At 68.5% G+C, this 54,188-nt stretch carries 57 protein-coding genes, 1 tRNA gene and 1 pseudogene (1 of these 59 running past the window's edge); 31 read left to right on the forward strand and 28 right to left on the reverse strand.

The annotated features are described in order from the left end of the window. The 4 genes in view from IFT82_RS09700 to IFT82_RS09715 are tightly spaced (at most 22 nt apart) and all read left to right on the forward strand, a layout consistent with a single transcriptional unit that may run on beyond the window. Positions 1-227, forward strand: partial view of a hypothetical protein gene (locus IFT82_RS09700; protein WP_192126156.1) — the end only. It extends 652 nt beyond the left edge of the window; 227 of the gene's 879 nt are visible here — the last part of the coding sequence; its start codon lies off the left edge, out of view; the stop codon is at positions 225-227. After that, positions 224-1,003 carry an NTP transferase domain-containing protein gene (locus IFT82_RS09705; protein ID WP_192126158.1) on the forward strand — a complete coding sequence of 260 codons (780 nt, stop codon included), beginning with the start codon at positions 224-226 and terminating at the stop codon, positions 1,001-1,003. Before IFT82_RS09700 ends, IFT82_RS09705 begins: the two co-directional genes overlap by 4 nt. A gap of 22 nt (positions 1,004-1,025) precedes the next feature. After that, positions 1,026-2,498 carry an ABC transporter substrate-binding protein gene (locus tag IFT82_RS09710; protein ID WP_244646646.1) on the forward strand — a complete coding sequence of 491 codons (1,473 nt, stop codon included), beginning with the start codon at positions 1,026-1,028 and terminating at the stop codon, positions 2,496-2,498. A 6-nt stretch (positions 2,499-2,504) separates the two neighbouring features. Then, complete coding sequence (locus IFT82_RS09715; protein ID WP_192126160.1) at positions 2,505-2,909, forward strand: DUF4112 domain-containing protein; 405 nt, start codon at positions 2,505-2,507, stop codon at positions 2,907-2,909. Between the two features lie 3 nt (positions 2,910-2,912). Here IFT82_RS09715 and IFT82_RS09720 read toward each other — a convergent pair whose 3' ends face one another. The 9 genes from IFT82_RS09720 to IFT82_RS09760 all read right to left on the reverse strand — a co-directional run bounded on the left by IFT82_RS09720 (position 2,913) and on the right by IFT82_RS09760 (position 9,532). Beyond that, a complete protein-coding gene (locus tag IFT82_RS09720) occupies positions 2,913-3,629 on the reverse strand; it encodes a ribonuclease T2 family protein (protein WP_192126162.1) in 717 nt (238 codons plus the stop codon). Next, positions 3,629-4,069 (reverse strand): hypothetical protein, encoded by a 441-nt coding sequence (locus IFT82_RS09725; protein WP_192126163.1) that lies wholly within the window; start codon positions 4,067-4,069, stop codon positions 3,629-3,631. Before IFT82_RS09725 ends, IFT82_RS09720 begins: the two co-directional genes overlap by 1 nt. A 7-nt stretch (positions 4,070-4,076) precedes the next feature. Continuing rightward, the gene (nadC, locus tag IFT82_RS09730) at positions 4,077-4,952 is read right to left on the reverse strand and encodes a carboxylating nicotinate-nucleotide diphosphorylase (protein WP_192126165.1); all 876 of its coding nucleotides are present in this window, start codon (positions 4,950-4,952) and stop codon (positions 4,077-4,079) included. 112 nt (positions 4,953-5,064) lie between these two features. Beyond that, a complete protein-coding gene (gene nadA, locus IFT82_RS09735; protein WP_192126167.1) occupies positions 5,065-6,063 on the reverse strand; it encodes a quinolinate synthase NadA in 999 nt (332 codons plus the stop codon). Between the two features lie 358 nt (positions 6,064-6,421). Continuing rightward, entirely contained in the window at positions 6,422-6,766 is a 345-nt protein-coding gene (locus tag IFT82_RS09740) for a tetratricopeptide repeat protein (RefSeq protein ID WP_192126169.1), read from the reverse strand. Positions 6,767-6,956: 190 nt separating this feature from the next. Then, positions 6,957-7,382 (reverse strand): ExbD/TolR family protein, encoded by a 426-nt coding sequence (locus IFT82_RS09745; protein WP_192126171.1) that lies wholly within the window; start codon positions 7,380-7,382, stop codon positions 6,957-6,959. 33 nt (positions 7,383-7,415) lie between these two features. Beyond that, positions 7,416-7,895, reverse strand: coding sequence for an ExbD/TolR family protein (locus tag IFT82_RS09750; RefSeq protein WP_192126173.1), 480 nt, complete (start codon positions 7,893-7,895; stop codon positions 7,416-7,418). 85 nt (positions 7,896-7,980) lie between these two features. Beyond that, positions 7,981-8,784: a MotA/TolQ/ExbB proton channel family protein gene (locus IFT82_RS09755; protein ID WP_192126175.1), complete on the reverse strand. Its 804-nt coding sequence runs from the start codon at positions 8,782-8,784 to the stop codon at positions 7,981-7,983. 70 nt (positions 8,785-8,854) lie between these two features. Further along, positions 8,855-9,532 carry an energy transducer TonB gene (locus tag IFT82_RS09760; RefSeq protein WP_192126177.1) on the reverse strand — a complete coding sequence of 226 codons (678 nt, stop codon included), beginning with the start codon at positions 9,530-9,532 and terminating at the stop codon, positions 8,855-8,857. Between the two features lie 221 nt (positions 9,533-9,753). Between IFT82_RS09760 and IFT82_RS09765 the strand changes: the two genes are divergently transcribed. After that, positions 9,754-10,653, forward strand: coding sequence for a hypothetical protein (locus tag IFT82_RS09765; RefSeq protein ID WP_244646647.1), 900 nt, complete (start codon positions 9,754-9,756; stop codon positions 10,651-10,653). On the opposite strand, the gene IFT82_RS09770 is transcribed toward IFT82_RS09765, so the two are convergent. Continuing rightward, positions 10,637-10,948: a Rossmann fold domain-containing protein gene (locus IFT82_RS09770; RefSeq protein ID WP_192126179.1), complete on the reverse strand. Its 312-nt coding sequence runs from the start codon at positions 10,946-10,948 to the stop codon at positions 10,637-10,639. The genes IFT82_RS09765 and IFT82_RS09770 overlap by 17 nt on opposite strands. Further along, positions 10,945-11,316, reverse strand: a complete 372-nt coding sequence (locus tag IFT82_RS09775) for a dihydroneopterin aldolase (RefSeq protein WP_192126181.1) — start codon at positions 11,314-11,316, stop codon at positions 10,945-10,947. The genes IFT82_RS09770 and IFT82_RS09775 overlap by 4 nt, the downstream gene beginning before the upstream one ends. 103 nt (positions 11,317-11,419) lie before the next feature. Between IFT82_RS09775 and IFT82_RS09780 the strand changes: the two genes are divergently transcribed. Genes IFT82_RS09780 through IFT82_RS09795 form a run of 4 tightly spaced genes read left to right on the forward strand, consistent with a single transcriptional unit; the run spans position 11,420 to position 14,355 of the window. Further along, a complete protein-coding gene (locus tag IFT82_RS09780; protein ID WP_192126183.1) occupies positions 11,420-11,932 on the forward strand; it encodes a GNAT family N-acetyltransferase in 513 nt (170 codons plus the stop codon). A 52-nt stretch (positions 11,933-11,984) separates the two neighbouring features. Beyond that, positions 11,985-12,548, forward strand: coding sequence for a DUF1285 domain-containing protein (locus tag IFT82_RS09785; RefSeq protein WP_192126185.1), 564 nt, complete (start codon positions 11,985-11,987; stop codon positions 12,546-12,548). Further along, positions 12,545-13,135 (forward strand): CoA pyrophosphatase, encoded by a 591-nt coding sequence (locus IFT82_RS09790; protein ID WP_192126187.1) that lies wholly within the window; start codon positions 12,545-12,547, stop codon positions 13,133-13,135. Before IFT82_RS09785 ends, IFT82_RS09790 begins: the two co-directional genes overlap by 4 nt. After that, a complete protein-coding gene (locus IFT82_RS09795) occupies positions 13,126-14,355 on the forward strand; it encodes a CCA tRNA nucleotidyltransferase (protein ID WP_192126189.1) in 1,230 nt (409 codons plus the stop codon). Before IFT82_RS09790 ends, IFT82_RS09795 begins: the two co-directional genes overlap by 10 nt. Here IFT82_RS09795 and IFT82_RS09800 read toward each other — a convergent pair. After that, positions 14,253-15,929: a putative bifunctional diguanylate cyclase/phosphodiesterase gene (locus IFT82_RS09800; protein ID WP_446740958.1), complete on the reverse strand. Its 1,677-nt coding sequence runs from the start codon at positions 15,927-15,929 to the stop codon at positions 14,253-14,255. The genes IFT82_RS09795 and IFT82_RS09800 overlap by 103 nt on opposite strands. A gap of 93 nt (positions 15,930-16,022) precedes the next feature. Continuing rightward, positions 16,023-18,269: a DNA topoisomerase IV subunit A gene (gene parC / locus IFT82_RS09805; RefSeq protein WP_192126193.1), complete on the reverse strand. Its 2,247-nt coding sequence runs from the start codon at positions 18,267-18,269 to the stop codon at positions 16,023-16,025. Between the two features lie 189 nt (positions 18,270-18,458). Between parC and IFT82_RS21185 the strand changes: the two genes are divergently transcribed. The 9 genes from IFT82_RS21185 (at position 18,459) to IFT82_RS09845 (ending at position 25,012) form a co-directional block, all read left to right on the forward strand. Beyond that, entirely contained in the window at positions 18,459-18,587 is a 129-nt protein-coding gene (locus tag IFT82_RS21185) for a hypothetical protein (RefSeq protein ID WP_274602231.1), read from the forward strand. Positions 18,588-18,619: 32 nt separating this feature from the next. Further along, complete coding sequence (locus tag IFT82_RS09810) at positions 18,620-19,507, forward strand: alpha/beta hydrolase family protein (RefSeq protein ID WP_244646648.1); 888 nt, start codon at positions 18,620-18,622, stop codon at positions 19,505-19,507. A 26-nt stretch (positions 19,508-19,533) separates the two neighbouring features. Beyond that, complete coding sequence (gene kynU, locus IFT82_RS09815; RefSeq protein ID WP_192126197.1) at positions 19,534-20,748, forward strand: kynureninase; 1,215 nt, start codon at positions 19,534-19,536, stop codon at positions 20,746-20,748. A gap of 53 nt (positions 20,749-20,801) precedes the next feature. Next, entirely contained in the window at positions 20,802-21,662 is an 861-nt protein-coding gene (locus IFT82_RS09820; RefSeq protein WP_192126199.1) for a hypothetical protein, read from the forward strand. Between the two features lie 82 nt (positions 21,663-21,744). After that, on the forward strand, positions 21,745-22,752 hold the full coding sequence (locus tag IFT82_RS09825; protein WP_192126201.1) for a DUF535 family protein: 1,008 nt from the start codon (positions 21,745-21,747) through the stop codon (positions 22,750-22,752). A gap of 119 nt (positions 22,753-22,871) precedes the next feature. Beyond that, complete coding sequence (gene purC, locus IFT82_RS09830) at positions 22,872-23,651, forward strand: phosphoribosylaminoimidazolesuccinocarboxamide synthase (protein WP_192126203.1); 780 nt, start codon at positions 22,872-22,874, stop codon at positions 23,649-23,651. A 10-nt stretch (positions 23,652-23,661) separates the two neighbouring features. Further along, positions 23,662-23,892: a phosphoribosylformylglycinamidine synthase subunit PurS gene (gene purS, locus IFT82_RS09835; protein WP_192126205.1), complete on the forward strand. Its 231-nt coding sequence runs from the start codon at positions 23,662-23,664 to the stop codon at positions 23,890-23,892. Then, positions 23,892-24,560 carry a phosphoribosylformylglycinamidine synthase subunit PurQ gene (gene purQ, locus IFT82_RS09840; RefSeq protein WP_192126207.1) on the forward strand — a complete coding sequence of 223 codons (669 nt, stop codon included), beginning with the start codon at positions 23,892-23,894 and terminating at the stop codon, positions 24,558-24,560. The genes purS and purQ overlap by 1 nt, the downstream gene beginning before the upstream one ends. Beyond that, positions 24,557-25,012, forward strand: a complete 456-nt coding sequence (locus tag IFT82_RS09845; protein WP_342355086.1) for a GFA family protein — start codon at positions 24,557-24,559, stop codon at positions 25,010-25,012. Before purQ ends, IFT82_RS09845 begins: the two co-directional genes overlap by 4 nt. Here the strand turns inward: IFT82_RS09845 and IFT82_RS09850 are convergent. After that, positions 24,987-25,781 (reverse strand): queuosine precursor transporter, encoded by a 795-nt coding sequence (locus IFT82_RS09850; protein ID WP_192126209.1) that lies wholly within the window; start codon positions 25,779-25,781, stop codon positions 24,987-24,989. The genes IFT82_RS09845 and IFT82_RS09850 overlap by 26 nt on opposite strands. Before the next feature lie 63 nt (positions 25,782-25,844). On the opposite strand from IFT82_RS09850, the gene IFT82_RS09855 reads away from it, so the two are divergent. After that, positions 25,845-25,921, forward strand: a tRNA-Arg gene (locus IFT82_RS09855). A gap of 163 nt (positions 25,922-26,084) precedes the next feature. Here the strand turns inward: IFT82_RS09855 and IFT82_RS09860 are convergent. The 3 genes from IFT82_RS09860 to IFT82_RS09870 all read right to left on the reverse strand — a co-directional run bounded on the left by IFT82_RS09860 (position 26,085) and on the right by IFT82_RS09870 (position 31,023). Further along, complete coding sequence (locus tag IFT82_RS09860) at positions 26,085-27,254, reverse strand: pyridoxal phosphate-dependent aminotransferase (RefSeq protein WP_192126211.1); 1,170 nt, start codon at positions 27,252-27,254, stop codon at positions 26,085-26,087. A 26-nt stretch (positions 27,255-27,280) separates the two neighbouring features. Further along, on the reverse strand, positions 27,281-29,539 hold the full coding sequence (locus IFT82_RS09865) for a TonB-dependent receptor (RefSeq protein WP_192126393.1): 2,259 nt from the start codon (positions 29,537-29,539) through the stop codon (positions 27,281-27,283). A 263-nt stretch (positions 29,540-29,802) separates the two neighbouring features. Beyond that, a complete protein-coding gene (locus IFT82_RS09870) occupies positions 29,803-31,023 on the reverse strand; it encodes a dipeptidase (RefSeq protein WP_244646649.1) in 1,221 nt (406 codons plus the stop codon). Positions 31,024-31,531: 508 nt separating this feature from the next. Between IFT82_RS09870 and IFT82_RS20870 the strand changes: the two are divergent. Then, positions 31,532-31,967: pseudogene (locus tag IFT82_RS20870) on the forward strand (transposase); the annotation flags it as partial. A 129-nt stretch (positions 31,968-32,096) separates the two neighbouring features. Here the strand turns inward: IFT82_RS20870 and IFT82_RS09880 are convergent. Next, on the reverse strand, positions 32,097-32,384 hold the full coding sequence (locus IFT82_RS09880) for a hypothetical protein (protein ID WP_207105773.1): 288 nt from the start codon (positions 32,382-32,384) through the stop codon (positions 32,097-32,099). A 334-nt stretch (positions 32,385-32,718) separates the two neighbouring features. Between IFT82_RS09880 and IFT82_RS09885 the strand changes: the two genes are divergently transcribed. Both IFT82_RS09885 and IFT82_RS09890 read left to right on the forward strand, forming a co-directional pair. Next, a complete protein-coding gene (locus tag IFT82_RS09885) occupies positions 32,719-33,081 on the forward strand; it encodes a hypothetical protein (RefSeq protein WP_192126217.1) in 363 nt (120 codons plus the stop codon). Between the two features lie 247 nt (positions 33,082-33,328). Further along, positions 33,329-33,496: a hypothetical protein gene (locus IFT82_RS09890; protein WP_192126219.1), complete on the forward strand. Its 168-nt coding sequence runs from the start codon at positions 33,329-33,331 to the stop codon at positions 33,494-33,496. 131 nt (positions 33,497-33,627) lie between these two features. Here the strand turns inward: IFT82_RS09890 and IFT82_RS09895 are convergent, their stop codons facing one another. Further along, complete coding sequence (locus IFT82_RS09895; protein ID WP_192126221.1) at positions 33,628-34,722, reverse strand: collagen-binding domain-containing protein; 1,095 nt, start codon at positions 34,720-34,722, stop codon at positions 33,628-33,630. A 71-nt stretch (positions 34,723-34,793) separates the two neighbouring features. On the opposite strand from IFT82_RS09895, the gene IFT82_RS21190 reads away from it, so the two are divergent. The 5 genes from IFT82_RS21190 (at position 34,794) to IFT82_RS09915 (ending at position 40,180) form a co-directional block, all read left to right on the forward strand. Next, complete coding sequence (locus IFT82_RS21190; protein ID WP_274602232.1) at positions 34,794-34,928, forward strand: hypothetical protein; 135 nt, start codon at positions 34,794-34,796, stop codon at positions 34,926-34,928. A gap of 17 nt (positions 34,929-34,945) precedes the next feature. Then, positions 34,946-35,203 (forward strand): hypothetical protein, encoded by a 258-nt coding sequence (locus IFT82_RS09900; protein WP_192126223.1) that lies wholly within the window; start codon positions 34,946-34,948, stop codon positions 35,201-35,203. Between the two features lie 184 nt (positions 35,204-35,387). Further along, a complete protein-coding gene (locus IFT82_RS09905) occupies positions 35,388-35,708 on the forward strand; it encodes a DMT family transporter (RefSeq protein ID WP_192126225.1) in 321 nt (106 codons plus the stop codon). A gap of 123 nt (positions 35,709-35,831) precedes the next feature. Next, the gene (uxuA, locus tag IFT82_RS09910; protein ID WP_244646650.1) at positions 35,832-37,001 is read left to right on the forward strand and encodes a mannonate dehydratase; all 1,170 of its coding nucleotides are present in this window, start codon (positions 35,832-35,834) and stop codon (positions 36,999-37,001) included. Then, entirely contained in the window at positions 36,998-40,180 is a 3,183-nt protein-coding gene (locus tag IFT82_RS09915; RefSeq protein ID WP_192126229.1) for a glycoside hydrolase family 2 TIM barrel-domain containing protein, read from the forward strand. The genes uxuA and IFT82_RS09915 overlap by 4 nt, the downstream gene beginning before the upstream one ends. Positions 40,181-40,398: 218 nt before the next feature. Here IFT82_RS09915 and IFT82_RS09920 read toward each other — a convergent pair whose 3' ends face one another. Together IFT82_RS09920 and IFT82_RS09925 are read right to left on the reverse strand one after the other, a co-directional pair. After that, the gene (locus tag IFT82_RS09920) at positions 40,399-42,579 is read right to left on the reverse strand and encodes a GH92 family glycosyl hydrolase (protein WP_192126231.1); all 2,181 of its coding nucleotides are present in this window, start codon (positions 42,577-42,579) and stop codon (positions 40,399-40,401) included. Positions 42,580-42,903: 324 nt separating this feature from the next. After that, a complete protein-coding gene (locus IFT82_RS09925) occupies positions 42,904-45,969 on the reverse strand; it encodes a TonB-dependent receptor (protein WP_244646651.1) in 3,066 nt (1,021 codons plus the stop codon). A gap of 179 nt (positions 45,970-46,148) precedes the next feature. Here IFT82_RS09925 and IFT82_RS09930 point away from each other — a divergent pair, with 179 nt between their 5' ends. Beyond that, the gene (locus tag IFT82_RS09930; RefSeq protein ID WP_192126233.1) at positions 46,149-46,901 is read left to right on the forward strand and encodes a FadR/GntR family transcriptional regulator; all 753 of its coding nucleotides are present in this window, start codon (positions 46,149-46,151) and stop codon (positions 46,899-46,901) included. A gap of 119 nt (positions 46,902-47,020) precedes the next feature. Here IFT82_RS09930 and IFT82_RS09935 read toward each other — a convergent pair whose 3' ends face one another. Next, positions 47,021-47,188, reverse strand: coding sequence for a hypothetical protein (locus IFT82_RS09935; RefSeq protein ID WP_192126235.1), 168 nt, complete (start codon positions 47,186-47,188; stop codon positions 47,021-47,023). A gap of 138 nt (positions 47,189-47,326) precedes the next feature. Here IFT82_RS09935 and IFT82_RS09940 point away from each other — a divergent pair, with 138 nt between their 5' ends. Then, the gene (locus IFT82_RS09940; protein ID WP_192126237.1) at positions 47,327-48,613 is read left to right on the forward strand and encodes a M28 family peptidase; all 1,287 of its coding nucleotides are present in this window, start codon (positions 47,327-47,329) and stop codon (positions 48,611-48,613) included. A gap of 397 nt (positions 48,614-49,010) precedes the next feature. Here IFT82_RS09940 and IFT82_RS09945 read toward each other — a convergent pair whose 3' ends face one another. The 3 genes from IFT82_RS09945 to IFT82_RS09955 are packed head-to-tail and all read right to left on the reverse strand — an operon-like array spanning position 49,011 to position 50,605. Next, positions 49,011-49,490, reverse strand: a complete 480-nt coding sequence (locus tag IFT82_RS09945) for a GAF domain-containing protein (protein WP_192126239.1) — start codon at positions 49,488-49,490, stop codon at positions 49,011-49,013. Positions 49,491-49,501: 11 nt separating this feature from the next. Next, a complete protein-coding gene (gene arfB / locus IFT82_RS09950; RefSeq protein WP_192126241.1) occupies positions 49,502-49,924 on the reverse strand; it encodes an alternative ribosome rescue aminoacyl-tRNA hydrolase ArfB in 423 nt (140 codons plus the stop codon). Between the two features lie 3 nt (positions 49,925-49,927). Continuing rightward, positions 49,928-50,605: an RluA family pseudouridine synthase gene (locus tag IFT82_RS09955; protein ID WP_192126243.1), complete on the reverse strand. Its 678-nt coding sequence runs from the start codon at positions 50,603-50,605 to the stop codon at positions 49,928-49,930. Positions 50,606-50,654: 49 nt separating this feature from the next. Between IFT82_RS09955 and IFT82_RS09960 the strand changes: the two genes are divergently transcribed. Beyond that, positions 50,655-51,392 (forward strand): M15 family metallopeptidase, encoded by a 738-nt coding sequence (locus tag IFT82_RS09960; protein ID WP_192126245.1) that lies wholly within the window; start codon positions 50,655-50,657, stop codon positions 51,390-51,392. A gap of 207 nt (positions 51,393-51,599) precedes the next feature. On the opposite strand, the gene wrbA is transcribed toward IFT82_RS09960, so the two are convergent. The 3 genes from wrbA to IFT82_RS09975 are packed head-to-tail and all read right to left on the reverse strand — an operon-like array spanning position 51,600 to position 53,156. Beyond that, entirely contained in the window at positions 51,600-52,202 is a 603-nt protein-coding gene (gene wrbA, locus IFT82_RS09965; RefSeq protein WP_192126247.1) for an NAD(P)H:quinone oxidoreductase, read from the reverse strand. A gap of 41 nt (positions 52,203-52,243) precedes the next feature. After that, complete coding sequence (locus IFT82_RS09970; RefSeq protein ID WP_192126248.1) at positions 52,244-52,957, reverse strand: pirin family protein; 714 nt, start codon at positions 52,955-52,957, stop codon at positions 52,244-52,246. Positions 52,958-52,961: 4 nt separating this feature from the next. Continuing rightward, positions 52,962-53,156, reverse strand: a complete 195-nt coding sequence (locus IFT82_RS09975) for a hypothetical protein (RefSeq protein ID WP_192126250.1) — start codon at positions 53,154-53,156, stop codon at positions 52,962-52,964. Here IFT82_RS09975 and IFT82_RS09980 point away from each other — a divergent pair. Beyond that, positions 53,155-54,102: a LysR family transcriptional regulator gene (locus IFT82_RS09980; RefSeq protein WP_192126252.1), complete on the forward strand. Its 948-nt coding sequence runs from the start codon at positions 53,155-53,157 to the stop codon at positions 54,100-54,102. The genes IFT82_RS09975 and IFT82_RS09980 overlap by 2 nt on opposite strands. Positions 54,103-54,188 lie beyond the last annotated feature (86 nt).

The following is a 54,188-nucleotide window of genomic DNA, read 5'->3' on the forward strand; positions in this document are numbered from 1 at the left end:
GTCCGGCGATCGGGGCGGCATGGCGCCGCCGCCGCCGGATGGGCAAGCCACTCAACCTGGTCCGCCTGATCCGCGCGGCCTGGACGTTCGAGGGGGCGGGCGAATATGGCGCATGGAAGGTGGAACGGCACACCGGCATCGCCGTGCCGATGACGCCGTGGCGGCGACGCCATCCGATCCTCGCCGCGCCCGGCGTGTTCTGGCGGATATGGCGGGCGCGACGATGACAGCGCCTTTCGCCGCGCTGATCCTTGCCGGATCGCGGGCCGGGGTCGTCGATCCCGTCGCCGCCTATGCCGGCGTGCCGCACAAGGCGATGATCCTGCTGCAGGGCACAACGCTGCTCGCGCGGGTCGCCGCCGCGTTGCGCGGGGCCGGGGCCGGGCGGATCGCGGTATCCGCCGATCACCCCGCCGTGCTGATCGAGGCGATGCGGCTGGGGCTGGAGGTCATCCCCCCCGCCGCCGGCCCCAGCGACAGCGTCGCGCGCGGGTTCGACGTGCTGGGCGCCCCGCTGCTCGTCACCACCGCCGACCATGCGCTACTGGAGCCGGCATGGGTGGCCCGCTTCATCGCCGATGCCCCCGCCGCCGATGTCGCCGCCCTGCTCGCCCGCCGGCCGGAAGTGGAGGCCGCGGCACCCGGCACGCGACGGACGTGGCTGCGCTTCGCCGACGGATCATGGTCGGGTTGCAACCTGTTCTGGCTGGCCACGCCACAGGCCGCCGCCGCGATCGGGCTGTGGCGCGAGGTGGAGGCGGATCGCAAGCGGCCGTGGCGGATCGTGCGTCGGCTCGGCCCCGGCCTGCTGTTCCGCTACCTGACCGGGCGGCTGACGCTGGCGACGGCCATCCGCCACCTCGGCCGGCGGGCCGGCATCGAGGCGGCCGTCGTGGCCACCCCGTTTGGCCTTGCCGCGGTCGATGTCGACAAGCCCGCCGATCTCGATCTCGTCCGCCAGCTCGTCGATCGACCCGGTCCATCCTCGCCCCATTCGTGCTAAGCGCCCGGCCATCCGCGATATCATGGGAGCGAACGGCGCGATGATGGCGAAGGCGATGGTCCTGATGCTCGGCGCGATCCTGCTCACGGCGTGCGACCGGCGCGCCAATTCGGGGCCGGTCGTGGTCAGCGCGATCGGCGATCCGCCCGCCTATCCGCCGCCGGGCACGGTGCCCGGCCTGCCCGCCCGCGTGCTGCTGGATGCCACCGCGCAGGGGCTGGTCCGCTTCGATGCCGGCGGGCAGATCGAACCCGGCCTTGCCGAACGCTGGACGGTGATGGACGACGGGGCCAGCTACATCTTTCGCCTGCGCGAAGCCTATTGGGCCAACGGCCGGCGGGTGACGGCGGAGGAGATCGTGCGCCTGCTGCGCCGTCGGCTGATCGCGACGGACAATCCCCTCGCCCCCTTCCTGACCGCCATCGACGAGATCGTGGTGATGACCCCGCAGGTGATCGAGATCCGCCTGAACCGGCCCCGCCCGGACCTGCTGAAGCTGTTCGCCCAGCCCGACATGACGCTGATCGCACGGTCGCCGCCATCGGGCAGCGGGCCGTTGCGGATCGTCCAGGCCGCGGCGGACGGGCGCGTCGCCGCCCGGCTGCGCCCCGCCTTCGATCCGGGTCAGGCCGATCCCGACGACCAGCGCGACCTGCGCCCCGAACAGGATGTCCGCCTGATCGGCGAGCGTGCCGCGCGCGCCATCGTCCGCTTCGCCCGGCGCGATTCGGATCTGGTCAGCGGCGGCACGCTGGCCGACTGGCCGCTGCTGGCCACGATCGATCTGCCGCGCACGTCGGTACGGCGTGACCCGGCGGCAGGGCTGTTCGGTCTGGCGATCGCGCGGCGCGACGGCTTTCTGGCCGATCCCGCCAACCGCACCGCGCTGTCCGCCGCGATCGATCGCGGCGCCATCGTCGCGGCGATCGCCCCCGGCTGGGAAGCGACCGACCGGTTGCTGCCCGAGGCGCTCGATTCGGCCGCGCCGCCGCAGGTGCCCGACTGGACCCTGCTGACCATCGGCCAGCGGCAGGCGGCGGCACGGGCGCGGGTCGCGGCCTTCTCGCCGGTGCCGGTACGGCTCGCCATCGCGCTGCCGCCGGGACCGGGAATGACGTTGCTATACGGGCAACTGGCGGCGGCGTGGCGGCGGATCGGCATCCTGCTCGACCGTGTCGGCCCGGACGAACCCGCCGACCTGCGCCTGATCGATACGATCGCCCCTTATGACAGTGCCCGCTGGTATCTCGCCACCGCGTGCATGGCCTGTGGCGAACAGGCGGCAGCGGCGCTGGAAGCGGCCCGGCTTGCCCCGACGATCACGGAGCGCGGCGTGCGCCTCGCCGCGGCGGATGCCGCGATGAATGCCGATGCCGGCTTCCTTCCGATCGCCCGTCCATTGCGCTGGTCGCTGGTCGCGAACCGGCTGAGCGCGTGGCAGGCCAATCCCCGTGCCTGGCATCCATTGAACCGGCTGCGTCCCGATCCCACCTGATTGTCCATGAAGACGACCGCGATGTTCGACCAGCTTCCCATCGACCGCGATGCCGCCGCGGTACGCCGCCGGGTCGAGGCGCTGGAGCATCTGCTGGAACGGACCTTCACCCTGCCCGGCATCAACCGTCAGTTCGGGCTGGATTTCCTGATCGGGCTGGTGCCCGTGGTCGGCGATGCCGCCGCGGCGCTGATGGGTACATGGCTGGTGTGGGAGGCGCGCAATCTCGGCATGTCGAAGTTCCAGATCGCGCGGATGATGGGCAATGTCGGATTCGACGCGCTGATCGGGCTGGTGCCGCTGGTGGGCGATGCCGCGGACTTCTTCTTCCGCTCCAACACCCGTAACCTGCGCATCATCCGCCGTCATCTCGACAAGCATCATCCCGGCACGGTGACGATCGCCGCCTGATCGTCACCGGCGCGCGCGCCAGATCCTGACCGACGCGCCGTCCGCCAGCCCGCCCTGATGCGCCGGGCAGCGGGCATGGCCGAACGCCTTGTCCAGGCACAGCCATACTTCGTCCAGCCAGCCCTGCCGGTCGGCCGTGATCCGCATCATCGCCGGTGTCACACCGGGATTGGCGGCGGCGATCGCCGTTGCCAGCCCCCCTGCCGTCAGCGGTCGCCGCGACAGCGCGTCCATGTCGGGATAGCGCAGCCGACGATAGAGCGTGGTCGACTGCCGGAAATAGCGTTGGGGCGTATAGCCGGCCATGCAGGTGCCATGCTTGGCCCATTCGTGTTGCAGCAACTGGGCGGATGGTGTCGCACACAGATTGGCGGCGACCACCGTGCGCGGCAGCAGCGGCGTCGCCTGGCAATATTGTGGCCATTCCTTGCCGATGCCATCGGGCCACAACCCGTGCAGCGTGAAGCCGAAGCGGTTGCCCGCCCCGCACTGGAACCGGGCGGCGGCACGGTCGCCATTCTCCCGGCAATATCGGGGTGCCCAGGTGATCGCCAGCGTATAGCCGCCGATCGGAACCACCCGTCGCGGCTGGCTGGCGGAGGGAAGGTCGGGCCGGGGCCGTGGCACCGTGGCGGGTGCGGTGCAGGTCAGCGCCTGGCCGTTCGCCACCGCCGGCGCCATCACGGCCAGCGCCGCGATCAGGATCGACGGCCGCCGCATCAGGCGAGCTCCTCCGGCACCGTCTCTGCGAACCACGCCCGTGCACCGGGCCGGAACAGCAGCACGATGCCGACGATCGCGAGCAGGGTCTGCGCCGTCGTGAGCACCCCGAACAGCCCCGGCGCCACCACGCCGCCCGCCACCTGGAACAGGAAACCGGCGATGTTGATCGCGGTCAGCACCACCAGCAGCCACAAGGCCACGCGGCTCGCCCGCCGCGTCGTCAGATACAGCAACAGGGCCGTGATCCCGATCACCACGACATTGACGACCGCCGCCAGCACCACGCCGCCGGTGGCCACCGCCTCGTCCCACCCGATGACCGCCAGCGCGATCGTCAGCAGGATCGATCCGGCATAGAGTTGCTCGCCCAGCTTCACCGATTTCGGCCGCATCGTCTTCCCCTTCTGGTCGGCGGGACGATAGTCGCTCCCTGCCATCGCGCAATCAGGTGGCGGTAAAATCCAGTCCGATATCCACCGCCGGCGCGGATTGGGTCAGCCGCCCGACGCTGACATAGGTGACGCCCGTCGCCGCGATCGCCGCAATCGTGTCGAGCCGCACGCCCCCGGACGCCTCGGTCGGTACCCGCCCGGCGACCAGCGTGACCGCATCCCGCAGCGTGGCGATATCCATGTTGTCGAGCAACAGGTGCGTCGCCCCGGCCGCCAGCGCCGGCTCGATCTGATCGATCCGGTCGACTTCGACGATGATCCGCGCGATCCCGGCACGCGCCGCCCGCGCCACCGCCTCACCGATCCCGCCTGCGACCGCGACATGATTGTCCTTGATCATCGCCGCATCCCACAGACCCATGCGGTGATTGTCGGCGCCGCCCATCCGCGTCGCATATTTCTCCAGCACGCGCAGGCCGGGAATGGTCTTGCGCGTGTCGAGCAAGGTCGCGCCCGTGCCCGCGATCGCATCGACATAGGATGCGGTCAGCGTGGCGACTCCGGACAGGTGCTGCACCGTATTGAGCGCGCACCGTTCCGCGGTCAGCATCCCCCGCGCCAGACCGGACAGGTGCAACAGGGGCGTCCCCGCCGCCACCCGGTCGCCATCGCGCACTGGCCGTTCGATCGTCACCGCCGGATCGAGCGCCCGGAAGAAGGCCGCCGCGATCGCCAGTCCCGCCACCGCCATCGGCTCGCGCGCGGCCATCACGCCGGTGAAGCGCGCCGCCGCCGGGATGACCGCCGCCGAGGTGACATCGCCACCATCCCCCAGATCCTCCGCCAGGGTGCGGGCCACGAACGCATCGAGATCGAAACCGGGAAGGGCGAAACCACCATGATCGGCAGTGCTGGCGGAAGAAGGCATGACGATATCCTGCATCGGATCGTTGGCGGGGCTGCCCGTATCGCAGCCCCGGAAGCGGTGGCGACATGGGCCGGGCGAGTGGCTGTCCCAGCTCGGCCGGCTTACCCGGGTGTCAGTCGCCCGTCACCTTGGCCGGACCCAGATCGCCCTGCCCCACCGTGCCGCCCGCCATCGCCAGCATCGCATCGAGGCTTTTCTTGGCGCCCAGTCGCAACCCTTCCTCCATCTCGATCCGCGGCTCCAGATCGCGGAGCGCCACGTACAGCTTCTCCATCGTGTTGAGCGCCATATACGGGCAGATGTTGCAGTTGCAGTTCCCGTCCGCCCCCGGCGCCCCGATGAAGCGCTTGTGCGGCATCGCCTTTTCCATCTGATGGATGATGTGCGGCTCGGTCGCCACGATCAGCGTGTCGCCCCGCATCGCACTGGCATATTCCAGGATGCCGCGCGTCGAGCCGACATAATCGGCATGATCGAGAATCACCGCCGGGCATTCGGGGTGCGCGGCGATCGGCGCGTCCGGATGCTGGGCGCGCAGCTTCAGCAATTCGGTTTCGGAAAACGCCTCGTGCACGATGCATACGCCGGGCCAGAGCAGCATGTCGCGACCGGTCTTGCGCGCCAGATAGCCGCCCAGATTGCGATCGGGGCCGAAGATGATCTTCTGGTCGAGCGGGATTTTGGCGAGGATCGCCTCCGCCGACGACGAGGTGACGATCACGTCGGACAGCGCCTTCACCTCGGCCGAGCAGTTGATGTACGTCAGCGCGATATGATCGGGATGCGCGGCCCGGAACGCGGCGAACTGATCGGGGGGGCAGCTGTCTTCCAGCGAGCAGCCGGCATCCATGTCGGGCAGGATCACGATCTTCTGCGGCGACAGGATCTTCGCCGTCTCCGCCATGAAGCGCACACCGCAGAACGCGATCACGTCCGCCTCGGTCGCCTGTGCCTTGCGGCTGAGATCGAGGCTGTCGCCGACGAAATCGGCAATGTCCTGCAATTCGGGCTTTTGGTAGTAATGCGCCAGAATTACCGCGTTGCGCTCCTTGCGGAGCCGATCGATCTCGCTGCGCAGGTCGATGCCCGATAGCTTGTCATGGTAAGTCATCAGCACGATGATGTAGGCTGCTGGCCGAAATCGTCCAGCTTTTCCGTATGGGCCGGATCGGGCCGGCACCGCTCGTTTCCAGAAGAATAGCAGGCGGTGCATATCTGCCACCATGGCGTTCGCCACCACTCGACGTCACACCCTCAGAGCGATAGCCAAACGCCGGTCCCGGAAGGCCGGCAAGATGGATGCTCCGCTCCCCATACGCAACGACCCCGTCGGATCGGTCCACGACCGACTCATCCGGCCGTTTGAGCAGGCGGCCCCTATACCATGTCCTCGAACCATCGTGGCGGCTCGGGGGTATGACCGGATGGCGACGCCCACGGCGGCGTCATCCGGTCCGAACGGGTCAATCTCAGCGAGTCGCCAGCGTGGTCGGGGCAAGACGCGCCATGCTACGCTCGGCGATGGCATGGGACGACAGGGCGACGCCGGAGGGCGTCAGCAGCGATACGTCGGGCCGATCCAGTACCTGCCGGTAGAGATCCTGTGCCGCCATGGTCCGCCCGGTCTGCTGATAGACCACGGCAAGGTTGAGCATCAGTTCGGGCCGGTGTGGGTAGATACGGCGCTCCGCCACCAGCGTCGCTTCAGCACCGTGAAGATCGCCCGCCGCGATCTGTTCGTGACCCAGACGGTCCCCGGCCAAGGCCGGTGTCGACACCATCGCCACCGCCAATGCGATCAAGGGCACACGCATCTTCCTGTCTCCTGTCAGCTACACCGTCTTGTCGATGTTTCAGTTTTGTGACGGGATGGTGTCACTTCCGTGACGGTCAGGCAAGCGGTTTGTTATGGTGAACGGAGGCGGTTCCGAGACGATGGCGACACAACGAAAAAGGGCGGCCCCGAAGGACCGCCCTTTCCTGTTCTACCGATCGGATCAGCGATCAGAAATCGTTGCGATACTGCTCGTTGCCGATGAAGCCGAGCTTGGTGATCGCAGAGCGCTTGATCTGCGCCAGCGTGCGATCCACCGCTTCGTAGCGCGCATCCGGTGCGGGCTGAAAGTGGAGTTCGGGCTCGGGATTCATGCTGGCGGACTGATCCAGATACTGCCGCAACGTGACCTCGGTCACCGGCGCACCGTTCCAGGCCACTTCACCAGCGGCATTGATCGTGATCTTGTTCTTTTCGGAATTCACCGGGTTGGGCTTGTTCTGCGAATTCTGGGGCAGATCGACCTTCACCGCATGAGTCTGGATCGGGATGGTGATGATAAACATGATGAGGAGAACGAGCAGGACGTCGATCAACGGCGTCATGTTCATTTCCATCATCGGATCACCGTCTTCTTTGCCGCCGCTCATTGCCATTGCATGCTACTCCTAAATACGTCCGAGCGATCGTCAGCGTTCAGAGGTGCCGCCGGGCGGCGGCTCGGAAATGAAGCCGACGCGGGCAAAGCCGGCGCGCTGCATGGTATAGATCGTGCCGCCGATGCACTTGTACGGCGTGTTTACGTCGCCGCGAATGTGCACCTCGGGCAGTTCGAGCCCCGCGGCGTTCACGCCACCCTGACGATCGATCTCGGCCCTCAGCTTGGCGACACCGCGATCGAGCAGCTCGGTCGAGGTGACGGGCGTGAGGTTCCAATACACCGCACAGCTGCCGTCGCCATTGGTCGTCACCGCCAGCGAGACGTTCTCGGGCTTGGTCTGGGTCGGATCGAATTTGACCTCGGGGAGCTTCAGAGGCACCGCCTGGACCGCGACGGTCGTCGTCACCAGGAAGATGATCAGGAGCACCAGCATGACGTCGACCAGCGGCGTCGTATTGATGTCCGATATCGATTTCTCGGTGGAGTCTCCACCAACGCTCATCGCCATATCGTGGCAATCCTATGCTTGATGATCGCCGGCGAACGCCGCCGGCGAGAGCGTGGGACCGCCGCGGCGGCCCCACGTCCGGTCGTCATACGCGGGTCTGAACGCCACCGGTCTGACCGGCGGTGGTCGTCGTCCCGGTCGTCTTCACCGGTGCAGCCTTGGCCGTGCCGACCGACGGCGCGGTCGGACGAACCGCACCGTTCGAGGCCAGGAAGCCCAGCACGTCGTTCGAGAAGGCCGACAGGTCCTCCGCGATCGCCTTGTTGCGACGCTGCAGCCAGTTGTACGACAGCACGGCCGGAACCGCGACGACGAGGCCGAGCGCGGTCATGATCAGCGCTTCGCCGACCGGACCGGCGACCTTGTCGATCGATGCCTGACCCGAGGCACCGATCTTCACGAGCGCGCGATAGATGCCGATAACCGTACCGAACAGGCCGATGAACGGCGAGACCGAACCGACCGTCGCGAGGAAGGCGAGACCGCCGCCCAGCTTCGAGTTGATCGCCGCTTCCGACCGCGCCAGCGAACCGTGCAGCCAGTCATGTGCCTCGACCGGATCGGTCAGCCGCGTGTGCTGCTCCTGTGCGGCCAGACCGTCGTCGACGACCTGCTTGTAGGCCGAGTTCTTTTCGAGCTTGGCCGAACCCTCGCGCAGCGAGTTGGACTGCCAGAAACCCTGACGGACGCGCTTGGCCTGGTTCATGATCTTCTGCTGTTCGAACAGCTTCGAGAACAGGATGTAGAACGACACGATCGACATCAGCACCAGGATCGCGAACACGGACTGCGAGATCAGCCCGCCTTCGCGAAGCGCGGCGGCAAGACCATAGGGGTTGGCATCTGCGCCTGCGGCCGCGCCGCCTGCGGCGAGAATGGTGGTGAACATGGTAGCGGGATCCTCTGGCTAAATCGGTAGAATATGGGGTGGTGACACGGCGCGCACGGCGCCGTGCGCATCACTGGGCAGGCATTTTCCACGTCACGCGGCGCGACGAACTCGACCGCATGGGATTGCCCGACTGATCGAGTGCCGGCGAGTAGCGGCCGCGGCGGGTGATCGCCTGGCACGCCGCCCGGTCGAGTGCGGCGGAACCGCTCGACGAGGTCACGCGGCAATTCTCCACACGACCCTGGGCGTTGATGTCCCAGGCGATTCCGGTGGTGCCTTCTTCCTCGGCACGCAGCGAACTCGGCGGATAATCGTCGGTGGAAATCCACTCGGCCGGGTTACCCTTCGCGCCGGCCGCCTTGCTGACCACCGGCGCGGGGGGCGCTGGCGGTGCTGGAGGCGCAGGCGGCGCCGGCGGCGCAGTAGGCTGCGACGGCGGGATGATCGACGACGTGTTGATCGGCGGCGCGGGCACCGGCGACGCGATGATCGGCGGCGGCACGACGACCGTGGTCGGCGGCGGCGGCAGGTTCGGCTGATCTGGCGGCGGCGGCGGCGGCTCGTCCGGCGGCGGCGGCGGCGGCGGCGGCTCGACGTCGAAGGTATTGAGATCAGTCGTCACCTTCTTCACGTACTGGTACGCGAGACCGGTGACGAAGGCGTAACCAAGCACGGCATGGATGAGCGCGACGATCACGATCGCGACCACCTTGCCACTGCTCATCTTCTGGTCAACGTAGGCCATTCAGCAACGACACTCCCAATTTCCGCACCGGAGGGCCGCCACAAATCGGACACGATGGTCCGTTTCGAAGGGGGCGTCCGGCAACAGCTGACCGAATTCCTAACGTCCGCTGCATCGCCACGCAAACGCTTTGTCAGCGCAACAAACGTACAGGCGTGCCAACGTTGGATAATTCTATGTCGTTTGGGGCTTTTTGCGGTAGCAGAGGGGGTATGGAAATCATGCGCCGCCTGCTGCTTTGCACCCTGCCCGCGATGGTCGGCATCGCGCCGCCCGCCTTCGCGACCGCCACACAATCGCCGGATTCACGCCCCGCTTCCGCCGCGGTCGACTCCGCCGGTCCCAGTGCCGGTCCGACCTATGCCGACCTGGTCGACCTGACGCTGGCCAGCCCGGTGATCGCCGACGCCACGATCCGGTCGACCACACGGATCAAGGGCGCGGAGGCGGCCGGCGTGGCGGCGGACCGCCAGCGCCTGTATGTGGAGGCGGACGTCACCGCGCTCGTCCGTGGCCAGGCGGGGCTGCCGCCCCGGATCGGCTATCTGCTCGATGCGCCCACCGATGAACGCGGCCGCGCGCCGAAGCTGAAGAAGGCGCGGGTGCTGTTGTTCGCGCGGCCGGTCGCCAATCTGGCCGGTCAAGTCCAGTTGTCCGCGCCCGATGCGATGCTGCCCTGGTCGCCGGCGATCGACGGCCAGGTCCGCGCCATCGCCCGCGCCGTGGTGGCGAACGATGCGCCGCCCGCGATCACCGGCATCGGCAATGCCTTCCACGTCCCCGGCGCGCTGCCGGGCGAAGGCGAGACGCAAATCTTCCTGATCGCGGCGGGCGGGCGGCCGGTATCGCTGTCGATCCTGCGCCGCCCCGGCGAACAGCCGCGCTGGGCGGTCGCGCTGAGCGAGATCGTCGACGAGGCCGCGGGGCCACCGGCAAGGGACACGCTGCTATGGTATCGGCTGGCCTGTGGCCTGCCCGCCGCCCTGCCCGATGCCGCGACGGCGCAGCTCGATCCGGCCAATGCCGCCATCGCGCGGGAGGATTACGGGTTCGTGCTTGCGCAGCTGGGCCCATGCGACCGCCGTCGTGGCGGCGCGGCGACGGTCAGCGCAGCCCTATGACCTGTCCGGTCACCGCCGGGGCCGACGCGAGATAGCCGACCGCGCCGGCGATGGCGGCGGTGTCGGTGGTGGCGCCCGGCGCCACCGCGTTGATCCGCATCGGCGCCCGTTCCAGCGCCAGTGCCGCCACCGCCGCACGGGCCAGTGCCAGTGCGGTCGCATCGCGGCCCGGCCGGATCACGACCACCGCCGAGTCGCCCGACAGGGCACGGATCAGTTCGACGGCGTCGTCGCCCGGTTCCAGCACGACCGGGGCCGGCACGGCATCCGCCGGGCCGGCGGCGGCGACGGTCATCGCCGGTGGCGGGTCAGGGTGATGCCGATCGATTCGCCCGCCTCCGCGATCGCCAGCTTGACGATCTTCACCGTCACCGCCAGCACGCGTTCATCCTGCAGGAACAGCGTGTCGCAGATATGCTCCGCCACCGCCTCGACCAAGGTGAAATGGACGCCGGCCGGCAACGCCGTGGAGGCGGCATGTTTCAGATCGAGATAATTCTTCGACGCGGACAACGGCGTATCCGGGGTGAACCGGTCGGGACACCGCATGTCCACCGTCAGCGAGATGCGCAGCGGCTGCGGCAGATGCGTCTCCTCGGAATAGATGCCGGTGAGGACGGGAGCCTCGATGTCATGGACTTCGAGCTGAAGGCGATCGGTCATGCCTCGCCCTCTACCAGACCGGCGGCGTCGCGAAACCCCATGACCCGGACTTGCGTTGCCGGCCATCCCCGCTACAGCGCCCGCGCCTTTCCGAGGATCGATCATGCTGACGGCCACCACGACGATCGCCCCGCTCCGCCCGGAGCATCTGCCCGTGGTGGAGGCATTGCTGGACCGCGCTTTCGGACCGGCCCGCCACGGTCGGACCGCCTATCTGGTGCGGGGCGCCGCGCAGGCGATCGGGGGGCTGGGTTTCGTTGCGCTCGACGGCGACCGGATGCCGATCGGGTCGATCCAGTGCTGGCCGATCGCGCTGGCCGGGGATGACGGCGTCGTCCATCCGCTGGTGATGCTGGGGCCGGTGGCGGTCGATCCGGATCGGCAGCAGGGCGGGATCGGCCGGCGGCTGACCGAGGCGGCGCTGGCGGCGGCGGCGACGCTGGGGCTGGACGAGGCGATGATGCTGATCGGCGACCCGGAATATTATGCGCGCTTCTTCGGCTTTTCGGCGGCGCGCACCGGGCGGTGGCGGCTGCCCGGCCCGGTCGAGCGGCACCGGTTGCTGGCGCGGGGCGAACGGGTGCCCGATGCCGCCGGGATGCTGGGACCACGATAGGCTTGGCGGCGAAGGCTTTACGGGGGCGGCTTCCCCGCCTACCGCCCGCATCATGCCGATGGAGCCGTTGCCCGATCTCGCCGCCCTCAGCCTGCCGGAGATCGTCCGGCTGGTCGAGCAACGCCGGCTGCCGCCGGTCGACCAGTGGAATCCGGCGCATTGCGGCGACAGCGAGATGCGGATCGCGCGCGACGGCACCTGGTTCCATCAGGGCTCGCCGATCGGCCGCCCGGCGATGGTGCGGCTGTTCTCCACCGTGCTGCGGCGCGAACCCGATGGCGGTCACGTGCTGGTCACCCCGATCGAGAAGCTGGCGATCGAGGTAGAGGACGCGCCGTTCGTGGCCACCGCGATGAAGGTGGAGGGCACGGGCAACGCGATGCGCCTGGCCTTCCAGCTCAACACCGGCGACCTCGTCACCGCCGGGGAGGCCCACCCCCTGCGATTCGCGGGGGAGGCCGACGCCCCCCGCCCCTATCTGCACGTGCGCGGCGGGCTGGAGGCGCTGGTCGCCCGCCCGGTCTATTACGAACTGGCCGATCTGGCGCTGGCCGGCGACGGGCCGGTGCCGGGGGTGTGGAGCGACGGCGTCTTCTTTCCCGTCGCGGCGGCATGACGCTGGTCGAGCGGCTGGGGGCGGCGCTGACGCGGCCGCCGTCTGGTGACCTGACCACGGGCGACTTCGCCGATCTGGCGGGCGAACCGGCGGGGCCGTGGACCGCGGCGGCGGTGCTGGTGGCGATCACCGACCGTGCCGATCCCGGCGTCATCCTGACCCAGCGCACCGACACGCTCCGCCACCATGCCGGGCAGGTCGCCTTTCCCGGCGGCCGGGTCGATCCCGGCGAGAGCGCGGTCGATGCGGCGTTGCGCGAGGCGGAGGAGGAGATCGCCCTGCCCCGCGCCGCGGTGACGCTGGTCGGTGCGGTCGATCGCTATCGCACCGGGTCCGGGTTCGAGATCACGCCCGTGCTGGGGGTGATCCCGCCCGACCTGCCGCTGGTCCCCGCCGAGGCGGAGGTGGCCAGCGTGTTCGAGGTGCCGCTCGGCTTCCTGCTCGACCCCCGTCATCACCACCCCGGCCGCGGCGTGTGGCGGGGCGAGGAACGGCAGTTCGTCGAGATACCCTGGCAGGGCCGGCGTATCTGGGGGGCGACCGCGGCGATGCTGGTCAACCTGTCGCGGCGGCTGGCATGGGCCTGATCCTGCCCGACGCCGCGTGGCGGCATCGCGAAGGGCTGGCGGCGCTGGCGGCGGCGCTGGGTGCTGAATCGGGAGAGGCGCGGTTCGTGGGCGGCGCGGTGCGCGATACGCTGTTGGGGCTGGATGTCGCCGATGTCGACATCGCCACCCGCCATCCCCCCGAAGAAGTGCTGGCGCGGCTGCGCGCGGCGGCGATCCGGGCGGTGCCGACCGGGCTGGCTCATGGCACCATCACCGCGGTGCTGCCCGACGGCCCGGTCGAGGTGACGACGCTGCGACGCGACGTCGCCACCGATGGCCGTCATGCCGAAGTCGCCTTCACCGACGACTGGCGCGAGGATGCCGCCCGCCGCGATTTCACGATGAACGCGCTCTACGCCGATCCCGTGACCGGCCGGATCGACGATTATTTCGGCGGGCTGGCCGATCTGACGGCCGGTCGCGTGCGCTTCATCGGCTCCGCGTTGCAGCGGATCGCCGAGGATCACCTGCGCATCCTGCGCTTCTTCCGTTTCCACGCCCGGTTCGGCACCGCGATCGATGCCGAGGGGCTGGACGCCTGCACCGCGCGCGCCAACGACCTGATGGCCCTGTCGCGCGAACGGATCGCGAGCGAACTGCTGAAACTGCTCGTCGCGCCGGGTGCGGTGGCGGTGATCGCGCTGATGGTCGAGCGCGGCATCCTGGCGGCGGTGCTGCCGGAGATCGACCGCGCGGGGGCGGACCGGCTGGCGGCACTGGCGGCACGGGAAGCGGCAGCGGGCATCACCGCCGATCCGATTCGCCGACTCGCCGCGCTGGTGCCGCCGGCGGCGGCGGAGCCGGTCGGGGCGCGGCTGAAACTGTCCAACGCGCATCGCAAGCGGCTGATCGCCGCGACCGCGGGTTCCGGGGACGAGGGGCCGCACGCGCTCGCCTATCGGCATGGCGTGGAAGGGGCGGTCGACCGGCTGTTGCTGGCGGGAGGCGATCCGGCACCGATCCTCGGATGGACGCCGCCGCGATTGCCGATCGGCGGAGGGGCGCTGGTCGCGCGCGGGCTGGGCCGGGGGCCGGACGTGGCGGCGGCGCTGCGCGCGGTCGAGACGCGCTGGATCGCGGAGGGTTTCCCCGACGATCAGCGGGTCGCGGTGATCGCCGACGAGATCGCCGGCGTGGTAAACGGACGCGACGCCCGCAGCATCGCGAACGCCGCGTCGGATTCCAGCGGCCGGGCGTAGAAATAACCCTGCCCCTTGGTGCAGCCCAGCGCGGCCAGCGTCTGGCTGAGTTCGATCGTCTCCACCCCTTCGGCGGTGGTCTGCATACCCAGCGCCTGCGCCAGCGACAGGATCGCCCGCACGATCGCCACCTTGTCGCGATCGGCCAGCATCCCGGTCACGAACGAACGGTCGATCTTCAGGATATCGATCGGCAGGCCCTGCAGATAGGCGAGGTTCGAATAGCCGGTGCCGAAATCGTCCATCGCCAGCCTGCAGCCCAGCGCCTTCAGCGCGTGCATCGTCTGGGCGACGCGATCGGGATCGGAGACGATCGCGCTTTCGGTGAGTTCCAGCAAGAACCGGTCGCCGGTCAGGCCATGGCGGCGCAGCGCATCGCCCACCACGGGGGCGACGATATCGCGCTGCATCTGGATCGCCGACAGGTTCACCGCCACCCGCGCGCCGCAATGCCCGCCCGACCGCCGGTCCCAGTCGGCCAGCGTCCGTGCCGCCTCGTCGATCGCCCAGCGGCCGAGGGGGACGATCAGTCCCGATTCTTCCGCGACCGGGATGAACGACACCGGGCTGTGTTCGGTACCGTCCACATCGGTCCAGCGGGCCAGCGCCTCGAACGAGGCGATCGCCCCGGTCGCCAGATCGCAGATCGGTTGATAGGCGAGGCGCAGCCGGCGTTGCTCGATCGCGTGGCGCAGCGCGGTTTCCATCGCGAACTGGCTGCGTGCCTCGGCGAAGATATGGTTCTGATGGGTTTCGATCCGGCCGGTCCCCTTGCACCGCTTGGTCGCGAGCTGGGCGTGGCGGATCAGGTCGTCGGGGTCGTCGCTGTCCGCACCGAAGGCGATGCCGACCGCACAGTCGACGCTGATCTCCAGATCGGTCAGCCGGAACGGCGCGCTGAGCGTGCGCCGGATGCGCTCGCCCAGTTCGGCCGCTTCGTCCCGTGATTCGTCGATCGTCAGCAGGATGCCGAATTCATCGCCGCCGATCCGGGCCAGCGTATCGCGCGCCCGCAACGCGCCCTTCATCCGGCGGGCGACGGTGATGAGCAATTCGTCGCCGGCGAGGCTGCCGAGGCAGGCGTTGATCCGTCCGAACCGGGCCAGATCGACCACGAGGACGGCATAGCGTGCCCGGTCGTCGGACACCGCCTCGACCAGATCGCCGAACCCTTCGCGGTTGGGCAGGCCGGTCAGGCTGTCGCTGGTCATCTCGCGCCGCAGGCTGCGTTCGGTATGATGCTGCGAGGTCTGGTCGATCAGGGTGAGCAGGAAGTTGCTGCGTTCGACCGGCGAGCCACGGGCGATCGTGATGCGGTAATAGCGACAGTCTATCGCGTCGCCCATTTGCCAGTCGAAATCGCAGTGCAGCCGGTTCGACCAGGTCAGCCGGTCGAGATGCGGCAGCAGCGCGGCCATCATCGTCGGTCCCGCCGCCGCCATGTCCAGCCCCGCCGCCCGGCAGGCGCGGTTGGCCGCGGTGATCGTCCAGCCCCCCACATCGTCGCCGCGCGACAGTTCGAGCACCGGCACCGGCATCAGATCGAGGCAGGATGCCGCCCATGCCAGCGGCATACCCGGCGGGACGGGATCGTCGATGGGGGCGCTGGCCATGACCCCGTCCTAACGGCCGGTGGTTAAGATGCCCTGAAACCCCGCGTCACCCCGTCATGCGAATCGATTGTCGCGGGGAAAGCCAGTGGGCGGCATCCGCCCTGCCGCCCCGCGCGCGGTGCGCCATGCCGACAGATCGGTTTCGGTCCGCACCCGGCCCGTTTCCCCCTTCATCGTCCAGCTAAGTCCCTCCGCGAACACGAAAGTCTTGGCATCCGACAGGCCGCCGTCGCGGAACCGCTGCAACTGCAACCCCTGCCCCCGCGTCATCTCGACCAGTTCGGCGAGCGGGAAGACCAGCATCTTGCGGTTATCGCCGATCGCCGCGACATAATCGTCGCCCGGCGCGACCGCGCGCACGATCTTCAGCAGCGCGCCGGCGCGCGGGGTCATCACCGCCTTGCCCTTGCGCGTCTCCGCGATCGTCTCCGCCACGGGCACGATGAAGCCGCGCCCGTCGCTGGCGGCGAGCAGCAACCGCTGCTGGCGCGACGCGGGCACGAACGCGACGACGCGGACATTGCCGTCGAGGTCGATCATCGCGCGCACCGGTTCGCCGAAGCCCCGCCCGCCAGGCAGCTTGTCGGCGGCCAGCGTGAAGAACCGGCCATTCTCCGCCGCCAGCAGCAGTTTGTCGGTAGTCTGCGCGTGGAAGGCGAAGGCGGGGCCGTCGCCCTCCTTGAACTTCAGCGTATCGGCGGCGGTCAGATCGGAATGGCCGCGCATCGCCCTGATCCAGCCGCGCTGCGACAGGATGACGGTGATCGGCTCGCGCTCGATCATCGCCTCCAGCGGGATGTCGCGGGTGGGCGCCGCCTCCTCGATCGTGGTGCGGCGCTTGCCGAGGGGCGTTTCGGGACCATAGCGGTCGCGGACCTTGCGCAGGTCGCGCTTCATCCGCGTTTTCTGCTTGGCGGGGCTGTCGATCAGCGCGGTCAGGTCGGCGCGTTCCTTGTCGAGGCCGTCGCGCTCCTTCCTGATCTGGAACTCCTCCAGCCGCCGCAGGCTGCGCAGCCGCATGTTCAGGATCGCCTCCGCCTGCCGGTCGTTCAGCGCGAACTCGTCGATCATCACCGCCTTGGGCTCGTCCTCCGTCCGGATGATCTCGATGACGCTATCGAGATTGAGATAGGCGATCAGATAGCCGTCGAGCAGGTCGATCCGGTCGGCGATCTTCGCCAGCCGATGGCGGGTGCGGCGGTCGAGGACGATGAACTGATGCTCGACCCAGGCATATAGCGCATCGCGCAGGCCCATCACCCGCGGCGTGCGGGCATGGTCGAGCACGTTCAGGTTGAGCGGCACGCGGGTTTCGAGATCGGTCAGACGGAACAGCCCGTCCATCATCACCTGCGCATCGACGGTGCGCGACCGCGGTTCGAGGACGATGCGGACCTCCGCGTCGGATTCGTCGCGCACATCGGCCAGGATCGGCAGCTTGCGATCGTTGATGAGCGCGGCGATCTGTTCGATCAGCTTGCCCTTCTGCACGCCGTACGGAATCTCGGCGATCACCGCCTGCCAGCCGCCGCCCTTTTCCCGCTCGATGCTCCAGCGCGCGCGCACCCGGAAACTGCCGCGCCCGGTGCGATAGGATTCGGCGATCACCGCGGGCGGATCGACGACGAGACCGCCGGTCGGGAAATCGGGGCCGGTGATGTGATCCAGCACGTTGGCGGCGGCATCGTCGACCAAGGCGATCGCGGCATCCAGCAGTTCGGCGGCGTTGTGCGGCGGGATCGAGGTGGCCATGCCGACCGCGATGCCGGCGGCGCCATTGGCCAGCAGGTTGGGGAACAGGCCGGGGAACAGTTCCGGTTCCTGCTCCTCGCCATTATAGGTCGGGCGGTACCCGACCGCATCCTCGTCCAGCCCGTCCATCAGGTCGATCGCGACCTGCGTCAGCCGCGCCTCGGTATAGCGGTAGGCGGCGGCGTTATCGCCATCGATGTTGCCGAAATTGCCCTGCCCGTCGACCAGGGGATAGCGCAGCGCGAAATCCTGCGCGAGGCGGACCATCGCGTCGTAGACGGACTGGTCGCCATGCGGGTGGTATTTGCCGATCACGTCGCCGACGACGCGGGCGCATTTCTTGTACCCCGAGGCCGGGTCCAGTTTCAGCAGCCGCATCGCCCAGAGCAGGCGGCGATGCACGGGTTTCAGCCCGTCGCGCACATCGGGCAGCGAGCGGGCGGTGATCGTCGACAACGCATAGACGAGGTAACGCTCCGACAGGGCACTGTCGAAGGGAGCGTCGAAGATGCCGATCGGCGTGTCGGGGCCGGTGAGTTCGGTCGCCATATGTTCCGCTTTCATAGCAGCAACCGCCGCCGCGGCAAGCCCGGCGGACGCGGTGGAAAGTCACACCCGGCAGGCGTGGAAAGTCACGAACGTCGCATCCTACAGGGGGTGCGGGCCAGCGGGGTGCGTGCGCCGCCATGCCCCCGGTCGGGGCGACGGGTCTGGATGGCCGGGCGGGGGTAGATCAGCATGACCACCCCCTTGCGCCTTTGCCGGCCTGTAGGACAGCGCCGTCGTGACGGCGTGCAGGACAGCACCGTCGTGACGGCGGGCAAGACGGTGCCGTTCGTGACGGCGTCTGGGTCGGTGCCGTCGTGACGGCGGGGGCGATCCCGCCTATGGTCGCCAGCATGATCCGTCCTGCCTTGCTGGCGCTGCTGCCGCTGTTGCTGCCCGTCGCGGCCGTCGCCGCCGATCCGTCCCCCGCCCTGCTCACCTGGGCCAGGCTGAAGGCCCGCCCCCGCCCGACGGCGGATGCGACGATCGCCTATGGCCCGGATGCGTTGCAGAAGGTCGATCTGTGGGTGCCGGCCGGGCCGGGTCCGCATCCGGTGGTGGTGATGGTGCATGGCGGCTGCTGGCAGAGCGACATCGCCGACCGCACCTTGATGGACTGGATCGCCGCCGACCTGCGCGCCGGCGGCATCGCGGTGTGGAACATCGATTATCGCGGCGTGGACCGGCCGGGCGGCGGCTATCCCGGCACCTTCGCGGATGTCGCCGCCGCCGCCGATGCGCTGGCGGCGCAGGCATCGGCCTATCGTCTCGACCTGCGCCGGGTCGTCGCGGTCGGCCATTCCGCCGGCGGGCATCTGGCGCTGTGGCTGGCGGCGCGGCCGAAGCTGCCGGCGGCCAGCCCGTTGCGGCGGCCGCAGCCACTGAGGATCGCCCATGTCGTCAGCCTGGGCGGGCTGCCCGATCTGGAGGCGACCGCCGCCAGCCCCGACAATGGCTGCGGCACCGAGGTGGTCGGCCGGCTGGTCGCCGGGGGCGGTTATGCCGACACCTCGATCCCGCGCCTGTTGCCGCTGGGGGTGGGGCAGGATCTGGTCAACGGTCTGAACGACCGGATCATCCCCGCCCGCCTCGCCACCGATTATGTCGCGACGGCGAAGAAGGCGGGCGATCGCGTGCGGTTGGCCATGCTCGCCGATACCGGCCATGTCGAACTGATCGCGCCGGAAACGCCCGCCTGGGCGGCGGCGAAACGGGCGATCGCGAAGGGATTGCGGCGATGACACGGGCCGGGATGACAGGGGCCGGGATGACACGGGACGAAGCACGCGCGCTGGACGCGCATGATCCGCTGGCCCCGTTGCGCGACCGGTTCGCGCTGCCGGCGGGGGTGATCTATCTCGACGGCAATTCGCTGGGGCCGCTGCCCCGCGCGACCGTGCCGGCGATGACGGACATGGTGACGCAGGCCTGGGGCGACCGGCTGATCCGTAGCTGGAACGAGGGGTGGATCGACGCGCCCGTCCGGCTGGGCGGCAAGATCGCCCCGCTGATCGGCGCGGCGGCGGACGAGGTGATCGTCGGCGATTCGACCTCCGCCAACCTGTTCAAGGCGCTGGTCGCGGCCCTGCGCGTCGATCCCGGCCGCCGGGTGGTATTGAGCGAGGCGGGCAATTTCCCGACCGACCTGCACGTCGCCGAAGGCGCGGTCGCCTGCGTGCCCGGCGCGTCGCTGCGGGTGGTGCCGCGCGGCGATATCGCGGCGGCGATCGATGGCGATGTCGCGGTGCTGCTGCTGACGCATGTCCATTACAAGACCGGCAGCCGGTTCGACATGGCGGCGATGACCGCCGCCGCGCACCGGGCGGGGGCGCTGGTGCTGTGGGACCTGAGCCATTCGGTCGGCGCGGTGGCGGTGGACCTGTCGGGCGCCGGGGCCGATCTGGCGGTGGGATGCACCTATAAATATGTGAACGGCGGGCCGGGCGCGCCCGCGTTCCTGTATGTCGCGACGCGGTGGCAGGACCGGCTGGCCAGCCCGCTGTCGGGCTGGATGGGCCATGCCGAACCCTTCGCCTTCGCCGATGCCTATGCCCCCGCCCCCGGCATGAAGCGCTGGCTGGCGGGGACGCCGCCGATGCTGGCGATGGCGGCGCTGGAGGCGGGGCTGGACCTGTGGGCGACGGTGGACCGGGACGCGGTCTGGGCGAAATCGGCGGCGCTGTGGCGGATCATGGCGGCGGCGGGCGACGCGGCGGGGCTGGACTGCGTCACCCCCGCCGATCCGGCGGCGCGCGGCAGCCATATCAGTTTCCGCCACCCCCACGCCCATGGAATCGCGCAAGCCCTGATCGAACGCGGCGTGATCGGCGATTTCCGCGATCCCGATATCCTGCGGCTGGGGCTGACGCCGCTGTACCTGAGCCATGACGACGTGTGGCGGGCCGGCGCGATCCTGGGCGGGATCATGGCATCGGGCGACTGGCGCGCGCCGCGCTTCGCCACCCGGCTGGCGGTGACGTGACGCCCGCTTGACTCCAATTCCCATCGCGCCGATCAAGATTGCAAGCGGAGGACATGACCATGCGGCGGGCGATGACGGTGGTGGCGGCGTGTGCGATGATCGCCGCCTGCAGCAAGGCGCCCGACAGCCATGATGACGCGGCCGTCAGCGGCGACACCGGCCCCGATCTGGGCGGACGATCGGCGGCGGGGATCGCGTTCTCCTACGCCTATTCGCTGGTGATGCCCGGCGACGACATCGCCGACGTGCAGGAAACCCACGCCGCCGCCTGCGAACGGCTCGGCCCCGACCGGTGCCGCATCACCGGATTGCACTATACGGTCGCCCCGTCGGGCGGGGTCGATGCCGACCTGTCGATGACGGTCGCCGCCTCGGTGGCGCGGACGTTCGGGCGGCAGGGCGTGCTGGCCGCGCAGAAAGCGGGCGCGGTGCTGGGCGGCGTGACGATCGGCGGGACCGAGGTGGCGACGCAGGCCAGGGCCGATACGCAGGCCGCGACGGAGGCCATCACCGAGCGCGCGCGCGTCCAGGCCGATCTGCGCCGCCGCCAGACGCCGGAGGCGCGCGCCGAATTGCGCCGCCGCGATACCGAACTCGCCGCGCAGGCCCGCACCGCGCGCGCCGACGCCGCGACCGCGCGCGACAGCATCGCCAACACCCCGGTCTCGTTCGACTATCGCTCCGGCCGGGGCGTCGGCCTGGCCAACCGCGTGCGCGAGGCGGGGGATGCGGCGGCCGCCTCCACCGCGGCAACGCTGGCGGCGGTGCTGTGGGTGATCGCGACGCTGGGGCCGCCGCTGGTGGTGCTGCTGGCGCTGGTGGTGGTGTGGCGGCGCTGGGGCCAGGCGGCGTGGCGGCGGGTCGCCGGGCCGGGCGCGCCGCACACGCCGCCCGCCGATCCCCCCGTCTGGTAACCATTCCCGCTAACCCGACCTATCGATCTCGCCCCTAGGGTCCGACTCCGACGATGATTGTCGGCAAGGGCGGGCAGAGGAAATGGCGGGCATCCTGAAGACGTTGCGACGGGTGGCGGAAGTTGCGTTCCAGGAACCGATCGTCCGGTCGATCAACGGCCAGCACCAGTTGATGAAGCTGCTGTCCTCCGCCTGCTACAGCGGGCTGCTCGACCAGAGCCCGGCACTGACCCGGCAATATCTGAAAAGCCACCTCGCCCGGTCGCTGACGCTGGGGCAGCGGCGCGCGGCGATCGTCGCGCATTACCGCTTCGTCCAGGCGCAACTGTCCCCCGGCTTCTACGACCGGTTGCTGACCACCGGGGCGATGCTGTGGCGCAACGACGAGGTGGCGGGCAACTATCATATCGGCCTGCGCCACAACGTCGCGCATTTCTATGAGGGCGATCTGCTGCTCGCCTTCTTCCGGCAGGACGTGCTGCTGTTCCAGCTGAGTTTCTCGGTGGTGCCGGGCGACATCGTCGGCGAGGCGGCGCCCCATGTCCTGTTCGTCGGCGGGGCGCAGGGGGCGGCGCCCGAGCGCGGCGAACTGCAACCGGCGGTGAAGGCCAGCCACGGCGTCGCGCCCTCGCACCTCGCGATGGCGGCGTTGCAGGGGGTGGCGATGGCGCTGGGGATCGCGACGATCGTCGGCGTCGGCAACGACCAGCAACTGCTGAAATCGCGCGACGACAAGGCGGACTTCACCTTCGATTACGACCGTTTCTGGGCGATGTTCGGGGCGGAGGCCAACGCCGCCGGCCAATGGGCGATGCCCGCTCCCTTGCGCGAACGCGACCCAGCCGATTCCGGCGCGAGCGCGGCGCATCGCCGCCGCAGCCGCCGCAAGGGCGCGTTCAAGGCGGAGGTCCGCGATGCGGCACGCGCGACGATGACGTGCCATGCCGCCGCCCCGTCTTCCCCCGCTTCCCCCGCCGCCCCGCTGCCGTTCGCGGGCGAGACGGTGGGCGGGGTCCGGCCCGACGCGATACCCGCAGCGCCCGCGCCCGCCGTCGTCGCCCGGCCCGTCCGCGAACTCGCCGCCGCCTGACCGCGGGTCACCGGCACGATTGCACCCCCCGTCGCCTTATCCTATAGGCCCGGCCATCTTCCGCCCCGGCCCGCGACCGTCTCGCGCCGCCGGGGCCGCTCATTTTCAGGGGACCGCCCATGGCTCGCCGCCGCCAGATCTACGAGGGCAAGGCCAAGATCCTGTACGAGGGTCCGGAACCCGGCACCCTCATCCAGTATTTCAAGGACGACGCCACCGCGTTCAACGCCCAGAAGAAGGGCACGATCAACGGCAAGGGGGTGCTGAACAACCGCATCTCCGAACACGTCTTCACGCTGCTCGACCATATCGGCGTGCCGACCCACTTCATCCGCCGCCTCAACATGCGCGAGCAGCTGGTGCGGCAGGTGGAGATCGTGCCGATCGAGGTCGTGGTGCGCAACGTCGCCGCCGGCTCGCTGTCGAAGCGGCTGGGGATCGAGGAGGGCACCAAGCTGCCCCGCACGATCATCGAATATTACTACAAGGACGATGCGCTGGGCGACCCGATGGTTTCCGAGGAGCATATCGCCTGCTTCGGCTGGGCCAGCCAGGAGGAGATGCACGACATCGCCGATCTGGCGATCCGGGTGAACGATTTCCTGTGCGGGCTGTTCGCCGGGGTCGGCATCCGGCTGGTCGATTTCAAGCTGGAATTCGGCCGCATCTGGGACAACGACTTCGGCCGGATCATCCTGGCCGACGAGATCAGCCCCGATGGCTGCCGGCTGTGGGACATGGAGTCGGGCGACAAGCTGGACAAGGACCGGTTCCGCCAGGATCTGGGCGGCGAGGCGGAGGCGTATCAGGAGGTCGCACGGCGGCTGGGCCTGATGCCCGAGGGCGAAGAGGGCGCGGTCCTCGACCTCGCCAGCCATCGCAAGCGCCGCGGCAAGTAAGGGAAGACCGATGAAGCTCCGTATCTTCGTGACGCTGAAGCCCGGCGTGCTCGATCCGCAGGGCCGGGCGATCCACCATGCGCTGGGCTCGCTGGGCTTTGCCGGCGTCGAGGATGTGCGCGCCGGCAAGCTGATCGAGATGCAGGTCGCCGACGATACCGACGATGCCGCGATCGACGCGATGTGCCGGCAGTTGCTGGCGAACACCGTGATCGAGAACTTCCGGGTGGAGCGCGCCTGATGAAGACCGCGGTCGTCGTGTTTCCCGGATCGAACTGCGACCGTGACCTTGCGGTCGCGCTGGAGACGGTGACGGGGGTGAAGCCGGCGATGGTGTGGCATGGCGACACCGACCTGCCCGACGGGCTGGGCGTGATCGCGGTGCCGGGCGGCTTCTCCTATGGCGATTACCTGCGCTGCGGCGCGATCGCCGCCCGCTCGCCGATCATGCGCGCGGTGGCCGAGGCGGCGGGCCGCGGCACCCCGGTGCTGGGCGTGTGCAACGGGTTCCAGGTGCTGACCGAGGCGGGACTGCTGCCCGGTGCGTTGATGCGCAATGCCGGGCTGAGCTTCGTGTGCCGCGACGTGGCGCTGACGGTGGCGAACGGCGACACCGCCTTCACCCGTGGCTATGCCGATGGCGAGCGCGTCAGCTTTCCCGTGGCGCATCACGACGGCAACTACTTCGCCGATGCCGACACGCTCGACCAGCTGGAAGGCGAAGGCCGCGTCGCGTTCCGCTATGGCGAGCCGGTCAACGGCTCGGCCCGCGACATCGCCGGCATCGTCAACGCCGCCGGCAACGTGCTGGGCATGATGCCCCATCCCGAACGCCGCATCGAGGCCGCGCACGGCGGCACCGACGGGCGCCGGTTGTTCGAGGGGCTGCTGGAGACGGTGGGGGCGTGACCGATCCCGCACTGACGATGCCGGTTCGCGGCGGATGTCTGTGCGGTGCGGTCCGTTACACGCTTGCCGCGCCGCCGATCGCATCGCGGCAATGCTGGTGCCGGCTGTGCCAGTATCTGGCGGCGGGCAGCGCGACCGCCAATCTGATCGTCGCGCGCGATGCGCTGACGATCGAGGGTGCGCTATCGCGCTATTCCTCCGTCGCCGATTCGGGCAGCGTGATGCACCGTGAGTTCTGCGGCACCTGCGGCACCCCGGTCGGCGGCTATGCCGAACCGCGTCCGCACCTCTATGTGCTGCGGATCGGCACGCTGGACGATCCCGGCCTCTATCCGCCGCAAACGACGATCTGGACCGCGATGGCGCCGGCATGGGCGATGATCGACCACCGGCTGCCCGCGATCCCGGGCCAGCCCGCGCCGCCCGTCACACCCGCGCCCGGAACGGCGTGAAATCGGTGTCGGTGTCGAACACGTCGAAGCGCTCCGCGCGTTTCAGCGTACCGACCACCAGATAGGTCAGCGGGGTCAGCAGGATCTCCCATCCCGTCTTCAGCGCCCATTGCGTGAACAGCACGGTGACGACCAGATCGTTGGTCCAGCCCGCCGCCCCCCAGAAGGCGAGCGGATAGAAGATCAGGCTGTCGACCCCCTGCCCCACCAGCGTCGACCCGATCGTGCGCGACCACAGGTGGCGCCCCCCGGTCATCACCTTCATCCGCGCCATGACATAGGCGTTGACGAACTCCCCCGCCCAGAACGCGCAGACGCTGGCCAGCACGATGCGCGGTACCTGCCCGAACACCGCCTCATAGGCGGGCTGGTTGGTCCAGCCGGGCGCGGGCGGCAGCGCCACGACGATCGCGCTCATCGCCGCCATGAACAGCACCGCCGCCGTCCCCGCCCAGATCACCCGGCGGGCGCGGGCATAGCCATAGACCTCGGTCAGCACGTCGCCCAGCACATAGCTGATCGGAAAGAACAGGATGCCCGCCCCGAACGGCCAGTCGCCCAGCAGCGGCAGCCGGATCGTCGCCACCTTGCCCGCGCCGATCACGTTCGACAGCAGCAGGATGGTGACGAACGCCGCCATGACCAGATCGAAATGGCGGAAGCCCCCGCCCCCCGCCGCCCCGGCTTCGCCGCCGGTCGTCGCGACGATCGCGCGGTCGTCCGCGCCGTCATGGGCGCCGCCGCCCGCCCCCTTGTCGCCCTGCGCCATGACGGCGGTTATGATCCCGGTTCCTTCCGGGCGCAATCCGCGCTAATCAAACCCATTCGCCGCGCGCCCGTAGCTCAGTCGGATAGAGCACGAGCCTTCTAAGCTTGTGGTCGGTGGTTCGAATCCACCCGGGCGCGCCAATTACCCATGACAGGACGAACGGCGTCATGGTGCCGTGCGACGTCAGCGAAGCGGGCGACCTTCTTGCGCGTAATTCAAGCACCCATGAGTCGTTGACGGCGCAATCGGCAGGATGATGATGGTCCGCCGGCAAGCCCGGCGGTGCGACGTCGCTGATGTGATTCAGGCCAGCACCTTGTCCAGTGCCCCGCAGAACGCCTTCATTTCCTGGATGGAGCCGACCGTCACCCGCGACACCGTCGGCCAGATCGGCCACGACCGGCCGATCTCGACGCTTTGTGTACGGAACGCGGCCTGCATGTCCTTTGCCGGGCGCGTCTTCCAATCGATCATGAACATGTTCGCGCTCGTCGGCTTCACGCTGATGTTGCGCGCGCGCAGATGATCGAGCGCGATCCCCCGCGCCTGGACCATCTCGGCACGCCGCGCGGCGATCAGGGGCGCTGCGGTCAGGCTCGCCGTCGCGCAGGCCAGCGACGGCAAGGGCAACGCGCCCGACTGCATCCCGCCATCGTAGCGGATCATCTTCGCGAGGATATCCGGTCGCGCCATCGTGAAGCCCATCCGCATCCCGGCCATCCCGAAAATCTTCGAGAAGGTCCGCAGCACGATCACGTCGCGCCCCGCCGTCACCAGCGGCGACGCGACCGGCACGCCCGCGAAATGCGTGTAGGCCTCGTCCACCAGCACGACCGAGCCTGCCGGCTTGTTCGCGATCAGCCATTCGATGTCGGCGATCGGCGTGATCGTGCCCGTCGGGTTATTGGGCGTGCAGATGTAATACAGCCCCGCGTTCGGATCCGCCGCCAGCATCGCACGCACGTCATGTGCATAGTCGGCGGTCAGCGGCACGCGTTTGACCGGCGCGCCGAGCCAGTCCGCGGTCCGCCCGGCAAGCTCGAACGTCGGGTCCGCCACGACCAGACCCCGCTGTGGCGAGCAGAAGGTGACGATCGCGCGCGACAGCGGATCGCTCGATCCCGGCCACGGCGCGATATGATCGTACGGCACGCCCTCCACGGCCATCACCGCCTTCAGGAAGTGGTTGCGCTCGTCGTGCGGTGCATAGCGATTGCTGTTGGTGATGATCTTGCGCGCGGCGCGCTGGCCCGGGGGCAGCGGCCCGGCCCAGCATTCGTTCGCGCCGATCCGCACCTTGGCGGTCGGTGCCGGATCGGGAACGCCGCCCGAAGCCCAGGCCGGGCGGCCGAACGACGCCGCCACCGCGCCCGCCCCGAAGATCCCCGCGATCCGTGCGAGTTGCCGCCGTGAATAGCCCCTGTCGAGCAGGTCGTCGCAGGCGTCTTCGGGAAGATAGGTCTTTTCGATCATGGCAAGATCCTCGCTGGAGACAAAGGTCAAAGGTCGACCGACAGGCTGAGCTGTACGGTGCGCGGACTTAGGGGGCGGAAGAACCCGTCGCCGGTGATCGCCGGCGAGATGAACGAGAGCACGTCCTTGTCGAACAGATTGTCGACGTTGACGCGGATCTTCGCGTTCTTGATCGGCCCCAACGAAAATCCGTCGCCGATATCGGCATAGGCGGAGAAGACGGTGAAGCCGGGGACGGACGATCCCGCGCTGTTGTCGAACGTCGAGAAGCGCTTGCTCGTATATTTCGCGGTGAGGTTGGCAACCAGCCATGGCGACGGCTCGACGGTGATGCCGCCCGACACAATCCACTTCGCGCTGTCGGGCAGGAACTTGCCCGCCGTCCGATAGGTCAGCGTCGGGGTTGCGACGATGTCGTCCTGGAACTGTGCGTGATTGTACGTCACGTTCGCGTTGAAATAGGCGAACCCGCGCAACACGGTCGGCTTGACGTTGGCGAGCAACTCGGCGCCATACGCCTCTACCCCACCGACATTCTGGTAGAAGGTCTCGGTAACGTTGGTCGTGCCCGGCAGGATCGACGTGATCGACTGGATGCGATTGTCGAATTTGGTATAGTATCCGGTCAGCGACGCTAAGAACTGCGGCTGCGTGGTCCGCACGCCCAGTTCGACATTCTTCGAGCGCTCGGGTGCCGGGGCCGCGACCAGCGCCGCCGAACTGGCGTAAGAGACCGAAAAGACGTCATCCATCCCCTTGGGCAGCGCCATGTTCTCCGCATAGGACGCGAACAGCTGTGAGCGGTGATCGGGCAGCTTGAACAGGATACCGGCGGTCGGGAGGAAATAGTCCGAATAACGGGCACGGTTGTATTGCGGACCCCAGCCGGCGACGGTGACTCCGCCCACCACCCGTGCGTAATCGTTGAAGTCGCGGTAACCGCGATGCTGATAATCGAGATCGAGCATCTTGTTGCCGAGATCGAGGCTGAAGCTGTCGGTCAGCGCGATCCGGTCGCGGACATAGAGCTGCGTCGTCTGCCGCTCGGTGCGATAGTTGCGGCGCAGGTACACGGGCTCGCTGTAGATCGGATCGGCGGCGGGCGACCCGCCGACCGTGTTGTAGCGCAGCTGCGTGCGGCGATATTTGTCCTGCTCCGCCCAGATCCCGGCGTCGAGTGCGTGGCGACCGACATCGGCGTGAATCGACTGGACGATGCCGATCCGGTCGCCACCGACGCCCGACAGCCCGAACTGCGTGCCGCGGGGTGCGGTCAGCGCAAAGCCCCGCGCGGATTGCTGGCGATAGCGGGTCAGCGAATTGGCGTAGCTGTCGGGCGATACGCCGTAGCCGTCCTTGTCCTCCCAATAGAGCGTCGTCTCGGCATAGACATTGTCCGCGATTCCGGCGTGGAAGGTCGCGCCGTACAACTTGTCCTTCCGGACGTTGATCGCGAGATCCGAGACATAGGTGTAGTTGGCGTTCGAATATTGGGGGCCGCCCGCGACCGGCGCATAGACCGGAACCGTGCCCAGATAGCCGCGATACCGCCCGACATTGCCGCTGAGATCGGGTGTCGACGAGTTGTATTCGGCACGGGTGAGCGAGGGGGAATCATAATCGAAAAAGTCGTTGGCGACGAACTTGAATCGCGCCCAGCTCGTACCGCCGAGATCGACCTGCGCAAGCGCCTCCCAATGCTCGCGATCGACCGAGCCGGCGCCGCGCCACAGATCGGTGTCGAGCTTGGTCCGGCTGACATAGGCCTTCAATGGCCCGACCCGCCCGGTGCTGACGCGCACGAACGTCCGCTTCATGTCGAAATCGCCGAAGCTTTGCGACACGAACACGCCGAGGTCTTCCTGCGGTTCGATCGAGCGATACGACACGATCGGACCGAGCGAGGAATAGCTCGGCATCGTCACCCCGCCCGCACCCGGCGAAGCCTCGACCACGCCGAGATTTTCGTTGTCGACGTAGCGGAAGACCGGGCTGCCCCCGAACGCGTCGCTGCGCCCGGTCGGGATGCCGTCGACGATGAAGCCGATCTGGTCCAGGTTGAAGGCGCGCACCTGGACGCTGTTGCCGAACTCGTAGAGGCCCAGTGCGCCGTCGGTCTGAACGTTGAAGCCCGGCAGCGATTCCAGCATCTTGAGGCCCGAGATGCCCGATGGCGCGGACAACAGCGCCTCCCGCGTGACCGCCACCGTGCTGGTGATCCGATCCTGCCCGACCGCCTCGTCGGCCTGGGAGATGCGCCGTCCATTGACGACGATGTCACCCATCGGTTCCTCGACGGCCTGGGGCTCGGCATTCCCCGCCGCCGCGACCTGTGCGGCGGCGAATGTCGGAACGGTAAGCGCGATCAACAGCGCGAGCGCGGTGCCGGTGGAATAATGGGCTATGGTCAACGCGAATGGCTCCCTTCTGGATCGGCGAACCGACCGTTGAGTGCCTTCAGACCGACCGGCCACCGTGTACGGCGTCCCGGCCCCCTCCCCCCTCGTTCATGCTTCGGCGGCCGTTCTGCGGCTCGCCGGCACCGCGATCACGACGTCAAGGGTATCGCCGGCCTGGCCCCCGGCTCCGCCATCCGCTGCGCCTCGTCGAGGACGCGCAACGCGTTGCCACCCCAGACCTTCGCCACGTCCGCCGCGCTGAACCCGCGGGCGAGCAATGCCGCGGTGATCTTTGGATAGTCCGACACGTCGTTGAACCCGTCGACCCCGCCGCCGCCGTCGAAATCGCCGCTCATCCCGACATGGTCGATCCCCGCCACCTCGATCGCGTGCAGCAGGTGCTTCATCACGTCATCGAACTTCGCTTTCGGCACCGGCCACTTCGTGTCGATCGCCTTGCGTCCCGCCACCAGTTTCCGGCGATCCGCGTCGGTCATCCGCTCGAAATCGATGCCCGTCATCAGCGCCTTCATCGCCGCGTCGCGTTCGGCGATCCTGGGTTGCGGCACCATGTAGCCGTCGAACGCATTGACCTGAACGACCCCCCCCTTCGCCGCGAGCAGCCGGAGGTCGGCGTCGGTCGCGTTGCGCGGGTGATCGAAGATCGCGCGCACGCCCGAATGCGACAGGATGATCGGCGCCTTCGACAATTCGATCATCTGGCGCAGCGACAGGTCCGAGCTGTGCGACGCGTCGATCACGATCCCCAGCCGGTTCGCCTCCGCGACGAACGCCCGCCCCTTCGCACTGAGGCCGTTCCATTCGGGCTTGTCGGTCGCACTGTCGGCGAGGTCGTTGTTCCTGAAATGCACGGGGCTCATCATCGTCACGCCGAGCCGTTGGAACGTCCGCATGAGCGTGAGGTCCGCCTCGAACGGGTAACCGTTTTCCATGCTCATGAACACGAAGCGCCTGCCCGTCGCGATCGCCGCGCGGGCCTCTGCCGATGTCGTCACCAGCCGGAACACGCCCGGATGGCCTGCGACCATCTCACGAATCTGCACCGCGCGGACCAGCCCCGCATCGCGTGCCGCCCGGTCGCCCTCGGGCGTCCGCGGCCCCTGCCCGGTATAGATCGCGAAGAACCCGCCATCGACGCCACCCTCCACCATCCGGGGATAGTCGACCTGATCGCCGGTCACCGCGACGTCGTGCCGGTCCATGATGCTCCACCCGGGCCGTCCGAGATTCGCCGGCGTATCGAAATGCGTATCGAGCACGATTGCGCGATCGTGCACCGCGCGTGCGGTTTTCCGATCGGGCGCCGCGCCGATCATCAGCGGCGCGGCAAGGAGGACGGCAACGATCATTCGCATCATTTCACCCGATCGAACCATTCGAGGAACACTTCCGACTTGCCTTCGGGCTTTTGCCCGTTGTTACGGCGTACTAACGAATTGCAAACCATCTAAAAAAGGCAATATTCTCCAGCGGCGACATCACCGCTGTCAAGACCGGAGATTTGCGATGCATCCACATTTAGTGGACTGCCCGGTATCTATTCGAGGCATGCATTGTTAGTCGGGCTGATATCGCCGTCAAGCGTTGTGACGAAATTATGACTACTTGGTAGCCCGGGCCGCATCGTGTTGGCCGCGTGGTGGACGAGCGCGTCCGGTGTGAACGTAAATTGTCTCGCTCAAGCGGAGGGGCGTCTGCCCGGCGTGACATGGCGCGCTCGAAACCGGACGACATCTCGCTTGGGGTGCGGGACGATTTCCCGGTTGCTCTTGCGGTGTTTCCCTCGCCAGATGACGGGGGTTGGTTGCGAGCCTGCTCAAGGTTCTCCCGAGCGAAGTCGAAGGGCTGGTGAAGCCGGATTGGCCGGTACCGGATTACCCAACGTCGTGCCGGCGCCAAAAGACACTGACGGTTTCACTGGCCAGCCGCGCCAGTGCAGGCGGCCTGCACCTGCCGGTCGACAGCACCGGGATCAGGATGATGGGCAAAGGCGAAGGGAAAACACGCAGGCACGGTGCTTCCTATCGCCGTCAATGGCGCAAGCCTGTCCTGAGCCAGTCGAAGGGTTCACCCGGGGATCGATGCTGAGGCACGGGCGATCCGGGCGATCGAGGTCACCACCAACGCGATTGATGACGCGGCGACGCTGCCGGATCTTCCGGCACAAATCCCGACGAACGAGCGCATCGCGATCATCGGCGGTGACGGCGCCTATGACACCGGGAAGTGCCGTGCGGCGATTGCACCACGGGGCGCCGACGCGGTCATTCCCGTCCGCCGCAATGGTCAGCCATGAAAGTCCAATGCTCCTGGCGTCGATGCTCGCAACCAGGAACCCCGAACACCATCCGCGTTGCATGGAGCCCGACAATAAAGGCATTCCCATGCCGCGCTCCGGTTGTGCAACAAAACCAACAAACTCTCAGAACAACCCGTCGTCGAGCAGGTCGTCATCGTCCATGCCGGCCGGTTCGACATGGACCGTGTCCGGATCCCGGACCTCGGACAGGTCGATCGACACGGAGCCGTGCTTCGACAAGGACGATTTCAGGTCATCGCTGAATTGGGCCACCCGCTTGAGCAGCCCGTCATCGGCATGGTTGCCGATGCTTACGGGAAGGTTCGGCATGATAGGGATGCGTGCTCTCGTTTCAGGATGTTTCGTTTCGTATACGGAACATCCTAAGAAGTGGTGACCATGCAGGAACATCCGGGCAATGCCGCCGCAATTCCACGTCAGGCCATCAATGATCTGAAATTTTTCGTCATCATTTCAGAAATTTATGCAATTGCCCCGGAATATGACATCTTTGTACGATGCAATTTTATTGAATGCCCGAGGTTCGATGCTTAACGGCTTCGATCAAATACTCTAAATCAAAACGAGTATCTTAATCGAAATCACCGATTGCCCGATATTTGCTGGTTGCCGGCGAAGTGGTTGTATTTTCAGGCACAAATGGCGCATCCGACCAGACGGCCGTCCACCGTGTCCGCCGTGACGGGCGCTACATTTGGCGGTAGGGCGCGGGCGGAGGCGAATGATGGCTGGGATCACGGCACTGCAGCAACGGATGATCGAGATCGCGACGCAGGGCGACGCGGCCTGGTTCGACGGGCATCCCGACAACCGGCTTCGCATCCGCAATGCCGTGGCCCGGGAATTCAGCGAGGATGTCGGCCCCGCGCCGGTGGGCATGTCGTGGCGGGCCATCGTGCTGGAAGCGCAGCCGGGGGTGCGCCTGCGCCAGCCGGTCGCGCTGCCGCTCCACATCGGCAACGATCTGGACGATCACGACCTGTTCGCGCTGTTCATGCAGGCCGCCGGTCCCGAGGCCAGGGATATGATCCGTCAGCTTCGCGGCGTCAGGTTCCCCGGCAAGGTGGCGTCGGCAAGGGCCGGGTGACCCGATGGCCGGGGACGCCGCCACGGCGCCTTTTCATCGACGGATAAACATAGGTCATCGATACGGATACGGCATCGCCCGTTTTGGGACGGACGCCTGATCTACATTAGAACGGACAGCGAACATCGGCCTTGCGACGACCGTCCCGCCGGCGTAGCGAAGCGCTCATAACGCCGGGTCCATCCTCCGCCACGGAGGCCGATTCGAGCGACAAGGCGAGCAAATCGCCGGTTTTTGGGAAAGAGCGATGCAGGCCGACGACGAGCGAACCTATTACGAGGCGCGTGCCGAATTGCAGCTGCGGCTGGCGGCGGCGACCGCCAACCCGGCGGTATGCGCCAGCCATTACGCCCTGGCGAACCTGTACCTCGAACTGGCCAACAAGGCGGACGAAGGACTGAGCGAGGCGGCATAGGCGAACCGGCCGCTGCCGGACGAAGACCGGATCGGCACAACCCCCGGTTGCCCGGCGGCATGGCCGGGCGATCCCCAAGCGCGACAGGGGAGCATCGCCGCTCCCCCACCGAATTCAGACGCCCGCCGGGTTCAGACGAACGCGATGGCGGCGCGGCGACGGCGGCGAACGGCGGCACCGATCAGGGCGAAGCCGGTCAGCATCATCGCCCAGGTCGCGGGTTCCGGCACCGCCGACGCGACGATCGCGTCGGTGCCCGCGAACGTGCCCAGATGGACCTCGCCGTTCATGGCGAACGCCTTCACGGCGACGCTTCCCTCGATCGCGCTGGTGTTCGTCAACGTGGCGAGCGGCGCCAGGATCGACCCGTGCCACCCCTTCGTCGTGATCGACGTCGCCTGCGCGAAATTCCAGATCACCGTCTGGTTGAGCGCGGTCGCATTGATGTTGCCGCCCTGGACCAATGTATCGCCCAGCACGTTCACGATCGTCGTCATGCCCGCCGGCAGACGGCCGAACAGGGCATCGAAATTGGCGTTCTGATCCTGAAACGCCGCGGCGGTCATGGTGAAGACCGCATAGCCGTCCGCCGCGCGCGCATAATCGAGCGCCGTCGTCGTCGCGGTGATGGTCGAGATCGAAGCGAGCGACGACAGCTGCATCGACAGGACGCCGAGGTCCTCGGCCAGCTTCGTCGTCTGCGCCGCGATGGTGGCGGCCAATCCGTTGCGCGGATCGGCCAGACCGGGGGTCAGCGTCAGATAGGGGGCGTCCTGCACCTGCCCGCCGGTCACGCCCGTGCCGTACTGGACGAGCTTGCTGCCACCGGGGTTGAAATTGGCGACATTGGCGGTGCCGCCGACCTGGACGGTGCCGACGCCGTTCAGCGCCATGCCGGTCGCGTTCCCGCCGACCAGCGCCATCAGCGGCTCGCCGAGGTTGCGTTCGATGGTGAAGCCTTCGATGTTGCCGCCGACCGTCAGCTGCGGGCGCCCGCTCGCCCGATAGCCCTGGCTGCCGCCCTGCGCGACCACCGGCCGGCCTTTGACGTTGCCGCCGACGAACGCCTTGCCCTGGATATGCTGCTGCGTGTCCAGATCGCCCAGCACGATCAGGTTCAGTTCGCGCATCGCCTGCAAGCCATCGGCGGCATTGCCCTTGGCGATGGCGGTGGACGGCGAAACGGCGGCCATGGCGGCAGCGGCAAGCAACACGATGTGTCTCACGAAAAAAAGTCCCCCTGTCAGCACCCCTACCCTATCAGCGCCGCCAACGAAGCGCAGCGCCGTTCCCCCGGGTGGAGCGTCCTGATCCGAGACAGGTAGCCGGCAACGCGCTGCGGGTACAGGCCATCGCCGCGCGCACCGCCTGTTCGACACCCGACGCCCGCATCGTCGTGGCGCGGGCCGAAAGCGGTCGACCGGCGTTGTAGCGGTCAGGGAGAAGACCATGCGCCCATCACCGTTTCTGGACGATCCGCGCGACAAGATGCGGCGTCACATCGCCGAAGCCGTCGCCTCCCCGATCGAGGCGGTCAGGGCGATCCATATCCGGGCGGCGGAGCATCAGGCCGCGCTGGCCAGGGCCAGCGGGCTGGACGATGCCGCGGCCCCGCGCCGACCCGATCCCGGCCGGCGTGGCATCCGGGGCCTGCTGTCGTGGCTGCGCACCGGCTGGGTGCGGCTGATCCGGCGGCGTGCCGGGTGACGTAACGGCGACTGTCAGCCGATATTCTATAGGCGGCATGGACCCGCGATGGCCGCGAGACCAACATGGACAACCAACATGGACAGGCGCCCGATCACCGTCTATCGAGCCGCGCATCGTGCGCGCCTCTTACGGGTTTCCGGTCGCCACGTTTTCCACCGAGCCCGCAAGCAGGAGGTGCCGCATGGCGTGGCTCATCCTCGGCATTGCCGTGATTACCGAAATCGTCTGGGCGCTGAGCCTGAAATGGGCCGCGATGCAGGGCACGCTGCTCGCCTCGGCCGTGCCGGTCACGCTCAGTTTCGTGAACATGGGCCTCCTGGCGCTCGCGATGCGCGGGCTGCCGGCGGGCACCGCCTATGCGGTATGGACCGGGCTGGGCGCGGTGGGGGTGACGGTGTTCGGCGTCGTGCTGTTCGGCGAGAAGCTGAACCCGACCCAGATGGCCTTCATCGCGCTCATCATCGTCGGAGTGGCGGGTACCAAGTTCTTCGCCACCGCCTGACCACCCGCCCCGCTACCGGGTCGAATTGGCCAACCCACATCGATTACCACTGGCCGCCCACGGCGCGACTTGGTAGGATCGGGACGTTGGACGAAGAGACGACAGGGGATGCCACCGGTGTTGATGACGCAGACGATGCGCTGGTTCGGGCCGCGCGATCCGGTGTCGCTGGCGGGCATCCGTCAGGCCGGGGCGACCGGCGTGGTCACCGCGCTGCACGACATCCCCAACGGCGCGGTCTGGCCCCGCGCCGCGATCGCCGAACGCCGCGCCGCGATCGAGGCGGCGGGCCTCGACTGGACCGTCGTCGAAAGCCTGCCCGTCCATGACGACATCAAGACGCGCGGCCCCCGCTGGGATGCGCTGATCGACGCCTATCGCATCAGCCTGACCAACCTCGCCGCGGAGGGTATCCGGGTCGTCACCTACAACTTCATGCCGTTGCTGGACTGGACCCGCACCGATCTCGGCTGGACGCTGCCCGACGGCGCCCGCGCGCTGCGGTTCGAGTGGGAGGCGGTGGCCGCCTACGACCTGCACATCCTCCGCCGGCCCGGTGCGGCCGATGATTACGCGCCCGACCTGATCGATGCCGCCACCGCCCGGTTCCACGCGATGGACGATGACGGGCGCGCCCGGCTGGAGGCGACGATCCTCGCCGGCCTGCCGGGCGCGGAAGAGAGCTTCACCTCCGCCGGTTTCCGCGATGCCATCGCCGGCTATGCGGGGATCGATGCGGATACGCTGCGCGCGCATCACACCGCCTTCCTCGCGGCGGTGTGCCCCCATGCCGACGACCTGGGGCTGCGGCTGGTGGTGCATCCCGACGACCCGCCCTTCCCCATCTTCGGCCTGCCGCGCGTGGTATCGACCGAGGCGGACCTGACGACCCTGTTCGCGCGCGTGCCCAATCCGTCGAACGGCCTTTGCTTCTGCACCGGTTCGCTCGGCGTGCGGGCCGACAACGACCTGCCGGGCATGGTCGCGCGGCTGGGCGAGCGGATCGGCTTCCTCCACCTCCGTTCGGTCGATCGCGAGGGCGGCGACACGGCGTTCCACGAGGCGCCGCATCTGGACGGCGATGCCGACATGGCGGCGGTGGTGGCGGCGGTCCACCGGCTGGCCGCCGCATCCGGCCGCCGCATCCCGATGCGCCCCGATCATGGCCACCAGATGATGGACGACCTCACCCGCTCCACCAATCCCGGTTATTCGCTGATCGGCCGGATGCGCGGACTGGCCGAACTGCGCGGGCTGGAACGCGGCATCGCCCATGCGGCGACGATGCGATGACGATCCCGCGCCGCCTGCGCTGGCTGGCGCTGCTGGGCGTCGCGCCGCTCCACGCGCAGACGCCGCCGATCCAGCCGCAGGTCGACCCCACCCGGCCCGAGTGGGAGAACCCGGCGATCTTTGCGATCGGCAAGCTGCCCGCCCGCGCCACCGGCTTCCCGTTCGAGGACCGCGACCGCGCGCTGGCGGGCGACATGGCCCGCTCCGCCCGGTTCCTGACGCTCGACGGCGCGTGGAAATTCGCCTTCTTCCCCTCGTCCGATGGCGTCCCGACCGATTTCGCCGCCCCCGGTTACGACGTGTCCGGCTGGCGCAGCATCAAGGTGCCAGCCGACTGGCAGGCGGAGGGGTACGACCAGCCCCGCTTCAACAACATCACCTATCCGTTTCCCGCCAACCGGCCGCTGATCCCGCACGCGACCAATCCGGTCGGGCTGTACCGCCGCGATATCGACGTGCCGGCGGGATGGCGCGGCGACGACGTGATCCTGCACATCGGCGCGGCGGGATCGGCCTATCATGTCTGGGTCAACGGGCGGAAGGTCGGCTATTCGGAGGACAGCAAGCTGCCGTCCGAATTCGACGTCACCCGTTTCCTGACGCCGGGGCGCAACAGCGTGGCGATCCGGATCCACCGCTGGTCGGACGGCTCCTATCTGGAGGATCAGGATTTCTGGCGCGTCTCGGGCATCGAACGATCGGTGTACCTGATGGCGGCCCCCAGGGCGCGGATCGCCGACACCGTCGTCAGGGCCGGCCTCGCCAACGGCTATCGCGACGGCACGCTCGACGTGCGCCTGGCGACCACCGCCGCCGCCGCCGGCCATGTCGCGCGGCTGACGCTGCTGGACGGCGACCGCGCGCTCCTGACCCGCACCGCGCCCGTCCGCGGCACCGCGACCGTGCTCGCCGCCACGCTGCCCGCGGTGCGGCCGTGGACGGCGGAGACGCCCGCGCTCTACACGCTGCTGACCGAACTGGTCGATCGTCGCGGACGGGTGGTGCAGGCGACCGCGCGCCGCATCGGCTTCCGCGAGGTGGCGATCCGGCAGGGGCTGGTCACGATCAACGGCCGCCCGGTCACGATCCGCGGCGTCAACCGCCACGAACACGATCCCGAAACCTTCCACGTCATCTCGGAGGCGTCGATGCGCCGCGACCTGGCGCTGATGAAGCGCGCGAACGTCAATGCGCTGCGCACCTCGCACTATCCCAACGACGAACGGCTCTACGACCTCGCCGACGAATACGGCCTCTACGTGATGGACGAGGCCAATATCGAGAGCCACGGCTACATGATCAACAGCCGCCGCACCGATGTGGACCGGACCAAATACGAGATCGGCTACGATCCCGCGTGGCGCGCAGCGCAGGTCAGCCGCGTGGTCAACATGGTGGAGCGGGACAAGAACCACCCGTCGATCATCTTCTGGTCGCTGGGCAACGAATCCGGCAACGGCCCCAATTTCGAGGCGGCGGCCGCCGCCGCCCGCGCGATCGATCCCACCCGGCTGATCTCGTATCTCGGCTGGAGCCAGCTGGGCGATTTCCGGCCGAACCCGTTCGCCGACATCTATGCGCCGATGTACGACAGCGCCGCCAGGATGGCCGACTATGCCCGCCGTACCGATTTCGCGCAGCCGATGATCCAGTCCGAATATGCCCATATGCAGGGCAATTCGGGGGGCAACCTGATCGATTACTGGAACACGATCGAGGCGCATCCAGGCCGGTTGCAGGGCGGCTTCGTGTGGGACTGGGTCGACCAGTCGATGTATCGGTATACGCAGGACGGCCGCCGCTATTGGGGCGACGGCGGCAGCTATGGCCCCAATCCGGGTGGCGAGATCGAGTTCGGCGACGGCCTGATCCAGCCCGATCGCACCCCCAACCCGCAATATCACGAACTGGCCAAGGTCCACTCCCCGATCCGGTTCGCCGCCGTGGATGCGAAGGCGGGTCGTTTCACCGTCACCAACCGCCATGATTTCCGCGACCTGTCCGGCTTCGCGATCGAGTGGGAGGTGACCGCGAACGGGGTCGTCGTCGCACAGGGCGCGGGGCCATCATTGGCGACGAAGGCGCATGGCACCGACGATCTGATACTGGCCCTGCCCCGCCTGCCGGCCACGCCCGGCGTCGAACGGATCGTCACGGTCCGCGCGTTGGCGAAGGCCGATGCCGTCCCGCTGGTGCCTGCGGGTACGGTGATGGGCTGGGAACAGTTCGTCCTTGCCTCACCCGCAGCCACCGGCACCGCCCGGCCCGGCCGGGTGACGCTGACCGAACGAGCAGGCGCGCTGACGCTGGCGGCGGGCGACGCGACGCTGACGATCGACCGCACGACCGGCCTGATCGCCGGCTACCGCGTCCACGGGTCGGAACTGCTGCACGGCGGCGCGCCCAACTTCACCCGCGCGCTGACCGACAACGATATCGGCACCGGGCCGGAGGCGGTCCACGCCGCCTGGGCCGGCATGTCGGCGACGCGCCGGGTCGACGGCGTCACCGCCGCCGATGCCACCATCACCGTCCGGCACGGCATGGGCGACGGCGCGGCCCGCTTCGTCACCACCTATACGATGGCGGGTGACGGATCGGTCGCGGTCGCGGGCGACTTCACGCCGCTGAGGCAGGACCTGCCCCATCCCCTGCGCATCGGGTTCGCCTATGCGATGCCGACCGCGTACCGGACGGTCGAATGGTATGGCCGTGGCCCGCACGAAAGCTATGCCGATCGCAAGACCGGGGCGATGATCGCGCTGTGGCGCGGGGCGATCGCCGCGCAGCACCATGATTTCATGCGCCCGCAGGAAACCGGCAACAAGACCGACGTCCGCTGGCTGGAACTGACCGGGCCGGCCACCGGCCTGCGCATCACCGGCGACCGGCCGCTGTCGGTCAACGCGCTCGCCTTTCCCTATGCCGATCTCGCCCGCCGCCCGCCGGGCACGCGCAACAGCGCCGATATCGTGCCGCACGGCGAGGTCAGCCTGATGGTCGACGCGGTACAGGCCGGGCTGGGCGGCGACACGACGTGGAACAAGGACGGCCAACCCCTGCCGCCATACCGCATCCCCCTGACCCCGCGTCGTTTCTCGTTCCGGCTGGAACCGTTCGCCGGGCCGGGAACGACCGTGGCGGCAGCGCGGCCGGCGACCGCCACGACCGGGGATTGAAGCCTCCATAACGCCGTCATTGCGAGCCTAGCGAAGCAATCCAGGGCGTCCTGATCCGGCGCTGGATCGCTTCGCTACGCTCGCAATGACGGACCTTCGGTTCGACCCGATATCATCGATCCCAGTTTCCCGCCCTCATCCTTCCGGCCCTGCGCCTCCCTCTTTTCACCGGATAGGGAACAGACAACGGAGCCGGCGAAAGGGCGCGACCCGTTCCGTCAATCCGCCCGCAGCCACCCCGTCGGTTTCGCCGCCAGCGTCAGCTCCAGCGTGCCGCCCGCCACGATATCCGCCTGCCGCACGAACGGCGTCGTCAGGGCGCGCCCGTTCAGCCGGGCGGCGGCGATGTAGATGCGCCCCGGTTTCCAGTTGCGCGCCACGATCGCGAAGGTGCGGCCGTCCTCCAGCGTGATGACGCTGCGCGGCTGGTGCGGCGCATGAAGATAGAACAGGTCGGTGGTCAGCCTGGGGAACAGGCCGATCCGGTTGAAAACATAGTGCGAACTCATCGCGCCATTGTCCTCGTCGCCCGGATAGGCATCGGCGGTGAAGCGGCGGAAGATGCGGTCCGCCCAGTAACTCGCCAGATCGGGGCGGCCGACCTCGCTGAACAGCCACGGCGTCGCGAAGCTGGGTTCGTTGGTGATGTCGATCAGGTTGGCGTCGAGCGCATGGCGCAACCGGTCGGTGAAGCGCGCGCGGCCGCCCATCGCCGCGACCATCCCCGGCAGGTCGTGCAGCATCGTGTAGGAATAGACCCAGGCGGTGCCCTCGTAGAACCCGACATTGTCGTATTTCTTGCCGTCCCACCCGATCTTGGGATCGAGCGGCTGGAACCGGCCGTCCGGGTAGCGCGGAATGATGAAACCGGCATAGCCGTCGCTGCTCGCCGCCGGATTCCACACCTTGCGCCAGCTGGCCGAACGCGTGGCCAGCAGGGCGGCCTCCGCCGGCCGCCCCGCCGCCGCCGCCAGCCTGCCCGCATAGAAATCGTTGAGCGCGAAGGCCGGCGTCGACGATCCCGATTTCGCGCGCTGGTTGTCCGGTTCCGGGCTGCGATCGCCCACCGCGAACCAGCCGTCGATCAGGTAACGCGGGCGGCGTTCCTCGAACGCGTTGTGCAGCGCGACCGCCGCCGCCGCCTTCCAGTCGACCCCCGGCACGCCGCGGATCAACCCTTCACCCAGCACATTGTCGACCTCGTCCCCGCCCTGCCCGACATGATAGTTGCGGCCCGCGATGAACGCGGTGTGCGCCGCGCCATATTTGCGGAAGGTCGACACGATCGACGCGACGTTGCCGGCATAGACACTGGGGCGCAGCAGCGACATCAGCGGAAAGCCGGTGTGGTACGTGTCCCACAGCGTATAGTAATCGTCCCAGTGCGGCGTCGCGCGATCCGCGACCGGCTGATCGTGGGTACGATCACGCGGCTGGATCGCGCTGTGATACAGCGCGGTGTAGAACCGGCGCTTGTCCGCCTGGCCGACGCCGTCGATCGTCACGCGCGCCAGTTCGCGGTTCCACGCGGCGCGGGTGCCGGCCTGCACCCCCTCGAAATCGAAGCCGGGGATATCCTGATCCAGCAGTTCCGCTGCGCGCTGCGCGCTGGTGAAGGACACCGCCACCTTCATCATCACCGGCTTGCCCCCGGTCGTGTCGAACTGCCACCATGCCGCCAGTTTCGTGTCGGCGGGGGTCGCGCCATCGGTGGCGCCGGCCCGCACCGTGTCGCCGGTGCGTAGGCCCCAGCGCGTCGGCGCGCGGTCCAGCTGCGCGACGAACCAGATGTCGGTGCGCGCCGGGTTCCAGTAATCCTTCGTCCGCACCCGCGCGACGATCCGGCCCTTCACCGGATCGATCGTCACATCGGCGCCGTCGCTGGCCAGCTCGCCGCGAATCTTGCGGGTGATGTCGAACACCATCGTCGCGGGCGCGCCGGCGGGATAGGCGAAGCGGTACAGCGCGGCATTCTCCGCCGGGGTCACTTCCGCCCGGATGTTCCAGCGGGTCAGCGTGACGGCATAGCCATCCGCGCGGGCGCGCTCGTCCGCCTTGGCCGACAGATGCGCCGGCTCGTCCAGCAACGGCTCGCCCGTCTGTGGCGAGATCAGGAACGTGCCATAGGTCGTCCGCCCGCCCGACCCTTGCGTGTGCAGTTGCGCAAAGCCGCTGAGCGGCGCGTCGCGATCATAGCCGGCATTGCTGCCGATCAGCGTTTCCGGGCTGGGGTGGATCGATCCCGCCGGCCGGGTCGGACCGGGGATGGTGTCGCCCTGATCGTCGTTGCCGGTGCCGATCAGCGGATCGACCTGCATCCAGCGCGGCTCGACCCGCTGCGCCGACCCCGATGCCGATATCAGCACTGCCGCCACGACGGATTTGCAGAGGTGCGGCATCGTGGCGTTCTCCCGGTGTCGTCCGGCGCTGACGGCCGGTCGTTGTCCGCTCGACGTAGCGCGGGGGCGATGGCATGACCAGCCTGAACGAACCACTCGCGGCGAAAGTGGTCGCCCAATCATCGAGAAGTTCCCCGTGATCGCGCGCGGCACCGCATATGGCGCGGTCGATCTGTCGTGCCGCCTGATCCCGGCGTGATCCCGAACCGGATCGAGTTGGTGTCCGACCGGACGCCCGCCCGCGCTACGGCGCCGCCCGCTGATACGGGAACGGCGCCCGCCCGTGACCAGGAAGGCGCCGCAAGGTGGGGAAGACGGGAGGGATCAGAAGGTCGTGCGCACCGTCGCGGTGAAGGTGCGGCCGTCATAATCCGCGCGGCGGATCAGGCGTTCGTCGTTCTCGTATTCGATCCGGGTGGCGTTGGTCAGGTTGTACGCATCGAACGACAGCGAGATGCGCTCGTTGATGTTGTACGATGCCGACAGATCGATCTGCCCGCGCGCGCGCACCGATCGCGCCGCGCCGGTCACCGTGCCGGCCGCCGCCAGATCATATTTGCTGCGCACGTTGTAGACCAGGCGCAGGCCGTAATCGCCGGTTTCGTAATAACCGATCACGTTGGCATTGTGCTTCGACACGCCCGGCAGCGTCGCCTGCTGTCCGTTGGCGCCCCGGCCGCTGATGTCGGTGAAGGCATAGTTGAACCCGCCGCCGAAGTGGCTGAGGAAGCCGGGCAGGAAATCAAGCGACTGTTGCAGGTTGAACTCCAGCCCGCGCACCGTGACGGTGTTCTCCTGGTTCACGAAACCGGATGCGGCGACGATGAACGGCGTCGGCACCGGTCCGCCGGTGTAGATCAGGCTGCTCTGGCACAGGTCGCCGTTGACGGTCAGCGTCCCCAGCCCCAGCGTGGTGGCGTTCGCCGGGCACAGCCGGCGCGGATCGTTGATCGACGCGATCAGCCCGGTGATCCGCTTCTGGAACCCCGCCAGCGAGATGATGCCGTTGGGCCGGTTGTACCATTCCACCGACAGGTCGAGCGAGGTCGAGTCGTACGGCTTCAGATCGGGATTGCCGAGCGTGACCGAATAGACGCCGTTGACCGGGTTGCCGACGATCGTCGCGGGCGTGAACTGGCGCGGCTGCGGGCGGACATAGGTCTTGTACGCCGCCCCGCGCACCAGCAGCTTGTCGGAAATGTCGGCGACCGCGATGAACGACGGCAGCAGCTTGCCATAGGTGCGGGTGTAGTTCGTCTCGCGGAAATCGGCGGGCGACCCGACCGTGCCGGTCAGCGAGATGCGGTTGAGCGCATCGATCGAATTGCGCGCCTGTTCGTACCGCAGCCCGCCATTGCCGCGGATGCGGAGGCCGGCGATCGTCACCTCGTACTTCGCCTGCGCATAGCCGGCCGCGATGTCGGTCTGGTTGGAGAAGTTGAACAGCGAATAGGCGTTGTCGTTGTACCGGATGTTGAAGCCCAGCGGCGACAGCGCCCCGCCCGGATACAGCGTCACCGGCAACAGCTTGTCGAGCGCATAGTCGAACCGCGTCGACTGCCAGTTGGCGCTGGTGGTGCCCGCCTTGCCGCCGAAGAAGCCGTCGATACCAGGCGATTCCTCCAGGAAGCTGCCGTCGATATTCTGGGTCTGGATGCCGAACGCCTGGGTGCGATAGCCTTCGGACACGTATTTGTTGTGCTCGAAGCGGAAACCGACCTGGATGCCGGTCAGCACGCTGTTGTCGAAGCTGCGCTCCGCATCCCATTGATAGGCCAGCAGGTCGTTCTGCGCATAGCTTTGCGTGCCGGTCACCTGCAGGCGCTGGCGACGGTTGGCGACGACGGTCGAGTCGTAGAATTGCGTGGGATCGGCCACCCCGCCCCAGAACCAGCCGGTCGGCGACAGGCTGGATACCGCCGGGGTCGGCGCCAGCGAGTAGAACAGGTCGCCGATCTCGCCCGCGCCGGTGCGGATCGATCCGCTGACGCCGTTGCCCGCCGCGGTCTGGATGCGGTCGAAATCGATCGACGTCTCCTCCGACCGGTTGTTGGCGCGCGACGCGGTCAGCACCGAGGTGAGGCGCCAGTCGTCGTCGCTCCATTCGCCCTTCAGGTTCACGCCCCACGCCTTCTGCCGCAGCGACAGGCGCCGGGTCGACATGCGCGTGTCGGGGTTGGTAAAGTCGTAATCGGTCACCACGTAACGTCCGTCATCCAGCTGCACCGGGCTGCTGCGCGGGGTGACGACGCTGGCCGCGTTGTTATCGACGATCGAGAAATACTGCATCGTCTTGGGCAGCTTGCGATCGGTGTAGAAGCCGGTCAGGCCGATCCGCGTATTGCTGTCGGGCTTCCATTCGGCGCCCGCCGCGCCGGTGTAGAGATTGCCGTCATTGTCGCGCGAATACTGGCGCAGCTGCGAATTGTAGAGGACGCCGTTGGTGGTCGTGGTGCCGGTGCACGACGGGCAGGCGGTCGACCGCGCATAGTAACTGCCCAGGGCGCCGGCATTGGCCTGCGCCTGTGCGGCGGTGAAGGCGGAATAGGTGTTGAACTGCACCGTATCGCGCCGGAAATTCTCGCGCTTGTAGGTCGCGACGCCGAACACCGCGAACTTCTCGGAGAAGATGTGGTTGTAGCCGACCGTGGCGGCCGGCGCGAACTTGTCGCCCAGCTGGTTGTATTCCATCGCCAGCTTGGCGAAGCCGCCTTCCTTGCGACTCAGCGCGGGGGCGATCTGCAGGTCGACATTGCCCGACAGGCCGCCCGACTGCGCGCTGGCCAGCGGCGATTTGTCGACGATGATCGCGCTGAAGATGTCGGCGTTGAACGCGCCCAGCGGTGCCGCCTCGGTCAGGATCGGCTCGGCGAAGGCGACGCCGTTCAGCGTCAGGCGGGCATATTCGCCGGGCAAGCCGCGCAGGTTGATGGTGGCGTTGCGCCCCTCCGCCTCGCGGTTGATCTGGACGCCGGGGACGCGCTGCAACGCCTCGCCGACGTTCAGGTCCGGAAAGCGGCCCAGCCCGTCCGACGAGATGCCGTCGGTGATCGCGACCTCGTTGCGCTTGGATCGGATCGCGTCGGTATAGCTCTGGCGGAATCCGGTGATGACGATGTCGGCGCCCGGTGCGGCGCCCTCTTCGGGCAGCGACCGGGGATCGGCGGCGGTCGTCTGGTCCGGATTGGCGGGCGTCGCGACGGTCGGCGTGGCAGGATTGGCCGGCACGGTGTCGGTCGGCATGGTGTCGGCCGGGGCCGGAGCGGGAGTGGCGGCTGCGGGATCGGCGGGGGTGGCGGGCATCTGTTGTGCGGCGGCGGGCAGTGCCGTCAGCATCGTCGCGCCCATCAGCACAGCCAGTATCGACCGGCCGCCATTGGCATTCCTCATGGTCATCCCCCCTCGGGTTTATCGTTATCGTTCCGGCCTTTGGATCGTCCGGCCCTGTCCGAACGGTGGCGCCCGACCGTTGCGCCTACCACTTGTGTAAATTGTCCGAACCTTTTGTGCAACCAATTTGGCTTAAGTGCCTGTTGTATCCGCCCCGCCGCTATGGGATCGGTACCGTCATGACGAAACCGACCGGAAAACTGTATCAACAGGTCGCCCAGGCGATCGCCAGGGCGATCGACGACGGGCGCTATGCGGTGGGAACCCGCCTGCCGGGCGAGCGCGAACTGGCGGAGGAATTCGCGGTCAGCCGCCATACCGTGCGCGAGGCGATGATCGCGCTGGAGATTCGCGGCATGGTGGAGGCCCGGCACGGTTCCGGCCTGTACGTGGTCGGCACGTCGACCGATGGCGGCACCCCGGCGGAACTGGATATCGGCGCGTTCGAACTGATCGAGGCGCGCATCCTGTTCGAGGGCGAGGCCGCGGCGGTCGCCGCGACGGTGATCGACGACGAGACGCTGGCGGAACTGGACCGGATTCTCGCCGACATGGCCTCGTTCGATCCCGCCAGTGCCGAGGCGATGGAGACCGATCGCCGTTTCCACCTCTGCATCGCGGAGGCGACCGGCAACACCGTCATCAGCACCGTCGTCGCGATGCTATGGTCGCTGCGCGATCGCGCCCCGCTCAGCGCGCACATGTTCGCGGAGGCGCGGCGGGAGGGTATCCACCCGCGGGTCGACGAACACCGGCTGATCGTCGACGCCCTTCGCGCCCGCGATTCGGCGCTGGCCCGCAAGACGATGCGCGATCACCTGCGCCGCGTGGTGGAGGACCTGTTGGCCGCGACCGAGGTGGAGGTGCTGCGCCGCGCCCGGTCGGAGATCGAGGACCAGCGCGGCATGGTCGCCAAACGCCTCCACGCCTGACGGCGGGCCTTTGGAGCAGGACGACACGACCTGCCCCGATCCGTCATTGCTTCGCTGCGCTCGCCATGACGGACATCTGGTTCAACGTGATGACATCGGATTCTGGAACGAGCGACCCATCAGAACAGGAAGGTGTAGAAGCAGGTGAAGAACGCCGCGAAACTCAGCAGGAACAGCTTCACGTCCTGATCGCCGTTCTTCGCCGGCCGCGGTGCGGGCGGTGGCGGCAGGGCGCGGCGCATCGGGTGGCGGGCGGCTTCGTTGGTCAGGACGAGACGTCTGGTCATGGCGACACGTTAACGCCCTGTTTACGATTTCGGCCAGCGGCGAAGATGGTTAACCGCGTCCCGTCCCAACCCGGCACGGAATCCGCCGCCGCCTCCCCCGCTTGAGTATCCCCCCGTTCCGCGCCACAACCCCCTGCCATGTCGATCCTTTTCGCGCTTGCTGCCGCTGCCGCCCCCGCCCCCGCCCCCGCTCCCGCGCTACCATCCCCCTCCCCCGCCAGGCTGCGCGCCGACGTGGCGGCGATGGTCGGATTCGGCACCCGCCACACCGCCTCCACCACCACCGATCCGCGGCGCGGCATCGGCGCGGCGCGCGACTGGGCGGCGGCGCGATTCGCGGCGATCGGGCGGACCTGCGGCGGCTGCATCCGGGTGGAGAGGATCGAACGCTCCTTCACCGGCCCGCGCGCGCCCGGCGGCGTCATGGTGCAGGACGTGCTGGGCATCCAGCCGGGCCGCGATCCCAACCGCGTCGTCATCATCGGCGCGCATATCGACAGCCGCGTCACCGACGTGATGGATACGACCAGCGACGCGCCGGGCGCCAACGATGACGCATCGGGCGTGGCCCTGGTGCTGGAGGCGGCGCGCCTGCTCGCCGGGCGGCAGTTCGACGCGACGATCGTCTATGCCGTCTTCTCCGGCGAGGAGCAGGGGCTATGGGGCGCGACGCTGCTGGCGGATACCGCGAAGGCGCGCGGATGGCAGGTGTCGGCGATGCTCAACAACGACATCGTCGGCAACACGATCGGCCAGGGCGGCGCGCGCGAGGCGCGCTGGGTGCGCGTCTTCTCGGAGGGTATCCGCTCGTCGGAGGACATGCCCCAGCAGATCGCCCGGCGCGGCAATGGCGGCGAGGACGACGGCCCCAGCCGCGCGCTGGCCAAGGCGATCGACGGCGTCGCGGCGCGCGGGCGCTTCGGCCTCGACGTGTTCCTCGATCGCCGGCCCGACCGGTTCGGGCGCGGCGGCGATCACGAACCGTTCCTGAAGCTCGGCTATCCCGCCGTCCGCTTCTCCGTCGCCAACGAGAACTGGGACGCGCAGCATCAGGACCTGCGCACCGAGGGCGGCACCGTGTTCGGCGACACGATCGACCGGATGGACTTCGCCTATCTGGGCAAGGTGACCGCGATCAACACCGCGACGCTTGCCCGCCTCGCCGCCGCCCCCGCCGCGCCGGCCACCGCGACCATCTCCGGCGCCCTGTCGCGCGATACGAAGGTGGTGTGGGCACCGGTGCCGGGCGCGGTCCGCTATCGCCTGCACTGGCGGCGCAACGACACCGCCGACTGGACCGGTCACCGCGACGTGACGGGCACGCAGGCGATCCTGCTGCAGACGCCGGTCGACGATCACTTCGTCGGCGTATCGGCGCTGGGCGCGGACGGATCGGAGAGCCTCGTCACCTTCGCGGGGCGGTAGGGGCTACCCGCCCCCATCCGCCATCGCGAGCGCAGCGAAGCAATCGGGGGCGTCACGCACCGGGCGCTGGATTGCTTCGCTCCGCTCGCAACGACGAACGTCCGGTTCAACCTGATGTCATCCGGCTCTGGCACTGGATTGCGTCGTCATGCTCGGCGGATGACGGCATGTGCAGCAACCCGGCAATGCCGCCCCGCGGGAGTTGGTACGGGGCGGCATCGCGGTCACTCCCGGTAAAGGAGTCCGAACGGTGACTGTTACGGCCCCCACCCGGCCGCACTATCTTCCGTCTGGTACAAAACTACCACCGATCCACGGCCGACGCCAGCCGTACTTCGTCCCGGTTCGGTTCAAAGTCTGTTGGAAACTCGCCCTTTCGCGAGTTTCCAACAGACTGTCAGATCCGCGCCGCCAGCACCGCCGCCAGCGCCTCGCATCCCGCCACGTCCTCCGCATCGAACCGGGCCGGCACCGGGCTGTCCAGGTCGAGCACGCCCAGCACCACCCCGTCCCGTACCAGCGGCACCACCAGTTCGGACCGGCTGTCCGCATCGCAGGCGATATGGCCGGGAAAGGCGTGGACATCGTCCACCCGCTGCGTCTCGCGCGTCGCGGCGGCGGTGCCGCACACGCCGCGCCCCACGGGGATGCGGATGCACGCCGCCTTGCCCTGGAACGGCCCCAGCACCAGTTCGCCCGCCACCATGCGATAGAATCCGGCCCAGTTCAGGTCGGGCAGATACTGCCACAGCAGCGCCGCCGCGTTTGCCATGTTGGCGATCCCGTCCGCCTCCCCCGCGGTCAGCGCGTCGAGCGCGGCGTGGAGATCGTGGTAGAGTTCGGCCTTGGAACCGGCGGTCACATCGAACTGGTACATCTCGTCTTCCTTCAGTCGCGCACCTTGCCGCGTCCCGCCTTCACCGCCGACCGGCGGGTCTTGCCGTCGACGCGGCGGGTCTGCGAGGCGCGGGTGGGTTTGGTCGGGCGGCGCTTCTTGGGCACGATCGTCGCCTCGCGGATCATCGCGACCAGCCGTTCGCGCACCTCCTGCCGGTTGAGCAGTTGCGAGCGCGCGCCCTCGCTGCGCAGCACCAGCACGCCCGCCTGCGTCATCCGCGATCCGGCCAGCGCGGCCAGGCGCAGCTTCACCGCCTCGGGCAGATTGGGTGAACTCGCCACGTCGAACCGCAGCAGCACCGCGCTGTCGGTGGTGTTGACATGCTGCCCGCCCGGCCCGCCGGCGCGGGTGAAGCTTTCGTCCAGTTCGCCCTCGTCGATGGCGATCGCGCGGGTGATCGGGATCAGCGGCATCGGTCAGGCGGGGACGGCAAGGTCCCATGCACCGAACCGCTCGGGGAACGGCGCCTCGGCGCGGATCGGTTCCTTGCCCGGCCGCTGCACCACCAGTTCGATGCCGTGCAGCATCATCCCCGGCCCCGACCGCGCCGGCGGACCGCTGCGATCCGCCCGGCCATAGACCGGGTCGCCGACCACCGGCACGCCCAGCCCGCTGGCGGCATGGACGCGGATCTGGTGGGTGCGGCCGGTTTCCGGCTTGAACTCCACCAGCGTGCGGCCGTCCCGCTCTTCCAGCGCGCGCCAGTGGCTGCGGGCGGATTTGCCGCGCGGATCGGGCACCATGCGCCAGCCGTCCTCGGCGGTGCTGGTCTTGCCCAGCGCCATGTCGACCGTCCCCTCACCGGTCACGATGCCGTCGAGGATCGCGATATAGCGTTTCTCGACCAGCCCGCCCTCGAACGCCTGCTGGAACCGCGCCGCCGCCTTGGGATTGCGCGCCAGCAACAGGCAGCCGCTGGTATCGCGGTCCAGCCGGTGGACCGCGGTCGGCCAGCGCTGGAACCCGAACCGCAGCGATTCGAGATGGTTTTCGAGGCTGATCGCGCCATCGCGCGGTTTGTCGACGGGAAGCCCGGCGGGCTTGTCGATCACCAACGCCTCGCCATCGAGGAAGAGGACACGGTCACCATGCATGGCGGCTCCTTGCCACCCTATGGCGCGACATGCCAGAGGCGTGAGGGTGATGCTGGCGTTTCTCCTTGCCCAGGCGATGGCCACCCCCGCGCCCGGCCCCGCACCAGGCTCCACGCCAGGCCCCGTGTCCGACGGCCGCGTGCTCGGGCATTTCGCCTATGGCGACGTCGCGCCCGACGAACTGGTGACGGTGCCCGCCGACCTGGCGGTCCGCGCCTGCCGCGTCCGGCGCGAGATGCTGCCCGATCTCCAGCGACTGATCGCCGCCGCCGCGGCCGATCCGGCGGCGGGGGGTCGCATCCTCGCGCTGTCGTGCCACCGCTCGATCGCGCGCCAGTCCTCGGTGTTCGCCACCGGTGGCGAGGGGGATGCGGAATCGCGCGCGATCTCGGTCGCGCCGCCCGGCCATAGCGAACATACCACCGGCTTCGCGGTCGACTTCGCGGTGCGCCCCCATGGCGGCTGCCCGGATATCGAGGCGTGCATGGCGGCGCTGCCCCCGGCGCGCTGGCTGATCGCCAACGGTCCCCGCTTCGGCTTCGAACTCAGCTTCCCGCCCGGCAATGCGCAGCGGGTGAAGTGGGAACCATGGCACTGGCGCTGGGTCGGCACGACCGCGTCGATCCCCGGCGCGGCGAAGGCGCGGTTCCTGTTCGCCCGCGCCCGCGCCGCCTTTCCCGCCGATCCCGGCATCCGTCCGCCGCCGCGGATCGTGCTGACCGGGCAGCCTTCGCCCCCCGTCCTCGCGCCGCCGGTGAAGGACAAGAAGAAGAAGCGCCGCCGCTGATCCGCGCGCGAAGCGTTCAAGGGGCGCGCACCGCCAAACATTATATACCTCCCCGGCGAAGGCCGGGGTCCAGTGGGCACGTCTCCGGCGATGGACCGCCACCGTTACCCGACTGGACCCCGGCCTCCGCCGGGGAAGTGGCCCGTAATCGTCGTTACGGCAAACTCACCACGCTCCCCCCCTTGCCGGAAAGGAGCGTGGCAAGCCTCACCCCGCCAGCTTCGCCGCCGTTTCGGCGATGCGCTTGCCCTGATAGCGGGCGCCGTCCAGTTCCACCGCGCTCGGCTGGCGCGAGCCGTCGCCATCGGCCAGCGTCGACGCACCGTAAGGCGTGCCGCCCTTCACCTCGTCCAGCCCGTTCTGGCCGGCGAACCCGTAATCCAGCCCGACGATCGTCATGCCGTGGTGGAGCAGGTTGGTGATGATCGAGAACAATGTCGTCTCCTGCCCGCCATGCTGGCTGGCAGTGGAGGTGAACGCGCCGCCGACCTTGCCGATCAGCTTGCCCTGGAACCACAGGCCACCGGTCGTGTCCCAGAACGCCGCCATCTGGCTGGGCATCCGGCCGTACCGGGTCGGCGCGCCGACGATGATCGCGTCGTAATTCGCCAGTGCGTCCGGCCCCTCGATCTCGGCATGCTTGGTGTCGGTCTTGAAGTGCGCGGCCTCGACCACCGCCCGGGGCGCGGTTTCGGCGACGCGGCGGATGTCCACCTCGGCCCCGCCGGCACGCGCGCCCTCGGCGACGGCATCCGCCATCTGCTCGATATGGCCGTAGGACGAGTAATAGAGCACGAGTACCTTGGTCATGATGATTTCCTTCGACAGGTGAAAGTCAGGCAGCTGTAAACTCAGGCGGCGTCGACCAGGACGATCTCGGCGGCCTCGGTCGCGGTGATCGTCACCGTTCCCGCCGACAACGCCACACCGTCGCGGGCGTTCACCGTCTCGCCGTCGATCGTCAGCGTACCCGTGGCGGGCACCAGATAGGCGTGGCGACCTGCGCCGACGGTGTGCGTCACGCTTTCCCCCGCCTGCAACGTCGCGGCCAGCACGCGCGCCTCCGCCCGGATGCGCAGCGCGTCGGTGTCCTCGGCGAAGCCGCTGGCCAGCACGGTCAGCTTGCCGGACCGCTCGTCCTTGGGGAACGGGCGGGCGCCCCAGCTCGGCTCGCCGCCGCGGGTGGTGGGCTCGACCCAGATCTGGAACAGCGTCGTCGCCTCTTCCTCGACATTGTATTCGGCATGGCGGACGCCCGATCCGGCGCTCATCACCTGCACGTCGCCCGCCGCGGTGCGGCCGGTGTTGCCCAGCGAATCCTGATGCGTGATCGCGCCGGTGCGGACATAGGTGATGATCTCCATGTCGCGGTGCGGATGCGGCGGAAACCCCGAATTGGGGGCGATGACATCGTCGTTCCACACCCGGATCGCGCCCCAGCCCATCCGGTCGGGATCGTGATAGCTGGCGAACGAGAAGTGGTGCCGCGCATCCAGCCAGCCATGGTTCGCATGGCCGAGGCTGTCGAAGGTGCGGCGATCGATCTTGGTCATGGTGTCGGACATGATGCTAACTCCCTTGGTTGCCCCCAAGATAGGCGATCGCATCACGCCGTAAACGGAAACGATAGAAAACGATCGTTTCCGTTTGCTGGATTAACCAAGGTTCACCCGCCGCCCGAACACGCGCCGCGATCGCCGAATTGCTATCGACGCCCGCTGCCAAAACGGCGACACAGCCACGGCAATACAGGAACCCCGTCATGCGTCTGCCCGATCTGGAAGCATGGGCGATCTTCGCCGCCGTGGTCGAACACCGGTCGTTCAGCGCCGCCGCCGACGGGATCGGCCTGTCCAAGGCGACCGTGTCGAAGGCGGTGTCGCGGCTGGAGGCGCAACTCGGCCAGTCGCTGTTCCACCGCACCTCGCGCCGGCTGGCGCTGACGGAGGCGGGGCGGCTGCTGGCGGACCATGCCCAGCGCATCGTCGCCGAGGCCCGCGCCGCCGAGGAAGCGGCGCGCGATGCCGCCAGTTCGCCCGCCGGCACCGTCCGCTTCGCCGTACCGATGAGCTTCGGGGTCGCCAATGTCGCGCCGCTGGTCGCGCGGTTCCTGACGTTGCACCCCGGCGTCCAGATCGACCTGCATCTGTCCGACGCGCGCGTCGATATCGTCGCGGAGGGGTTCGACGTCGCGCTCCGGATCGGCGATCTCGCCGATTCCAGCCTGCGCGCCCGCCGGCTGTGCGGGATCGCGACGCATATCGTCGCCGCCCCCGCCTATCTCCATGCCGCGGGCGAGCCGCGCCATGCCAGCGAACTCGGCCGTCACCGCCTGATGCGCTATGCCAATATCAGCGGTCCGTGGCGGCTGCACGGGCCGGACGGCGCGGAGGTGACGGTGCGTCCCGAAGGACCGCTCGCCGCCAACAGCGGCGACGCGCTGCTCCCCGCGCTGATCGCCGGGCTGGGCATCGCCGCGCTGCCGGGGTTCATCGTCGGGCCGCATCTGGCCAGCGGCGCGCTGGTCGCGATCCTGCCGGACTGGACACCGCCGCCGGTCGGGCTGCACCTGCTCACCCCGCCCAGCCCGCTGCGCCCGCAACGGGTGGAGGCGCTGATCGCCTTTCTCAGCCGGCATCTGCGCGATCCCTGCACCGAACCCGCCGCTGTCCTACAGTCCGGTCATCTGGCAGATACGGCGGATGCCTGATGCCGCCGCCCGTCCGCACGCCGTCGCTCCCCGCGTCCGCGTCGTCTGCGTACAGCCGCAAAAGGGTGTGTAGGATGCGACTTTCG

Source organism: Sphingomonas sp. CFBP 8760 (genome assembly GCF_014841615.1).
Classification (GTDB): Bacteria; Pseudomonadota; Alphaproteobacteria; order Sphingomonadales; family Sphingomonadaceae; genus Sphingomonas.

What these genes read in the sequence shown, in the direction of transcription:
- IFT82_RS09705 (WP_192126158.1), top strand. Translation starts at nt 224, where the DNA reads ATGACAGCGCCTTTCGCCGCGCTGATCCTTGCCGGATCGCGGGCCGGG.
- IFT82_RS09710 (WP_244646646.1), top strand. Translation starts at nt 1,026, where the DNA reads ATGGGAGCGAACGGCGCGATGATGGCGAAGGCGATGGTCCTGATGCTC.
- IFT82_RS09715 (WP_192126160.1), top strand. Translation starts at nt 2,505, where the DNA reads ATGAAGACGACCGCGATGTTCGACCAGCTTCCCATCGACCGCGATGCC.
- IFT82_RS09720 (WP_192126162.1), bottom strand. Translation starts at nt 3,629, where the DNA reads ATGCGGCGGCCGTCGATCCTGATCGCGGCGCTGGCCGTGATGGCGCCG.
- IFT82_RS09725 (WP_192126163.1), bottom strand. Translation starts at nt 4,069, where the DNA reads ATGGCAGGGAGCGACTATCGTCCCGCCGACCAGAAGGGGAAGACGATG.
- nadC (WP_192126165.1), bottom strand. Translation starts at nt 4,952, where the DNA reads ATGCCTTCTTCCGCCAGCACTGCCGATCATGGTGGTTTCGCCCTTCCC.
- nadA (WP_192126167.1), bottom strand. Translation starts at nt 6,063, where the DNA reads ATGACTTACCATGACAAGCTATCGGGCATCGACCTGCGCAGCGAGATC.
- IFT82_RS09740 (WP_192126169.1), bottom strand. Translation starts at nt 6,766, where the DNA reads ATGCGTGTGCCCTTGATCGCATTGGCGGTGGCGATGGTGTCGACACCG.
- IFT82_RS09745 (WP_192126171.1), bottom strand. Translation starts at nt 7,382, where the DNA reads ATGGCAATGAGCGGCGGCAAAGAAGACGGTGATCCGATGATGGAAATG.
- IFT82_RS09750 (WP_192126173.1), bottom strand. Translation starts at nt 7,895, where the DNA reads ATGGCGATGAGCGTTGGTGGAGACTCCACCGAGAAATCGATATCGGAC.
- IFT82_RS09755 (WP_192126175.1), bottom strand. Translation starts at nt 8,784, where the DNA reads ATGTTCACCACCATTCTCGCCGCAGGCGGCGCGGCCGCAGGCGCAGAT.
- IFT82_RS09760 (WP_192126177.1), bottom strand. Translation starts at nt 9,532, where the DNA reads ATGGCCTACGTTGACCAGAAGATGAGCAGTGGCAAGGTGGTCGCGATC.
- IFT82_RS09765 (WP_244646647.1), top strand. Translation starts at nt 9,754, where the DNA reads ATGCGCCGCCTGCTGCTTTGCACCCTGCCCGCGATGGTCGGCATCGCG.
- IFT82_RS09770 (WP_192126179.1), bottom strand. Translation starts at nt 10,948, where the DNA reads ATGACCGTCGCCGCCGCCGGCCCGGCGGATGCCGTGCCGGCCCCGGTC.
- IFT82_RS09775 (WP_192126181.1), bottom strand. Translation starts at nt 11,316, where the DNA reads ATGACCGATCGCCTTCAGCTCGAAGTCCATGACATCGAGGCTCCCGTC.
- IFT82_RS09780 (WP_192126183.1), top strand. Translation starts at nt 11,420, where the DNA reads ATGCTGACGGCCACCACGACGATCGCCCCGCTCCGCCCGGAGCATCTG.
- IFT82_RS09785 (WP_192126185.1), top strand. Translation starts at nt 11,985, where the DNA reads ATGCCGATGGAGCCGTTGCCCGATCTCGCCGCCCTCAGCCTGCCGGAG.
- IFT82_RS09790 (WP_192126187.1), top strand. Translation starts at nt 12,545, where the DNA reads ATGACGCTGGTCGAGCGGCTGGGGGCGGCGCTGACGCGGCCGCCGTCT.
- IFT82_RS09795 (WP_192126189.1), top strand. Translation starts at nt 13,126, where the DNA reads ATGGGCCTGATCCTGCCCGACGCCGCGTGGCGGCATCGCGAAGGGCTG.
- IFT82_RS09800 (WP_446740958.1), bottom strand. Translation starts at nt 15,929, where the DNA reads ATGCCGCTGGCATGGGCGGCATCCTGCCTCGATCTGATGCCGGTGCCG.
- parC (WP_192126193.1), bottom strand. Translation starts at nt 18,269, where the DNA reads ATGGCGACCGAACTCACCGGCCCCGACACGCCGATCGGCATCTTCGAC.
- IFT82_RS21185 (WP_274602231.1), top strand. Translation starts at nt 18,459, where the DNA reads ATGACCACCCCCTTGCGCCTTTGCCGGCCTGTAGGACAGCGCCGTCGT.
- IFT82_RS09810 (WP_244646648.1), top strand. Translation starts at nt 18,620, where the DNA reads ATGATCCGTCCTGCCTTGCTGGCGCTGCTGCCGCTGTTGCTGCCCGTC.
- kynU (WP_192126197.1), top strand. Translation starts at nt 19,534, where the DNA reads ATGACACGGGACGAAGCACGCGCGCTGGACGCGCATGATCCGCTGGCC.
- IFT82_RS09820 (WP_192126199.1), top strand. Translation starts at nt 20,802, where the DNA reads ATGACCATGCGGCGGGCGATGACGGTGGTGGCGGCGTGTGCGATGATC.
- IFT82_RS09825 (WP_192126201.1), top strand. Translation starts at nt 21,745, where the DNA reads ATGGCGGGCATCCTGAAGACGTTGCGACGGGTGGCGGAAGTTGCGTTC.
- purC (WP_192126203.1), top strand. Translation starts at nt 22,872, where the DNA reads ATGGCTCGCCGCCGCCAGATCTACGAGGGCAAGGCCAAGATCCTGTAC.
- purS (WP_192126205.1), top strand. Translation starts at nt 23,662, where the DNA reads ATGAAGCTCCGTATCTTCGTGACGCTGAAGCCCGGCGTGCTCGATCCG.
- purQ (WP_192126207.1), top strand. Translation starts at nt 23,892, where the DNA reads ATGAAGACCGCGGTCGTCGTGTTTCCCGGATCGAACTGCGACCGTGAC.
- IFT82_RS09850 (WP_192126209.1), bottom strand. Translation starts at nt 25,781, where the DNA reads ATGGCGCAGGGCGACAAGGGGGCGGGCGGCGGCGCCCATGACGGCGCG.
- IFT82_RS09860 (WP_192126211.1), bottom strand. Translation starts at nt 27,254, where the DNA reads ATGATCGAAAAGACCTATCTTCCCGAAGACGCCTGCGACGACCTGCTC.
- IFT82_RS09865 (WP_192126393.1), bottom strand. Translation starts at nt 29,539, where the DNA reads ATGGGTGACATCGTCGTCAATGGACGGCGCATCTCCCAGGCCGACGAG.
- IFT82_RS09870 (WP_244646649.1), bottom strand. Translation starts at nt 31,023, where the DNA reads ATGATCGTTGCCGTCCTCCTTGCCGCGCCGCTGATGATCGGCGCGGCG.
- IFT82_RS09880 (WP_207105773.1), bottom strand. Translation starts at nt 32,384, where the DNA reads ATGTTCCTGCATGGTCACCACTTCTTAGGATGTTCCGTATACGAAACG.
- IFT82_RS09885 (WP_192126217.1), top strand. Translation starts at nt 32,719, where the DNA reads ATGGCTGGGATCACGGCACTGCAGCAACGGATGATCGAGATCGCGACG.
- IFT82_RS09890 (WP_192126219.1), top strand. Translation starts at nt 33,329, where the DNA reads ATGCAGGCCGACGACGAGCGAACCTATTACGAGGCGCGTGCCGAATTG.
- IFT82_RS09900 (WP_192126223.1), top strand. Translation starts at nt 34,946, where the DNA reads ATGCGCCCATCACCGTTTCTGGACGATCCGCGCGACAAGATGCGGCGT.
- IFT82_RS09905 (WP_192126225.1), top strand. Translation starts at nt 35,388, where the DNA reads ATGGCGTGGCTCATCCTCGGCATTGCCGTGATTACCGAAATCGTCTGG.
- uxuA (WP_244646650.1), top strand. Translation starts at nt 35,832, where the DNA reads ATGACGCAGACGATGCGCTGGTTCGGGCCGCGCGATCCGGTGTCGCTG.
- IFT82_RS09915 (WP_192126229.1), top strand. Translation starts at nt 36,998, where the DNA reads ATGACGATCCCGCGCCGCCTGCGCTGGCTGGCGCTGCTGGGCGTCGCG.
- IFT82_RS09920 (WP_192126231.1), bottom strand. Translation starts at nt 42,579, where the DNA reads ATGCCGCACCTCTGCAAATCCGTCGTGGCGGCAGTGCTGATATCGGCA.
- IFT82_RS09925 (WP_244646651.1), bottom strand. Translation starts at nt 45,969, where the DNA reads ATGAGGAATGCCAATGGCGGCCGGTCGATACTGGCTGTGCTGATGGGC.
- IFT82_RS09930 (WP_192126233.1), top strand. Translation starts at nt 46,149, where the DNA reads ATGACGAAACCGACCGGAAAACTGTATCAACAGGTCGCCCAGGCGATC.
- IFT82_RS09935 (WP_192126235.1), bottom strand. Translation starts at nt 47,188, where the DNA reads ATGACCAGACGTCTCGTCCTGACCAACGAAGCCGCCCGCCACCCGATG.
- IFT82_RS09940 (WP_192126237.1), top strand. Translation starts at nt 47,327, where the DNA reads ATGTCGATCCTTTTCGCGCTTGCTGCCGCTGCCGCCCCCGCCCCCGCC.
- IFT82_RS09945 (WP_192126239.1), bottom strand. Translation starts at nt 49,490, where the DNA reads ATGTACCAGTTCGATGTGACCGCCGGTTCCAAGGCCGAACTCTACCAC.
- arfB (WP_192126241.1), bottom strand. Translation starts at nt 49,924, where the DNA reads ATGCCGCTGATCCCGATCACCCGCGCGATCGCCATCGACGAGGGCGAA.
- IFT82_RS09955 (WP_192126243.1), bottom strand. Translation starts at nt 50,605, where the DNA reads ATGCATGGTGACCGTGTCCTCTTCCTCGATGGCGAGGCGTTGGTGATC.
- IFT82_RS09960 (WP_192126245.1), top strand. Translation starts at nt 50,655, where the DNA reads ATGCTGGCGTTTCTCCTTGCCCAGGCGATGGCCACCCCCGCGCCCGGC.
- wrbA (WP_192126247.1), bottom strand. Translation starts at nt 52,202, where the DNA reads ATGACCAAGGTACTCGTGCTCTATTACTCGTCCTACGGCCATATCGAG.
- IFT82_RS09970 (WP_192126248.1), bottom strand. Translation starts at nt 52,957, where the DNA reads ATGTCCGACACCATGACCAAGATCGATCGCCGCACCTTCGACAGCCTC.
- IFT82_RS09980 (WP_192126252.1), top strand. Translation starts at nt 53,155, where the DNA reads ATGCGTCTGCCCGATCTGGAAGCATGGGCGATCTTCGCCGCCGTGGTC.
- IFT82_RS09975 (WP_192126250.1), bottom strand. Translation starts at nt 53,156, where the DNA reads ATGACGGGGTTCCTGTATTGCCGTGGCTGTGTCGCCGTTTTGGCAGCG.